The sequence below is a fragment of the Corticimicrobacter populi genome, from assembly GCF_003123725.1.
In the GTDB taxonomy this organism is placed as follows: Bacteria; Pseudomonadota; Gammaproteobacteria; order Burkholderiales; family Burkholderiaceae_B; genus Corticimicrobacter; species Corticimicrobacter populi.
Genome location: NZ_QETA01000005.1, coordinates 57,672 through 115,342, shown reverse-complemented (window position 1 = coordinate 115,342; position 57,671 = coordinate 57,672). Strand labels below are relative to the sequence as shown.

Below are 57,671 nucleotides of genomic sequence, written 5' to 3'. Positions count from 1 at the left end.
AGCACCTGACCACGCTGCGCCTCGGAAGGCAGCGGTCTTGTCGTCACACCAACAGACAACGGCATAACATAGCCGGAGCTACGATAAGCCGTATAGGTGTTACCCTTGTTGGTCTTGCCACCCTGATTATTCAGGCGGCAAGCCACCGCACGGCTATCAAGCGGCCCGGCATAGGCCTCGTTCATGACTACCGACTGGCTGGCCATACCCAATAAGGTGATAACCAAAGCCGGCACCATCCTGATTCGCGTCACTCTGGTCAGGCGCATGTGAACTCCTTCTGTACTTTATCGGTTCCCTGCTCGGCAGCCGACACATCGATTTCAAAGGTGCACTGCAACTCTTGCTGTTCGCCCCACTTCACCAGGAAATGGTTGTTGCCCTGCAGTCCCGTCAGCCACGAACGCCCCACCGGCCCGACCACGCCACGCTGTTCGCCATCATCGTCATAGATGGACGCACCAAATGGCAATACCTTGCCGTCGCTTCCCCGCAGGGTCGCGATAACCGTGCGGCCAATTGCAGTCTCGAAATGTGCCACGGCAATAGCCCCCCGTGTCGGCACGACAGTCTGCACGTTCTGCTGGATCGTCGCGGTTGCATCGTCGTAATCAGGTGCCAACGAAATGCGGTTTTCACGATACGGGCTGACATAGGGAATCAGCGCACGTCCATTGCTGTCGGTACGCACCCCTGGGAAAGACTCGACCTGTACTCCGGCCGCGCCCGGCGCATCGACCACAATGGCCGTCTCACCCAGCGACTGGCCAAACAGCGGCCCCTTGCCATCCACGACCACCGCACCGCTGAAGTCGAAGTTAGTATTCGAACTATTGCGTGCATAGGCATGGCTGACGTTCATGATTCCGACAGGCGAGGCATAACCCAGCGAACCATAGCCATGTCCACCACTGTCATTGCCCGAATTGATCCCGGCCTGCAGGGCATATGTCACTGCATAGTCGTCGGTCAGCGCACCACTCAGGTTGGCATCATGGCTGGTACCCTGGCCGCTGGTGTGATTCATTGAATAGCTGGCCGTATGTGATCCCCCCAGGGGCAGGCTCAGCGTGAGCATGACCGTGGACTGGCGTTCCTGCTGCGGGCTGCGGTTGAGACCGAGGTTAATCGAATAACCGACACGCCCAACGGCACTGGAATACCCCACCTGCATGTACTCGGCCTTCTTCTCCTCATTACGGTAGGTCAGGCCAAAATAGTTGAACGAAAGCGAGCCCGTCTCTCCAATGCGCTGGGCAAACGACAACTGATATTCCTGCTGGCGTTGCAAACCACGAAACACGGTACTGTCGTTACGATCACGCAGCGCATCATCCAGACTGCGATAACCCGACGAGTTGTAGCGATAGCTGGCCAGCGTCAGGTCGGTACCGCTTTCGGCAAACGACTTGGCATACTGAATGCGGGCGGCAGTACCGACCAGCTTGCCACCATCCAGCTGGCGCGAGCGTGAACTGGTCAAATCCAGCGACAGCGCGCCCAGAGCCCGCATGTTGATCGCCATGCCAATCGCACCTGCGTGGTAACCGCCCTCGGCCGTCGTCAGACCGCCATAGGCAGTCAGCCCGTAGGGCAAACCATACGCCAACGTCGCCATGCCCATCAGTGGCTTGCCATTACCGAAGCTCTGGCGATGCTGTCCCAGGGAAAAGTTGTAATTCCAGATACCTTCGCGCACCATGGTCGGCAGTGCCGAAAACGGCTGGAAAAACTGCGTGGTGCGACCATTGAGTTCCTCCACCTCGACCTCCAGGTCGCCGCCACCTGGTGTCGAATAGAGGTCATTGATGACGAACGGCCCAGCCGCGACAAAGGTGGTGTAAATCACATAGCCATTCTGGCGAACGGTGACCTTGGCATTGCTCGCCGCCACACCGCGAACCACCGGCGCGTAACCCCGCATGCTGTCCGGCAGCATGCCCTCATCGGATTGCAGTTGCACGCCCCGGAACCGGGTGGAGGTAAATATCTGGCCCGATGTCGAGCTGTCGCCCAGGCGCAGCCAACCGCGCCAGGCAGCGACATCGCGCTCGGCATAGAAGTCATTCCAGGTGAAATTCGAACTGCCGTTGTTGTCGTAGAAATTACCATTGGCACGCAAACGCCAGGCACCCAGGTTCAGACCATTGCGCAGGCTCAGGAAGCTGCTGCGATTGGTCGAGCGGCCCTCACCCGAAATCCGCATCTGGTTATGCGAAAAATGATATGAAGACCAGAAGGCCGTCTCACCGGTATCCCACATTTCGGGCGACACGGCACCCCGCGCACGCTGATTGAGCGCGGCCTGGGGTATCGACAGGTTCAAGATATTCCTGTCGAAATCATAATTGGCCGAGGCCGACGGAATAGCTGCAAGCAAGCTCGTGCACGGCGGTGCCCCCACCCCGACGAGGGAGGGGAAAGCCAGCAGATTGACACCAACGTCTTCCAGCAGCTCGGTCGACAGGCAGGGCTGCGCGTTTTCCTTGCCATCAACGGCAATGAAATCGATTTCCCGCATTCCCGACAGTTGCCCGTTGACCCGCAACACCACGGACTTCAGACCTGGCAGCACACGGTTGGACAGCGCAAAGATCGACAGATCCACGCTCGGCTGGCCGGCTCCCTGATGCAGAAAGCTGTCATCGAATTGGGCAGCCAGCTCTTCGGCATGGCTGCTCGACAGGGCGAACAGGCCCAGAACGGCACTTACATACAGCGCCAGGGATCGCCCCGGCAAGTTGCAAGGATTCACTGCACTGCTCCAGCAGGTACGCTCGTGACCGGTGCGCCCGACAGAACCGGTACCACAGCCGGCCAGGACTCGACAACACCATAGTCATTGACCACATGAGGCGTGACAGACACGCCCCCGACAGGGCAGTGCGCCAGTGGCACCCGCGTCGTTTCCAGCGGCTTGGCAATCAGGGCGCGCCCAAAGTCGCTGGCTTCGCCCGTCAGATCGATGCTGGCAAAATTGATGTTGTAGGCCGAGGTATTCTCGATGGCCAGCTGACATTGCGAACCCTCACGCGCCATCGACCACTTGATCAGTTCCGCGCCTCGTGGGGACTTCTGGATATCGTTCGGGCGATAGAACAGCTTGATCCGCGTACGTGTGGCGAGCATCAGGCTGTTTTCATCGCCATCTGTTTTTTGCGGAATTTCCAGCACGTTGATCCAGTAATAGGACTCCCGATCACTGGGCAGATCATCCTCACCCACGCGCGTGATATTCAGGCTGCGCTCGGCATTGCCATCGAAACGACTCAGCGGCGGCGAAATGAAGAACGGCGTCTCCATTTCTTCGTCATCGCCATCGATCCAGGCCTGCACCACAAAAGGCTCGGCCGACATATTGCGGGCATATACGGAGACATTGCGATCTGTTTCATTCATGATCGCACGGGTGCTGGACAACTGGACGGCAGCCTGGGCCGTTCCTGCCATCAACAGGCAGGCAGCAGCCACACATGCGGCTGCAGTCGTATTCTGGAACGTAGCCATGAGTCATACCTCCGAGTCAATCAGGAATAGGTCAAAGTGATCGTTGCCGTGGCATTGGCCGTGCCTGGTTTACGTGTCGTATTCGACGACGTTGCTCTGTAAGCAGCCTGAAAATCAAAAGTCTTTTTCCCCGAGGCAACATTAAATGCATAAGAAGTGCTGCCATCGACATTCACCATCCGATCACTCATATGAGTCGCATCTTTAGTAACAATCATGACGCCGAATCCTTGAGCGGCCCCCGTTCCGGATTGCAATGCCAATGTTATGTTGTCACCAGCAGTCGTGCCTTTAAACTTGAGTGATGCAGTACTCAAGGTACTCAGTTCACAACCACCCAACGTCACGCTGAAATTCTTCCAATATTTTTCAGGCGCAATATTGGAAGCCGCAAATTCGCTAATCGGTACATCACCCATATTGACGTTACCCACAGAAATCGTGCACGGTGTATTGGTAATACGACCGGAAATATTCAGGGTCGCAGTCTGAGCGTGAGCTGCACTCGCAGCCAGGCAAAAGGCAATCGCCCGGAAGATAAATTTCGATATGGATTTCATCGGTATCGTGACTATGAAGGTATGCGCCATACAGGCGCAGACAAGCCCGCCTGATGCTTCGCAACAGGTGCAGCCTTAAGATTTCTGGATTGTTCTCGTGCGGCCAGCCATGTAACGATGACGGCACACTTCTTTGAAAAGGCCGCGCACGCGCGGCCCTGTCAGAGGACCGACCAATGGCCGGCCTCCACTGGCCGGGGCTAAACCCCCGGCCTGCGCTGCTTAGGAGTAGGTCACTTCGAAAACGGCGCGAGCATTGGCCTTACCAGCCTTGATGTCGGCGGCGGTGGCTTCGTAGTAGGCCTTGAAGTTGAAGTTGTTGGTGCCCTTGACCAGGGTATAGGTGGTCGCAGTGCCGCCTACGTTGATCGCGGTACCGTCTTCAGCCACCAGGGCCACGGCCACGCCAGTTGCGCCACTGCCGTTTTCCAGGCTCAGCAGGCGATTGTTGATCACGCTGCCAGCACCCGGACGGAACGAAATCGAGGCGTTTTCCGACACGTCGGTGTCGCAACCCAGCAGAGCGATCGTGAAGTCGGTACCGTCACCGGCCTTGGAGCCCACGCCATTGAACATGTTGGTCGAGATGCTGCCCATCGGCACAACCATGTTGGCACCTTGCTGACCGCCACCGATCGAGCAGGCCGATTGCGTGATTTCACCCTGGAAGGAGATATTGCCGCTGTCGGCAGCAGCCGTGCCGGCGATGGCGGCAAAGCCAGCGAGAACCAGAACATTGGCAAGAGTCTTTTTCATGATGTTTGAACCTATCCTAAATACAAGAGTTGATGAAGTGAAGTGGATTCGGAAAATCAACTTTTGAGTACGAATGCGCAATCGCTGTCGCCTTTCGACTGCCCTGTGGGCACAGCGAGGGAAGCAGCATGTCCGATCAGCCGGTTGGCGGGCCAGAAAATACCCCGGCGCACCACCCTGCCCATCCAATGGGACTGGCTGCTGACACCTCGCTCATGCTTGATGTCCGCCACCATCCAACGGACGACGACAGCCAGGGCTCGCGACAGCGACGGATGCTTGCGCATCAGCCTCATGCACGGCACTGCCCAAATGCGGTAACCCAGATAAGACGTCTCGGAAAATCGTTGCGCACAATCGCTGGCATCGTAGGCCCACTCGGAAAACGAGATAAGATCCTGACGACGCAACTCAGTGCAAACGATTTTCTGTTGAAAATCCACCCAGATTCCCAGCTTGCTCATTCAAATCACTCGGTATGTTAATTTCACGATCAGGCTTTTACGCCTTGCGCTCCACAAATCGAGCGTGAACGTATATTAGGACCTTCATCTGGCGGGATATATAGAACAAAAACGAAACAACCCGCACAAAAACTCACCAACTCGTACTTGTACTAAACACCTCCCATTAATTGTCATTTATTTTCATTTTGGATTGGCAAAAAACAGTCCGAAAACAAATTCGGCCATGAAAATAAAAATCAGAAAAGGAAGGCCGACCATCAGCGCCACACCAAAAACATCAATCTGCAGCGTAGATGCAGCAATAGCCAATACCAGAACCACACCGACCACGCCTTGCCACGACCGGCCACCCGCCTGCCGACGAAAACCGACATGCGAGGCAAATATCGCCATCCAGACAGCAAGCAAGGCCGTCACGGCAATTGACGTCGCCCCAATATATACCTGCGTCGGAAAGGCTTCATAGGCAAGATATATCAGTATGGGCAGCAATACTGTGCAGGCAACGCTGCCGCTTGCGCTACGCGACCAGGGGCGCGCCAGCACCGCCGGGGCCCGACCAGCCCTGCTCAGGCCAAACAACTGGCGAGATCCTGCATAGATCTGGCTGTTGAGCACAGAGACGACTGCCAGCAGCATTAGTACATTGAAAACCGTATTGACTGCCGGCACACCGGTCAGGCCCAACAGATAGACAAAGGGAGGCACATTGAATGGAACAAAGTGCTGTGCCTGAATCCAGCCGGAGGCCGCCACTGCGCACAGAACCAATATCAGCACTCCCCAGGTCGCCCTGCGCATGCTTCGACGCAGCACGGCAGCAGGCGCTGCGGTTTCGGCCGCAGCCACTGCCATGGTTTCGATACCTATATACCCAAGAACCGCCACGACAAATGCCTGCCAAAGTGATGGCAGGGGCACATCAGCCCAGATGTCTGGCCAAACGGTATCCCCGATTCCAATTTCTGCCTCGCCGGCCAACGGTGCCTGATAGACCGCCAATGCAACAAGCGCTATCAGGGCGATGACCTTCAGCACGGCCAGCGACAATCCGAAACGCGCAGAGGCCAGCGCGCCCAGCCCATTGATTGCGCCCAGCCCGATCAACAACAGGACAACGACCATCCACCCTGGCAAGGGTGCCAGCCAGAAGCCGAACAGTGGCTCCAGCAGGACGACTTCCGTGCCGACAATACAAACGACCGCACTGAAATAGGCGACACGCACGACAATCCCCATGCGCAGGCCAATATAAGCTTCGGCATAGGCACCAAAAGCGCTTGGCACAGGATGGGTTACGGCCATATCCGCCAGACAGTACATCAGCAACAGTACCAAGCAGGCCGCAGCCACATAGCCCACCATGGCCACAACAGGTCCGGCCAGCATCAGGGGCAGCACCCCGCCCGAGACCAGCCCATAGCTGATGACTGCGCCAAAGGCCACGCCTGCCATCTGGGCCGATCCCAGAACGGCAGGCAAGCCGGCCTCTCTTCGAATGATATGTAGGATGTCCGCCATGATTCAGTATAGCTGCCGCCTCAAACGGGGCGGCGAGCCGATACGGATCAGGACAGGAAACTCAGCGGTATGTCAGGGTGACGAGCTGGCGACGAACATCCTGCCGCCCATCGCGTGCGGGAATGTCGCGCACATCGATCATGACCTCGTCGCCAGCCTGGCGACCAGGGACGCGCTGCATGACACGCTGGTCCGAACAGACAGCGGAGACCTGAAGTACTGCAGTGCGACCATTGACCTGCGGACGACAGGTGGCACCTTCGACAATTTGCCCCTGGAAACGGATGACCCCACGATCAACCTTGTTGGGGAGACCGGAGGCAGCAACTTGCGTACCCAGGCCCATCATGGCAGCCAGAACGAGTGCGGAGCCAATCTTTTTCATAGCACTTCCCTCCTGCGACATGTCTGCGGCGGCCAATCCGTAGCAAACTGTCCCTCTGTGACTGTCTTGTCTTGCCGACAAATTTCGAACTTGTCCTAATAATAATTGATATCCATACAGACAGGTACTAACTTTTGTCTAACATGGCCGGGATACAGTACCGAGTCGCTTAGTCCGTCCCTGGTCGGGTACACAATGGAGTTGCATCATGGCCATCAAAATCATCCTGGCAGACGATCATCCGGTCCTGATCGCTGGCATGCAGCATGAGCTGTCTGCCTTGCGCACGCTCGATATCGTGGGTACCGCCCACAATTCGACCGAAGTCATCGACCTGCTGACCCGCAGGCCATGCGACATTCTGGTCACGGATTACGTCATGCCCGGCGGCAGCGTAGGAGATGGCATGGGCATGTTGGCATTTCTGCAACGCCGCTACCCGGCTCTCAAGATCATTGTCTTCACCACGGTGGACAACCTGGCAATGGTGACCGCCATGCTGGATCTGGGCATCAAGGCCGTGCTGAGCAAGGCCGATGAAATCGATCATCTGATTGCCGCCATTCATGCCGTGCATGCAGGAGCCAGCTATCTGTCTCCCAGCCTGCGCACTGCAGGTGCCGGCCCCACAGCAGCGGCCACCTCGGAACGACAGAAACTGTCGCGCCGCGAGGCAGAAGTGGTCCGTCTATATGTTGGCGGGGCATCGATCAATGAAATCGCCCAGCAGGTCAATCGCACCAAGCAGACCGTCAGCACACAGAAGAACAGCGCCATGCGCAAGCTCGGTATACAGCGTGATGCCGATCTGTTCAAGTTTGCCTACGAAAGCGGCCTTATCATGGGCAGCGGCAATACGGACACACCACCGCCCGACACACTGGACAGCAATAAAGACCACGCAGCAAACTGATGCAGTTTGAAATTTAGAACTGATCCGATTGTGAAATTCCTTTTGCTTCTTTACACTTTTTTGCATTTGCACCCCAACAGGGGCAATCTCTCGGAAAGTTAAAGTCACTCGGCCATCCGGAGTACAGCAGTGAGCAAGGCAGACAAGGGAACCGTTCAGGGCGTATTGCTTCAGTTTGCCCATCTGGGAACGACTGGACAGGATCAGTTCATTGGCATGATGAATGAGTTCCTGCTGTCATCTCCCAAGCAGCGCCGGGCGCTGACCAGCCAGTGGAAACAACACGTGGCTGCCAATGAACAAATCTGCTGCCCAGGAAAACCCGGACAACACAGCTGAGGGATTAATGAATATGATGCAACCTCGCCCTCGGTCCAGGACCGCCATGCCTCCCGCATCCTTTCGCAAGATATCGCGCTCGTTCCGGTGGCTGCAGATCGCCATCTTCGGAGGACTGCCTCTGGCCATCCTGCTGATTATTGCGTTGTTCTGGGGCATGCAACTCATCATCACTCAGGCACGGGAAAAAACCGAATTCGATTTCGCTGCCCTGACCACCTACCTCCACGCACAGGAACGCTACCTGCGCACCCTGCAACAGCGCAACGAAACCTTGCCGACCCGAACGGCGATGCTGCTGCCAGAACCCGCCAATCAATCTACGATCCACGACGACAAGCCCTACCTCTACCAGGTACGTCCCTCCATTGCCGATATTCCCTACGCAATACTCTGCATGGAAAAGGTGACCTGCCCGGTCAATGCAGACCACCCCGCCAATCGCGCAGCCCTGCATGCCATCGGCGACTTTCTCTCGGATTTCTATGCTGCCTACTGGTCACGCTCCTATTTTCCAGGCGCAACGACCCTGCTGATCGATGGCAATTCAGATCTCAGCCTCGTGGTCCCTGCTGACGAAACCATTGCCGGACGCCAGACGCTTTCGCCTCAAGATCTGCTGCTGACAGTTGCAACGATCCGCAGCGCGGCTCAGAGTGCAGCCAGTCCGTCGCTGTCTGAACCAGAAATTCGATGGCTGCACCTGCCCGACCTGCCCGGCACGATCGTCGGCTATACCAGCGCCCCGTTTCCTTCCGGCGTCTGGCCAGTACGCAATACCGACAACAATGGACAATTGCACGCAGCCACGGTGTTCAACCTGGCCAGCACCAACCTTCTTGCCAAAATCGCTGTCTCGCCGCTGTATGACGAATTCTGGATGCTGCACAATGACAGCATCCTGGTCAGCAACAACGGAGCGCCCCCCCCACAGACCCAAACAGGCACAGACCTGACCCTTTCTGGCGTCGTCTTCGGCTTCACAGACGCCAGCGGCAGTTGGCTCGGAGTTTACAAAGTACGCTACAGCACGCTGTTTAGCGCCAACTCATGGCTCCCCCTGACAGCGCTGGGATTGCTTGTCCTGTGCACCCTGGTTGGTGGTGCCTATGCCCGCTGGTATAACCGTCGTGTCGTCCAGCCCATCCAGCAATCGCACCAGGCCCTGCATGAAAGCGAAGCCTTCGGCAGGACCTTGCTCGATACGGCACCCGTGGCGCTCTGCATTCTGTCGCGCGACGACGGCAGCGTACTGTTTGCCAATACATTGGCGCAGCAATGGCTGGATATCGCCACCGCCGATGACGGCACACGGCAACTGCCCGCAAACCTGCTACCGAAAGACTTGCTTCATGCTGATACGCTGGGGAGCCGCGACAACCTGCAACTCCATGACCGGACACTGCAGGTTGCCTACGCGCCCACCCGCTATCACCGGCAACCAGCCTTGCTCTGTGCCTTTGCCGACGTCAGCGTGCGCGCACAATACGAGAAGGCACTCAGCAAGGCGAAGTCCGAAGCCGACAGCGCAAACAGTGCCAAGTCACGCTTTCTGGCAGCCATGAGCCACGAAATCCGTACCCCGCTGTACGGCATTCTGGGCACAATGGAGCTGCTCTCGATGACACAACTGACGCCCGCCCAGCGTCAGCACCTGCGGCGCCTACAGCAATCCTCGGCCATCCTGATGCAGTTGATCAGCGATATTCTGGATCTCACCAAGATCGAGGCTGACCAGATGGCCCTGAACATGGAATCGTTCTGCCCTGGTCGGCTGGTACAGACTTGCGTGGATGGATTCTCCGGCATGGCGCGCCAGAAAGGCCTGCAGATATTTGCCTGCATCGAGCCTTCGGTCCCGGATTGTGTGCAGGGCGATCCGACACGGATTCGCCAGATTATCTACAATTTCCTCAGCAATGCCATCAAGTTCACACTCTCTGGGCAGGTCGTCGCACGCTTGCGATCACAGCACCAGCCCGACGGCAGCGTCGAGCTGGTCTTCCAGGTCGTGGACAGCGGGCCTGGCATCAGTGCCGAAGATCAGACACGGCTTTTTACCCCGTTCTACCAAGTTGCCTCGCAGAACCACACCTCGCAGGGTACCGGACTGGGGCTGTCGATTTCCGACAATCTGGCACGCCTCATGGGTGGCGACATTCAGGTGACCAGCGAGCTGGGGCTGGGCAGCAGCTTTGCCCTGCGAATCACTCTGGAAACAGCCGCCTGCCCGCAACGCCCTGCAGAGCCAGACTTGAGTGGACTTGATCTGCGCGTACGCAGCGCACACGCAGAATTGAGCCGAAACCTGTGTCTGTGGTTCCGAAAATGGGGGGCCCAGGCCGAAGCAATCCTGCCCGCCGACATGCCTGAAACAGCGACGGCATCAGCCAACACCTTGCTGATCGATGTGCTGGTCTCACAACCTGGCCGTCCATCGGACTGGCCCGGCAAGTACATCCTGGCCGGGACACCCCTGGCACCAGAACCAGACCATGCCGACGCTCGCCTGGAAGGCTGCGGTGCCGATGACATTGCGCGAGGCATCCTTCGTTATCTTCAGCATCCCGACAGCACATCGGAGCTGGAATCGAACAGCCATGCATATCACGAACTGGGCCTGCAAATACTGGTAGCGGAAGACAATCCGATCAACCAGGCTACCCTCAGGGATCAACTGGAGCTGCTGGGCTGCACGGTAACCATGACCAGCGATGGTGCCGAGGCCCTCCAGCGCTGGGCAGCAGCCTCCTACGATATCGTGCTGACCGACGTCAATATGCCCCGCATGAACGGTTATGAACTGACTTCTGCCTTGCGCAACACGGGCACTGACGTCCCGATCATCGGCGTCACCGCCAATGCCATGCGCGAGGAAGAAAATCACTGCCGGCAGGCAGGCATGAATGCCTGGATCGTTAAGCCCATCAACCTTGATACGCTGTACCACAGCCTGTACACGCTGGCACCACACAAGGTATCGGCCCGTCTGGTACCCGACGCAACGACGCTGCCTGTATCCCAGATCGCGCCAGCCATCCACGACAGCGCAACCTCGGATGCCATCAGCGAACTTGACCTGATCCCGGCCAAGCACCGTGAGCTATTTCGTCAATCCATGACAGACGATGCAAACTCATTGCTGGAAGCGGTTGGCAGCCAAAAACCCTCGAGCATCCAGCAAGCCTTGCACCGCATGCATGGCGCTCTGTTGAGCATGCGCCAACAAAGTTTTGCCAAACGGGTTCACAATGCAGAAGATGCGTTGCGTGCCGGGCCACTGACCCCCGAGTTGGAAGCCACACTCCTGCGCATTGCAATTGATCTGAAAACGGTGATTGATGAACACTTGCCAACCTGACCTCCACCCGGGCAGATCGCCATGAAGAAACTGCGCCTGGTTTTTGCCGATGACCATCCTCTCGTACTGGCGGGGATTCGCGATTTCTTCGCCAACGACATCCGCTTCGACATCACGGCATGCGTCACCACGCCGACCGAACTGATCGAACATATCATCAAGGAAAAGCCGGACGTCGCCATTACGGACCTGTCGATGCCCGGCGACACACGGCACAACGACGGACTGGCGCTGATCGCCTATCTTGCCAATCACTTCCCGCAGACCCAGATCCTGGTGGTCACGATGATGAGCAACCCGCTGGTGATCGCTTCTCTCTACAAGGCCGGTGCCAGTGGTGTTGTCCTCAAGAGCGATCCGCCCGATACGCTCAAGATCGCACTGGAAGCCCTGCGCCTGGGACGCCAGTACCTGCATCCCAGCCTGATGCGCCAGCAACCATCAGCGGATACAACACTTGCCTCGGACCTTTCTCGCAAGGAAATAGAAGTCTTGCGCCGCTTTATCGGAGGGCAATCGCTCAAGGACATTGCATACGATCTGAGCCGGAGCATCAAGACCATCAGCAATCAGAAACGGTCGGCCATGCGCAAACTCAATGTCTCCAATGACCAGGAGCTGATTACCTTCTGCACACGCCATCGACTGCTTGATTGAGCGTCGATTTTTTCAGAACCTTCCCAAACCTGACGCAGAGACCGGCCTCTATCATGAAGGCCATGAAGGCTCATCTTAGCGCCCCCTCCAACGACCTGCGTACCCCGCCTCGCATCCCACATCTGCTGCTGCATATTCTTGCACTGGCACTCGTGGGCTGTATTCTGGCGGGTGGAGCCCTGTATCTTTATACGGCCTTCAACAATGAGGTGTCGACCTATCGCCGGGACATGAACGCCTCGGCCTACGACGCACAGTTTTTCTTCGACCGCCGTGAAGCCCAATTGCGTTCGGTCACGGCGGCCATGCTGCCCTCCCGGAAAGCCACGCCCCCGGTCACCTCTGAGCCGCGCAATGGTGCCACGCAGTTGGAAGTCGTTCCCGTGACTGCCACGTCGGATGGTGCCCCGTTCTGGTACCTGCTGGTGACGGCACGTGATCGCCAGCTTCTCGACCTGCAACAGGTCAACATCCTGCATACGTCGATCTCGACCGGCAAAACCCGCTATGTGACGGGTTCTGGGCACGGCATCCCTACCGGCGTACAGACCTGGATTGCCGAATTCCTTGCCACGCGCGCCACGGCCGCACGTGCCGATGGCTATGCGCCTCTGTTCTGGTTGCGACCACCCGGCGACGACATCTCGCGCCTGTTCCTCTATACCCCTCTGGACATGTCGGATCCCGATGCGGGATGGGTTGGCCTGGAAGTCAACAATATCGAGACCGCCATACGCTGGCATGACAACAGCCGACATCCGCAGAACTATGTGCTGCTGACCCCGACGCAGCATGTCGTTCTGCACGAAGGGGAAATCCTCGATCCGGAATGGTACAGCCACAAGGAAATCCCCCAGGACAGTTTTTATTACGCCTGGGACAATCGACTGCCTTCCCATCTGGTCTTGAGCAAGGCCATCGGCGAAGGCGGCTGGAGGCTGGTGTACTCCGTCCCTATCAACGTTATTTTCGAGCATGGTCATATACCGCTCTACCACGTACTGGCTACCGTCCTCACGCTCTGTACGCTTGTGGCACTCATCATGCACCAGATCCGTCGCAGGCTGCTGCAACCCGCGCTGGCACAGTATGCCGCGCTGCAGGACAGTGAGCGTCTGACCCGGACCATTGTCGATGCCGCTCCGGTGGGCCTGTGCCTGATCGACCGCAACAGCGGTGTTCCCCTGGTCTCCAATGAGCAGGCCAGGCAATGGATGCATGCCGAGGACAGCCAGTGGCGCCTGCAGGCATTGCAAAACCAGGAGCCAGGACAGGAGCGCACGTTGCGTGATGGACGCAGCATTCTCCTCAAGGTCGTTCCCATGGAACATCAGGGCCATGAAGTGGCCCTCTGCGCCGTGAATGACATCACTGCGCTCAAGGAAGTCGAGCGTTCGCTGCTGACCGCCAAGCACAAGGCCGACTCCGCCAACAAGGCCAAAACCGATTTCATTGCCACCATGAGCCATGAAATCCGCACGCCCCTGTTCGGCATCATGGGCACGCTGGAGTTACTGTCTCTGACCGAACTGACACAGCGCCAGCGCCAATATCTGCGGACCATCCAGCTATCGTCCGGCACTCTGATGCGAACCATCAGCGAAACCCTGGATCTGGCACGCGCCGAAGCCGGTCACGAAAAACTGCAGATTTCGGATCTCTCGCCCGTCGATCTGCTCAACAGCGTCGTCGCCAGCTACGCCGATCGTGCCCGTGCCAAGGGCATCCTGCTCTATGGAGTGGCAGACTGCCGGGTACCCCAGCGGGTGGCTGGCGACGAACTGCGGCTGCGCCAGATCCTCAACAATCTGGTCAGCAACGCCATCAAGTTCACACTGGGTGGGCATGTCGTACTGCGCCTGCGCATCCTCGATATGGACGACAGCCAGGTGACGCTCTGTTTCCAGGTAGCGGATACCGGCATCGGCATTCCCCCCGAGCATCAGCACAAGCTGTTCTCTCCGTATTACCAGGTGGAAAACCGCAGTCAGGGCGAGGACAATCCGGCCGGCTCCGGATTGGGGCTATTCATCTGCAAGCGACTGGCCAGTCTCATGCACGGCACCCTGTCTGTGGTCAGCACACCGGGGCTGGGCACCAGTATTGACCTGCGCGTTTCACTGCCACTGGGCACCCAGCCGGCCAGCCAGTTCCTGTTGCCGCGTACGGTCTATGTCAGCGGTGCCATCCAGGAAACCATACTCAACCTGTGTGACTGGCTCAATCAGTGGGGCATCAATGCCTTGCCGTTCCAGGTCGGGGATGAAGCACAGGCCAAGGGCGCACTTCTGCTGTCGGCCTGGCCGCCTGCTACACCGGCACCGGACTGGCAGGGTCAGCGCCTGGTCATGTCACCTCCCGGCCAGATCCCGGATGAGGCCACCAGCCCACTCATGCACTACTGCAACGCCTATGATCTGCAGGATCTGAAGCGTACGCTGCTTCTGCTGCAAGAACACCAGCCGCAGCAATCACTCAACCCGACCCGGCCTTTCGAGGCCAGCCTGGGCCTGCGCGTCATGGTCGCCGACGACAACATGGTCAACCAGCGCATTCTGTCCGAACAGCTTGCGCATCTCGGCTGTACCGTCCTGCTGGCCAAGGACGGCCAGTCGGCGCTGCAGCAGCTTGAGCACGAAGAGGTAGACGTGGTACTGACCGATATCAACATGCCCATCATGGATGGCTACACGCTGGCCAGTCGCCTGCGTTCGCAGCACTACAAGGCACCGATCTATGGCGTCACCGCCAGTGCCATGTCCGACGAGCGCAAGCGCGCGCGCGATTGCGGCATGGAAGACCTGCTGCTGCGTCCGTTGTCAATCAATACACTGCACGATACACTCCAGGCTGCCATCGTGCGCGGGAGAGCCTGATATGCGATACCCCTACCATATCCTTGTTCTGGAAGACCACCCGCTGCAATGTGCCCATGTATGCGACATGCTGGAACAGGCCGGATTCGCCCAGGTCGATACGGCACACAGCGGCACCGATGCACTCGCGCGCATCGGCCACAGCGCCTACGATCTGATCCTGCTTGACCTGAACATGCCGGACATGGATGGCATGCAGTTCATCCAGGAACTGGCAGAGCACTATCCCGATATCCTGATCGCCATCACCAGCGCCTGTTCACCTCGCATGATGGACAGCGCCAGCCACATGGCCCGCAACATGAACCTGACGGTCATCGATTGCTACGCCAAACCATTTACCGCCCTCAATGCGCAAAGCCTGGGCAAGGCGCTCGACCAGCACAGCCATCGCCCTGCCGCAACTGCCCCGGTATTGCCCGCCGAGTCGTTGCCGGCCATGACCTCAGCCATGCTTGATGCGGCCTTGCTCACCCATCAGATCGAGCCCTGGTTCCAGCCCAAGTGCTCGCTGCGTACCGGCAAGATCGTCGGCGTCGAGGCCCTGGCTCGCTGGCGTCATCCCGACGTCGGCCTGGTATCGCCGGGCGTCTTCCTGCCCGCCATCACTGAACATGGCAAGGATCATGCCCTGCTGATCCACATGCTCGGTGGTGCCCTGCAGGCCTACCGACGCTGGGCCACGCAGGGATGGCGCATTCCGGTATCGGTCAATCTCCCCACACACCTGCTCGACGATGCCACCCTGCCCGATCAATTGCACGCCCATGTCATCGCCTGCGGCGTACCGGCAGAAGATGTCACCTTCGAATTGCTGGAAAGCTCCCAGACCGTCGATCCGGGTCTTTTTTTCATGGGAGCCGGCCGACTGCGGCTCAAGGGTTTCGGGCTGGCCCAGGACGATTTCGGCATCGGCTACAGCTCCATGCACAGCCTGACCGCCGTGCCCTTCACGGAACTCAAGATCGACCGTGCCTTTGTATCAGGTGCAGCCGTCACCGGCACGCTGGCAGCCGCCACCATCACCGCCATCATGCTGGGCAAGGAGCTCGGCATGAAAGTCACGGCAGAAGGCGTAGAGTCGGCAGAAGATCTCGAATTCCTGCGCAATGCCGGATGCGACTATGTGCAGGGCTTCCTGATTGCCAGGCCTGCACCGGAATCGGAACTGACAGCCCTGCTGGACCGTGAACTCTGCCCCTCGAGTACCACGCACATGCACTGAAGAGGCACGGGTGGCCGCGCCCCCGTGAGTTCAGGCCATGCCCAGGCGTTCACGCCGGTAGCTGCCATCCTGCACACTGCGACACCAGTCGAGGTTGTCCAGGTACCACTGAACCGTCTTGCGCAGCCCGGACTCGAAGGTTTCCTGCGGCCGCCAGCCCAGCTCACGCTCGATCCTGCCGGCATCAATCGCATAGCGCAGGTCATGGCCGGGTCGATCCTGAACATGCGTGATCAATCGGGCATGCGGTACCACGGGTGAGTCAGGATGCAATTCATCCAGCAAGGCACACAGCGTCCGCACGACATCGATATTGCGCTGCTCATTGTGGCCGCCGATGTTGTAGGTCGCACCGGGTTCGCCATGCATGAAAACGGTACACAATGCCCGCGCATGATCTTCCACGTACAGCCAGTCCCTGACTTGCCCTCCCTGCCCGTAGACCGGCAGGGGCTTGCCCTCCAGGGCATTGAGGATCATCAGCGGAATCAGCTTTTCCGGGAAATGGTAAGGACCATAATTGTTGGAGCAATTGGTGATCAGGGTCGGCAGGCCGTAGGTGCGGCGCCAGGCGCGCACCAGATGATCCGATCCAGCCTTGCTGGCAGAATAAGGAGAGCTGGGATCGTAAGCGGTTTCTTCGGTGAACAGCGAGGCCGAGCCTTCTCCGAGATCGCCATAGACCTCGTCAGTCGAGATGTGATGGAATCTGAACGCAGCCTTGCGCGCCGGTGCCAGGCCCGACCAATATGCGCGGGCCGCCTCCAACAGCGTATACGTACCGACCAGATTGGTCTGGATGAATGCACCGGGACCATCGATGGAACGATCCACGTGTGATTCCGCAGCCAGGTGCATGATGCCGTCCGGCTGATGCTCGCGCAGGACCCGATCGACCTCTACCCGATCACAGATATCAACCTGCTCGAAGGCATGCCGCACATCGGTGCGAGCATCGGCCAGTGAAGCCAGGTTGCCGGCATACGTGAGCTTGTCGAGATTGACGACACTGTGATCCGTACGACCGATCAGATGACGCACCACGGCAGAACCGATAAAGCCGGCACCGCCGGTGACGAGGATTTTCATGGCGAATCATGCTGTAGACTGGTAACAAACCAGTATATCGCAGCGCACCCACCACGCCCTTTCGGGTGGAATCGTCCTGCCGTTTGTGGTGATGTAGTCGCGATGCCGCAATGTCCAGGTGTCAGGGGTCGATACTGCGCAAGCGCATTACCCGGCCTTCCACCTCGATGTTATGCCAGGGTGAAGGCACGACACGGGCCTGACCCTCACGCATGCCCTCCAGCCACGGCGCATTGACCTCGATTCCCTCGGCGACGGCCTGCCACCGTTTGCTCTCGACGTCCTGACTGAATATCGTGACCTGCCCCCAGTGCTTCTGATCGACAATCAGCATCAAATCGGTACGGCCATCGCCATTGAGATCCGCAGGCCAGAGCAAGCATTCCTCGCGACCGTCCAGGCAAGCCTGCTCCGTACGCGTATCCGACAGGGCACGCAATGCAGCAATCAGCCCTTCGGGCGCGCCAGGCGGCATGGCCGCGGGTCCCGGCAGAATCTTCAGGGCTGCCAGCATCTCCTCATCCGTACGAACAGGTAGATCCTCGACTGCGGTCAGGCCACGATTGACCTGCATTTTGCGTGCCAGCCTGGCGATTTCCTCTTTAGCCGGGGAGCCGGAAAGCTCGGCCAGTTGCGTCAGCGCCTGCTGCCCATAGCGACCGCTTTGTTCCAGCAGCATGTAGAAGTCGAATTCATCGGGCTTGACCTCGCCACGCTCCAGTCGGGCAACCTGACTATTGACCGCAATACGAGAAGGATCCAGCAGCGGTGACAACAGCAGCACCAATGCGACACACATCAGCAACGCGGCCACGATGTTGGTCTGAGCCACGCTCCAGAACCAGCGTCTGCCACGCTGCCACAGGCTGGCGGCATACCCCGCCACATAGACCACAGCAAGCAGCAGTACCAATGCCGCCCAGATGCGATCACGCGTCCAGCCATGCTGATCGATGCGCAGATACAGCGCCCAGGCGGCCAGGGCTGCGGCCAGAACCAGGATCAGCCAGAGCCAGCCCATGACGTTCCGCAAGCTGCGGCGAAAAGGCGCTTCGCCCTCCCCATCCTGCCAGGCCGTATTGACGAAATGCACGGCCAGCGCGATGAACCACAGCATGAAGAGCGCGGCCTTGTTGGTCTCCAGCAAAGGGGTGATGCCCGTAAACAGCATTGCCACTGCCCATACCGCCGCCAACAGCAGCAGCAATGGCAGGAACACCTGATTGAGCGACAGCCAGAAGCGGCGTAGCGTGACCAGCACCTGGCTGCGTGCCAGCAGCAGGGCGATTGCGCAGCCAAATGCCATCATGGTCAGGGGCCAGACGACATAGCCTTCGAAGACGTGCTGCACCAGATCCTTCAGCCCCAGTATCCCCAGCAAGCCCATCCCGGCCCCGAAGACCCCCCAGAAAATACCCGTCAGTATCGCTGCAAGCACTGTCATCAGGCCATTTCGCCAGGCCGTTTCAAACAGTGCGGCATACGACCAGCGTGGCACGCGCCCCTGCCAGTGCACATGCGCCAGCAGGGGAATCAGCGTAAAGCCCAGGATGGCGTAGAGCAGCCCATTGGACAGATACGATTCGAATCGATGGTAGATCACGTCCCTGTCATTCACCCAGCCAGCGTGCGCGCCCAGCAGAGCCAGCAGGAGCGCCATGCCGACCACGATGCCGGTGCGCCGCCGGCCACTCAGACCGGGAATGTCCTGGGTCAGGTACAGGCTCAAGGGCACCGCCAGCACAACATTGAGCAGGGCAACGAACAGGCTGGGGGACAACACCTCCCGCAACCATGCACTGCCATCGAACAGGAGCCACAGCAGCAGTCCCTGCAGCAGGCCTGCCAGGCCAAACAGCAGCCACGGTGGGTTGCCAGTCTCGCGCATGACCGGTACGGCCTGTGTATCGGCCATCACCATGTCACACCCAGCCCCATCGAATAGCGGGTTTCATTGAGATCCTCGACCGCACCCGACACCGTATGCTGTGACACTTTGGTATACAGCGAAGCCCAGTTGGTGACGTTGTAGCGCATGCCCAGTTCGGCATTCAGGCTGTAGTTGGCATCGTTGCCCAGCGGCCGGTAGGCGTCGCCATTGGTAAACAGTTGCCACTGGCGGCCACCGAAGTAGCGCGTATAGTTCCAGCCGACACCCAACGCTTGGAATTCGGCATCGCCATCGTTGCGATAGCGGTAACGCGTATGTGCCAACAGACCGGACAGCGAGAAGGCCCCCAGCTCATTGTCCCAGAACTGATAGCCGGGCCCCACGCCGAACTGGGTCTGGTGCGTCAGGTTTTCGATATAGTCCTTGTTGTAGCGGACGCGCCCCTGCACGAACATCTTTTCCGACAGGAAGCGATCGAGCGCATAGCGACCACCGTAATTATGCGTTCTGACGACATCGTCCTGTTCCTTGCGGGCATAGTCCAGCTTGAGGTTGTGCCGCCACCAGCCGTGCCGGGCCTGGGTATCGAGCGCAAACAGCATGTCCTTGGTATCGTTGGCCGCGCGCGTGATGTTGCCTGCAAGATCGAAGGAACCATCCAGCGACCAGTCGCCCAGCAGAGGATGAGGCCTGACGATGCGTTCGATATCACCCAGCGCGACTTCGTATTTTTTCCAGCCTTCGACCGATTGCGCCATGCCGGGCTCATCGGTCGGTTCCAGGCGAGCTTCATAATCAACCGGCAGCCCAGGCATACGCAGGGCCATGGGATCATCGGTTTCGAGTTGAGCAACCTGATCCCACTTGATGGTCACCTCGCCCGCATAACCGGTTTCCAGCACCAGTTTTCCTGCATCCATCAACAAGACGCGCCCCGTCAACCGATCTCCATTGGACAGTACGACCGTATCGGCCTGCGCCTGCGTCCATGCCAGTGCAGCACATGCAACCATCAGCCTGACGGTACGGGAAACGACGGGATGCATCGTGGTCTTGCCTTCGACAAATGAAAATTGAAATCGTATCGCCAAACGGCAATGCTCCGGAACCGGATTAATGTAAGCAATCCCTGCCTGGAGACAGTCACCACCCTGAGTCTGAGGCAGGATTGCTGCGAGTGGCGACATCAGTGTTCCGATAACGGGCACACAGCTTCTGCGGAAGCACATTCTGCATTAGCATACGGGTTTTCCCGGATTCTACTCCTGCCAGGCTGCCCCATGCTGCTCTACATTCTGTATCTGATCGCCATCGTCGCCGAAGCGGTGACTGCCGCACTGGCGGCCGGTCGTCGCAGCATGGACTGGGTCGGCGTCTGCCTGCTGGGGTGCATCACGGCACTGGGTGGCGGCTCGGCGCGCGACATCGTGCTGGGTCACTACCCCTTGACCTGGGTCGCCCATCCCAACTATCTGCTGCTGACCGGGGGTGCCGCGCTGCTGACCATCGCGCTGGCGCGCTTCATGCACCACCTGCACAAACTGTTCCTGCTGCTCGATGCCATCGGCCTGGTGGTCTTTACCGTGATCGGCTGCAATGTGGCACTGGAAATGGAACTGCCCTTCGTCATCGTGATCGCTTCCGGCATGATCACCGGCTGCGTGGGCGGCGTGCTGCGCGATGTGCTCTGCAACGATATCCCGCTGCTGTTTCGCAGCGAACTCTATGCAACGGTCTCCGTGCTGACCGGCATCATGTATGTGAGCGGCCTGCAACTGGGATTCGACCACAACATTGTCATGGTCGTCTCGCTGCTGTCAGGACTGCTGCTGCGCCTGCTGGCCCTGCGCTTCAACTGGAGCATGCCCAAGTTCATTTATTCCCGGGACGTGCACTGACACGCCCGGTGCCAGGAGGGGCCGGCCTGCCCCCCTTTGCTGTTCCTTGAATATCCCTGTCAGTCCAGCAAGCGGTCTGCGCTGCCTTCGCGAATGCGGCTCGGCAAGCCCATGCCATTCATCAGCCGGATCAGCGGCATGGCCGGCAGCTCTTCCACATTGACCATCCGCCGCACATCCCACTCGCCCTGCGCAACCAGCAGCGCCGCGGCAACCACCGGTACGCCCGCCGTATACGAAATCGCCTGACTGCCCACCTCGGCATAGGCATCGGCATGGTCGCTGATGTTGTAGATAAAGACCTCCCGCGCCTGGCCATCCTTGCGCCCTCTGACCAGATCACCAATACAGGTCTTGCCCTGGTAAGCAGGGGCCAGCGAAGCGGGATCGGGCAGAATGGCCTTGACCACCTGCAACGGCACCACTTCCTGCCCGGAATCCAGCCATACCGGCTTTTCGGACAGCAGTCCCAGATTATTCAGCACGGTAAATACGTTGATGTAATGTTCACCAAAGCCCATCCAGAATCGGATATTGGGCACATCCAGGTTCTGCGACAGGGAGTGCAATTCGTCGTGGCCGGTCAGGTAGGTCGTCTGCTGCCCCACAACGGGCAGATCATCGGTACGCTGCACCTCGAACATGGCATTCTGCACCCACTGGCGATCCTGCCAGGTCCAGGCACGGCCGGTGAACTCGCGGAAATTGATTTCCGGATTGAAGTTGGTGGCGAAATAACGGCCATGGCTGCCGGCATTGACATCAATGATGTCGATGGAATCGACCTCATCGAAATACGCCTGGCAGGCCAGGGCCGCATAGGCATTGACCACGCCCGGATCGAAACCGATTCCCAGCACGGCCGTCACGCCCTGCTGTTCGCAGGCATCACGACGCTTCCACTCATGATTGGCGTACCAGGGCGGTGCCTCGCAGATCTTGTCGGCATCCTCATGAATGGCCGTATCGAGATAAGCCGCACCTGTCTCGATGCAGGCCTGCAGCACGCTCATGTTGACAAAGGCGTGACCGACATTGATAACGATCTGGGCACCCGTGCTGCGAATCAGGGCTTTGGTGGCATCCACATCCATGGCATCGAGCGCATGCGGCTCAAGTACACCAGGAACCTTCATGGCATGCTTGTGATGCACGCTATCGATGATCTCCCGGCATTTCCGGACATTGCGGGACGCAACATGGATATCCCCGAGGACATCATTATGCTGCGCGCATTTGTGTACCACTACCTGACCGACGCCACCTGCACCGATGACCAGAACGTTCCTTTTCATTTCGCCACTCACCCCCCATAGAAAAAATTACGCCTTACTCAGGAAAGGCTCTCAACATAGTCTTCATACGAAAATGATTTGATCGGATCAATCCTGCCGTCGAGCCGGCGGATTGCAATGGACGGCATATTCACACCGTTGAACCAGTTTTTCTTGACCATGGTGTAGCCGGCAGCATCCTGAATCGAGATGCGATCCCCGACCCGCAATGGCTGTTCGAAAGAGAACTCACCGAAGATATCGCCCGCCAGGCAGGATTTGCCACACACCATGTAGCGATGGTCGCCACGATCAGGCTCGATACGGGCCGGCAGGCGATAGATCAGCAGATCCAGCATATGGGCCTCGATGGAACTGTCCACGATGGCCAGATCCTTGCCGTTGTGCAGCACATCCAGCACCGACACCTCCAGCGTCGCGGCACCGGTAATGGCCGCCTCGCCCGGTTCAAGATAGACCTGCACGCCATATTTTTCGGCAAATGCCCGCAACCTTGCCGCAAACGCCTCCAGATCGTAGCCATCGCCGGTAAAGTGAATGCCCCCGCCCAGGCTGACCCATTGCACGCGTGACAGCAGATGCCCGAAACGCGCCTCGATGCCATCGAGCATCTCGGCAAACAGCGCAAAGTCACGGTTTTCGCAGTTGTTGTGGATCATGAAACCCGACACCAGGTGCATGACCTCCTCAACCCTGACCGGATCCGCCTCACCCAGCCGACTGTGCTGGCGAGCCGGGTCTGCCAGTACATACGGAGAGTTGCTGACCTGGGGATTGAGCCTCAGGCCACGCATTACGTGGCGCGAAGCCTGCTCGAACCGCTGCAGTTGGCCGATGCTGTTGAAAATGATCTTGTCGGCGCAAGCCACCACGGCATCGATCTCATGGTCCGCGTAGGCAACGCTGTAGGCATGCGTCTCGCCACCGAATTTCTCGCGGCCCAGACGCACCTCGTACAGCGACGACGACGTCGTGCCATCCATATACTGCGACATCAGGTCGAACGCCGACCAGGTGGCAAAACACTTGAGCGCCAACAACACACGGGCACCGGACTGCTCACGCAGCCAGCGCATCTTGTCGAGGTTACGCAGCAGCCGCTGTTCGTCGATCAGGTAGCAGGGTGTCTGCAGGTCGGAAGAATGCAGAATGGGCATCGGGTATTTGATCCTCAGGGTAATCCAGCCATGACATACCGCAGTCAGATGCGGTATGTCATAGCCTTGAGTTCGTCCAGAATGGCGGCGCGCATGTCGGTGGACTGGGTCGAGCGGATAGGCTTGCCTTCGACCAGATCGGACAGCCAGAGCCCGTCAGCCGCCAGCCGCACGACCCAGGCGGTCAGTGCCGAATCGGTCGCCGTATGCTCCGACAACCGGGCCTCGATCCAGTGCTGCCAGCGCTCGCGCAGTTGTGGTTCGGCAAACAGCATGACCGACAGCACCGCCCAGCGCTTGGCATGATCACGGGCCTTGAGGTTGGACATGACTTCCAGATAGGCCCGCACAAAGTGGCCGCGCGGTTCGGGATCACGGGCAATCGCCTTGGCAATCTTGCGCTCCAGGCGAACGAGAAACTCGTCGCACATGGCCTCGAGCAAGGCACGCTTGCTGGGAAAATGATGCAGCAGGCCGCCCTTGCTGACGCCTGCCTGGCGCGCCACGGCATCGAGCGTCAGGCTGCTGAGCCCTTCCTCAACGGCCACCCGGACCGCCTGGTCAAGCAACTGCCTGCGCACGATCCCCGGCTGTTTCTTGCGGTGATGAGCCATCGACATGGCCCGAAAGATACCGACTGGACGGTTTCATGTCAACCTCATGCCCACACGCTTGCCGAAAAAAATGGCATACTGGGCAGTTGCCGGGCAACTCCTGCACGCGCCTGGACTGCGCTTTATCCCTACCATGCATCTCGAACTCATTCTCCTGCTCGTATGCACAGGCCTCTTCACGGGCTTTGCTGCGGGCCTGCTGGGCATTGGCGGCGGCATGCTGCTGGTGCCTTTCTTCACGTTCATCTTCACGGTCCAGCAATTTCCGGCAGACCACCTGGTGCACATGGCGATCGCCACGTCGCTCACCACGATCCTTTTCACCTCGATGTCCAGCGTGTACGCGCACCATCGCAAGGGGTCCGTGATCTGGAAGGCCGCATTCATGCTGATTCCCGGCATTCTGATCGGTGCCTGGATCGGCCCCACACTGGCCGCCATGATGGACACCCGGGTACTGGCAGGCTTCTTCGGCATTTTCGTGACGGCATCGGCACTGCAGATGCTGTTGAGCAAGCCCCCAGAACAGGCCGGCACACTCCCCGGCATTCCGGGCATGTTTGCGGCTGGCACCGGCATCGGCACCCTGTCCGGTCTGGTCGGCGCGGGCGGCGGCTTCGTGACCGTGCCGTTCCTGACGTGGCGCGGCGTGCCCATCCACAAGGCCGTCGGCACCTCGGCCGTGATGGGGTTTCCGATCGCACTGTCCGGCACGCTCAGCAATATCTACAATGGTTGGGGCCTGCCCGACCTGCCGTCCGGCAGCCTGGGCTATGTTTACCTGCCCGGCCTGTTCTCGGTCGTCGTTTCCAGCATGCTGACCGCACCGCTGGGCGCACGCACCGCACACAAGCTCAACGTGCGACAACTCAAGCGGGTTTTTGCCTATGTGCTGTTCCTGCTTGCCGGCTATATGATCTGGACCGCCCTGAAATCCTGACCTTTCCCCGACTGCCATGCGTACAGCCGAAATCACCCGCAATACCAACGAAACCCGCATCCGGGTCGCCATCAACCTCGACGGCACCGGCCAGCAAAAGCTCGACACCGGCGTGCCTTTCCTGGACCACATGCTGGACCAGATCGCCCGCCATGGCCTGATCGACCTGGATATCAAGGCCGAAGGCGACCTGCACATCGACGCGCATCACACGGTCGAGGATGTCGGCATCACGCTCGGACAGGCCATTGCGCAGGCCGTCGGCAACAAGGCCGGCATCCGCCGCTACGGCCACGCCTATGTACCACTCGACGAAGCACTGTCGCGGGTCGTGGTGGATTTCTCGGGTCGTCCCGGACTGCAGTTTCATGTGCCCTTCACCCGTGCGCGCATCGGCGACTTCGACGTGGACCTGACGCAGGAATTCTTCCAAGGGCTGGTCAACCATGCCCAGATCACGCTGCATATCGACAATCTGCGCGGCATCAATGCCCACCATCAGTGCGAAACCGTGTTCAAGGCCTGTGGCCGCGCACTGCGCATGGCACTTGAACTGGACCCGCGCAGCGCAGGCGTGGTGCCATCGACCAAGGGTGTGCTGTGAGCCGCATCGCTATCGTCAACTACGGCATGGGCAACTTCCGCTCGGTGGCGCGAGCACTGCAATATGCCGCTCCCGAGGCGGATATCCGCATCTGTGACCAGCCGGACGGTATTGCCGCCGCCGACCGCATCGTCCTGCCAGGCCAAGGTGCCATGCGCGATTGCATGCGCACGCTGCATGAGTCCGGCCTGCATGAGTCCGTCATGCAGGCTGCCCGCACCAAGCCGCTGCTGGGCGTCTGCGTGGGCGAACAGATGCTGTTCGAGCACAGCGCCGAAGGCGACACACCCGGTCTGGGCCTGCTGCCGGGGCAGGTACGCCGTTTCGAAGGCCCGGCCTTTGACGGCCCTGCCGCGCTCAAGGTACCGCACATGGGCTGGAACACGGTCCACCAGAGCCAGCCTCACCCGCTCTGGCATGCCATCCCGCAGGATGCATACTTCTACTTTGTCCACAGTTACTATGCCGTACCGGGACAGTCCGGTCTGAGCGTGGGCGAAAGTCGCTATGGCGTGGCGTTCACCTGCGCCGTCGCACACGAAAACGTGTTTGCTGCACAGTTTCACCCTGAAAAGAGCGCAGAGCACGGCCTGCAGCTCTATCGCAACTTTATCGACTGGCAGCCCTGAGCGGCCGCCTTCCCTCACCCCCAACCTTTCATCTCTTTGCCATCATGCTGCTGATTCCCGCCATCGACCTCAAAGACGGACACTGCGTACGCCTGCGTCAAGGCGATCTGAACGACGCCACGGTGTTTTCCGAAGATCCCGGTGCCATGGCCGCCCACTGGCTTGAACAGGGTGGCCGGCGACTGCATCTGGTGGACCTCAATGGAGCCATCGCCGGCAAGCCGAAGAACGAAGCCGCCATCAAAAGCATCCTGGCAGCCGTCGGCGACGACATCCCTGTCCAGATCGGTGGCGGTATCCGCGACCTGGACACCATCGAGCGCTATCTTGACCTGGGCCTGTCGTACGTCATCATCGGCACGGCAGCCGTCAAGAATCCGGGCTTCCTGCAGGACGCCTGCAGTGCCTTTCCCGGACAGGTGATCGTCGGACTCGACGCACGCGACGGCAAGGTCGCCACCGACGGCTGGAGCAAACTGACCCGCAACGACGTACTGGACCTGGCCAAGAAATTCGAGGATTACGGCTGCGAAGCCATCATCTATACCGATATCGGCCGTGACGGCATGCTCTCGGGTGTCAACATCGAAGCCACGGTCAGGCTGGCCCGACACGTCCGCATCCCGGTGATCGCATCCGGCGGCGTCACCGACCTGCGCGACATCGATGCGCTGTGCGCCGTCGAGGAAGAAGGCGTCAGCGGTGCCATCCTGGGCCGCAGCATCTACGAAGGCACGCTGGACCTCAAGACGGCACAGGCACGCGCAGATGAGCTGTCGGGTGGGGCAGCCGCATGACGACATGCTCACACCTTGCCGCAGGCCGCCCGGCATGAATGACGACCGCACACTCAGTGGCCTGACGCGCCGCATCATTCCCTGCCTCGACGTGACCGCCGGTCGCGTCGTCAAGGGCATCAACTTCGTCAATCTGGTCGATGCCGGCGATCCGGTCGAGATCGCCCGTCGCTACAACGAACAGGGTGCCGACGAACTGACCTTTCTCGACATCACGGCCACCAGTGATGATCGCGATCTGATTCTGCCTATCATCGAGCAGGTCGCCTCACAGGTCTTCATCCCGCTGACCGTGGGTGGCGGCGTCCGCCAGCCCCAGGACGTACAGCGCCTGCTCAATGCCGGTGCCGACAAGGTTTCCATCAACAGCGCCGCGATCGCCAATCCCGGCCTGGTCGAAGCCACCGCCGGCTACCACGGCTCGCAATGCATCGTCGTCGCCATCGACGCACGGCGTGTTTCCAGTCCTGGCGAGACGCCACGCTGGGAAGTGTTCACCCATGGCGGACGACGCTCCAGCGGCCTGGATGCACTCGAATGGGCAAGTCGTGTCGCCGCGCTGGGTGCCGGCGAGATTCTGCTGACCAGCATGGACCGCGATGGCACCAAGCAGGGTTTCGATCTCGAACTCACCCGCGCCGTGGCCGATGCCGTCCCGGTACCCGTAATCGCCTCGGGTGGTGTCGGCACCCTGCAGCACCTGGCCGACGGCGTGACCCAGGGTGGAGCCAGTGCCGTACTGGCGGCCAGCATTTTCCACTATGGCGAATACACCATCGGGCAAGCCAAGGCCTTCATGGCCGAACAAGGCATTCCAGTCAGGATCTGACACCATGACCGACGCATCCACTCCCGCCTGGCTTGATGAAGTCAGTTTCGATGAACAGGGTCTGTTGCCCGCCATCGCCCAGGACCGCCACAGCGGTCGCATCCTGATGTTCGCCTGGATGAACCGCGAAGCGCTGCTGGAAACGGTGCGCCTGCGCCGGGCCGTGTACTGGTCGCGCTCCCGCTCCCGCCTGTGGAGCAAGGGCGAAGAGTCCGGCCATGTACAGCAACTGCACGACATCCGTCTCGACTGCGACGGCGATGTCGTTCTGCTGACCGTAGAACAGGTTGGTGGCATTGCCTGCCATACCGGGCGCGAAAGCTGCTTCTACCGCCAGTTGCAGGGCGAGGCAGGAACAGCCGCCTGGACCGTGACCGATGGCGTGCTCAAGGACCCCGAGCACATCTACCGCTGAGCCCCACATGAACGACACCATTCTGGCACGTATCGCCGACACCCTGGAAACCCGGCTGCCCGAAAACGGCGGCGACCCGTCCACCTCCTACGTGGCCAAGCTGCTGGCCAAGGCTCCCGATGCCTTCCTCAAGAAAATCGGCGAGGAAGCCACCGAACTCGTGATGGCATCCAAGGATGGCGAGCGCGAGCAGATTGTGTACGAAACCGCCGATCTGTGGTTTCATTGCTTGGTGGCCCTCACCCATCACCACATCCGGCCCGAAGAGATCCTGGCCGAACTGGCGCGACGCGAAGGGTTGTCCGGCCTGCAGGAAAAAGCCTCAAGGAGTGCATAATTGTTTGATCCTTCGCATATTCACGACAACTGCCTGTTCTGTAAAATCATCTCAGGCGAGATTCCCGCCCGGAAAGTGCATGAAGACGATGACTTTCTGGCATTTCACGACATCAATCCCGCCGCGCCGGTGCATGTGCTGCTGATTCCCAAACGCCATGTCACCTCGTTGCAGGACATCGTGGCCGAAGATGCCGGATGGTTGGGTAGAATGATGGCGCTGGTGCCCAAGCTGGCGCTTGACAGTGGTTGCCGCCCCGGCCCTGACGGCGGGTTCCGGCTGATTACCAACGCCGGACGCGACGGCGGCCAGGAAGTCGGTCATCTGCATTTCCATATCCTGGGCGGAGAACGCCCCTGGACCGGGCTGGGCGCCCGGATGAACGCCTGAACCGACACGACCCCAACGGAGAAACATTATGGGTAGCTTTAGCATCTGGCACTGGTTGATCGTTCTGCTGATCGTGGCATTGGTGTTCGGCACCAAGAAACTGCGCAACATCGGCAGCGACCTCGGCGGTGCCGTCAAGGGCTTCAAGGAAGGCATGAAGGAAGCCGAAACGCCTGCACAGGCCGAGCAACAGGAACCTGCTGCGGCAGCCCCCCTGCAGAACACCGCAGCCAAGCCACAAGGCGAGACCATCGACGTGCAGGCACGCGAAAAAGCCGACTGACCGGCTGAACCATCATGTTCGACATCAGTTTCACCGAACTGATGGTGATCGGCATCATTGCGCTGATCGTCATCGGCCCTGAAAAGCTGCCCAAGGTGGCCCGTACCATCGGCCACCTGCTGGGGCGTGCGCAGCGCTACGTCAACGACGTCAAGACCGATATCCGCAAGGAAATCGAGCTCGACGACCTCAAGAAGTTCAAGCAGGACATGGAAAGCGCCGCCAGCGATGTACGCGGCTCCATCGACAACGTCAGCAAGTCGATTGCCGACCCCGTCAATCAGATGGCGCGGGAATTCCATGAAATCGAGCAGAAGACGACCGCCAGCCTGAACCAGGCCAGCACGGCACCTGCCAACACGCCCACCGGCACAGCAGAACCGGCTGCCACCACAACAGCGGCACCGCAACACGGTGTGGCCCAAGCCACCGAGGCCGTGCCTGCAACAGAACCCGCCGCCTCCGCTGCTGCCACGCCGCCTGCACCTGCCGACACGCACGCGTCCAGCCCGGCTGCACCAGCCCAAGATACGACCCGCCAGCCATGAATACGCAGGAACACCAGGAAGACAGCTTCATCTCGCACCTGATCGAGCTGCGGTCACGGTTGCTGCGCGCTGCCGCAGCCGTCCTGGGCTTTTTCGTGCTCCTGTTCCTCTGGCCCGGTGCCTCGGCCATCTACGACATCCTGGCGCAACCGATGCTGGCCGCACTCCCGGAAGGCACGCGCATGATCGCTACCGGGGTCATCACGCCATTCATGGTACCCGTCAAGATCACCATGATGGCAGCCTTCGTGCTCAGCCTGCCCGTGGTGCTGTATCAGGCCTGGGCCTTCGTGGCCCCCGGCCTGTATCGGCATGAACAGAAGCTGGCCCTGCCGCTGATCGTCTCGAGCACGCTGCTGTTCCTGGCCGGCATGGCCTTCTGCTATTTCTTCGTATTCCGTACTGTCTTCCACTTCATTGCGACCTTTGCGCCGCAATCAATCACGCCGGCACCTGACATCGAAGCCTATCTGAATTTCGTCATCACGATGTTCCTGGCATTCGGCATCACGTTCGAGGTGCCGGTCGCTGTCGTGCTGCTGATTCGCACCGGACTGGTCACCATTGAAAAGCTCAAATCGGCGCGCGGCTACGTCATTGTGGGCGCTTTCATCATCGCAGCCGTCGTGACACCACCGGATGTGGTCAGCCAGTTCATGCTGGCCGTCCCGCTGTGCCTGCTGTACGAAGTCGGCATCCTGGTGGGCAGGGCTGTCCAGCCACGAGCCGACCGTAGCAGCGAGAGTACCGACGTCACGCCATAAGGCCTTGCTGTGCAGTACCCGCCCGCTATCGACCAGCCGTCGGTAGTCCCGGGCGCTGGCCTGCCACCACTTTCAGCGTCTGTGCCGTGCCTTCACGCAGCACATCCAGTTCAACCGTGGCACCGGGCACCTGCGAGGCGATCAGGTTGAGCAGGTGCAGGGTATCCCGTACCTGTTGGCGATTGAATGCATTGACGATATCGCCCGGGCGCAACCCGCCGCGATGAGCAGGACCGTCACGCAGCACAGCTGCTACCAGCACGCCCTGAGACTGTGTCAATCCAAAAGCCTGAGCCAGATCGGGCGTCATGTCCTGCGGTTCGATACCCAGCCAGCCCCGTTGCACCACGCCCTTCTTGAGCAACTGCTCCATGACCTGCCTGACCGTTGCCGCAGGAATCGCAAAGCCAATGCCCAGTGACCCACCCGTGCGGGAAAAGATCGCCGTATTGATGCCCACCAGCTTGCCTTCGGCATCGATCAGTGCACCACCCGAGCTACCCGGGTTGATGGCCGCATCGGTCTGGATGAAATTTTCATAGGTATTGATGCCCAGCCGGTCGCGCCCCAGTGCCGATACGATACCCAGCGACGTCGTCTGCCCCACACCAAACGGATTGCCGATGGCCAGCACGACGTCCCCGACCCGCACGCCTTCTGTGCGGAACTGATGCGCCGGATCCATGCCCTCGATCCCTCTGGCATCGATGTGCAATATCGCCAGATCCGTATCCGGGTCTGCACCGACCAGCGTGGCATTGACCTCGCGCCCATCGACCAGCATCACGGCAATTTCATCCGCCGCTTCAATCACGTGATAATTGGTCAGAACGTGCCCATCCTTGCCGATCAGCACGCCCGACCCAAGGCTGGTGCTGTCCTCCTCACCCTGGGGCAGCCCGGGCAACTGCCCCAGCAAATCCTGCAGCGGCGATCCCTCGGGCAATGTCAGCAATGGCACCCGCACCCGTTTCTGGCTGTACACATTGACGACCGCTGGTGCGGCACGCGCCACGGCATCGGCATACGAGGCCGATGCCGCCTGAGGCGACACACGTCCACTGGCCTCATCCGACGCACCGGGCCGCAGCAGCCCCAAAACGAATAGAATACCCAGGGTCAAGGTGACAGCCTGGGCAAAGATCAACCATAACCGCCGCATCAGGAATCACCAATTTTCATACCGGATTGACAGAAGATGAGCACAATTGAAACCAAGGACCTGACTGCCTGGCTGGACGAACTGCTGCAGATTCACCTGTTTCGCGATTACTGTCCGATCGGCCTCCAGGTCGAAGGCAGGCCGACTATACGCCGCATCGTCAGCGGCGTCACGGCCTCCGAGGCCTTGCTGCGTGCCGCCATCGAACGCGACGCCGATGCCGTGCTGGTCCATCATGGCTGGTTCTGGCGCAACGAAGACGCCCGCATCAGGGGCATCAAGCGCACCCGGCTGGCACTGACGCTGGCGCATGACCTCAACCTGATCGCCTATCACCTGCCGCTGGATGCTCATCCCGTGCTGGGCAACAACGCCCAGTTGGCGCGTGTACTCGGTTTCGAGCCAGAGTACCGACCCGGCACGCAAGCCCCGGCCACTTGCGGCCCCGACAACCTCATCTGGCTGGGGCATGCACCCAACATCGCCACACTGTCCGAACTGCAGGCGCGCATTGCGGCACGGCTGGGCCGTGAGCCCCTGGTCGTTGGCGATCCCGGCCAGCCGGTCAGCCGCATCGCCTGGTGCACCGGAGGTGCGCAGGGCATGATGCAGGCCGCGCTTGATGCCGGTGCCACCATCTACATCACTGGAGAAGCCTCGGAGCACAATACGCACTTGGCACGCGAAACGGGCACCGCCTTCATCGGCGCAGGCCATCACGCCACTGAACGCTATGGCGTGGAGGCCCTCGGTCAGGCCATCGCCGAACGATTCGGCATCGAGGTTGAGTTCCTGGATATCGACAATCCAGTCTGACGCGCCTACTTGTTCTTGAGCAGATCCCGAATGTCACGCAGCAGCACTACGTCTTCGCTCGGTGCAGGCGGAGCCTCGGGCTCTGCCGGAACTTCCTGCTCGGCGCTGCGACGCGCCATATTGATCAGCTTGACCATCCAGAACACCACGAACGCCAGCAGGACGAAGTTGATCAGAATGGTCAGAAAGTTGCCCCATCCCAGCACGATGGCACCGGCATCGACCAGCTCGGTATAAGTCTGGCCACCCGCGTAGCCCTCCGGTACGCGCAGGGTAATGAACTTGTTGGCAAAATCGACCGAGCCGCCCAGAATGAAGTTGATCACGGGCATGACGATATCCTTGACCAGGGAATCGACGATCTTGCCGAACGCCGCCCCCACGATCACGCCTACAGCCAGATCAACGACGCTGCCACGGACGGCGAACTCACGAAACTCATGGAGAAATCCGGTTTTCTTGCTCATATCTTCCCTCGCTCAAAAGAAGCCCTACAATAGACAGGCGCTATAATACGCGGCGCTGGCAATGGCTCTCCCAAATAACCATATTAATAACATGGGAAAGCGGATTTCTTTGCGCTAGATCACGTTTCTTTGCGCTAGATCACATAGGACCTGGCCCGCTATCGGGTATATATATGTGATTTTGTCACTACCGATTCCGAAAAGGGAAATCAGCAAGATGAGTCACGATACGATAGTGCTCGACGACGACGAAGGTGCAATCGACCCCAACCTGCCACCCGATCCCTCGCGTCGCACCTGGGTTGGCATCACCTGTGCGCTCGGAGGTGCGGCTGGCGTAGCTACTGCCGTTCCCTTTGTCAGCACATTCGCGCCCTCCGACAAGGCCCGCGCAGCCGGAGCCCCGGTCGAGGTCGAAATCGGCGATATGGTTCCCGGTGAAATGCGTACGGTCGAATGGCGCGGCAAGCCCGTCTGGATCATCCGTCGCACTGCCGAGCAGATGGCCTCGCTGGCCACCGACACCAACGAACTGGCCGATCCGGACTCGCTGCGTACAGGTGAATATCCTACGCCGCAATACGCCCAGAACGAATGGCGTTCTTACGACGATCACAAGGATTTCCTGGTCGTGGTCGGTATCTGCACGCACCTGGGCTGTTCTCCTACCCCCCGTTTTGCCACCGGCCCGCAGCCCAGCCTGCCTGCCAACTGGGAAGGCGGCTTCCTCTGCCCCTGCCACGGCTCGACCTTCGACATGGCCGGCCGCGTGTTCAAGAACAAGCCGGCACCGGACAACCTGGAAGTGCCGCCTTACAAGTACCTCACCGCCACGCGCATCATCGTCGGCGTTGATGAGGACAACAAGGCATAACGGTCAGGGTCGGATGTGCTTCGCGCATCCACACGATATTCATTTAGAGAACAGTTGAAGGAGCCGTTTCATGGCTGGCGAAAAAACCGTCGAAACGACAGGCCTGCTGGGGTGGATCGATAGGCGATTCCCCCTCACAGCGACCATGCGGGCGCATGTCACCGAGTACTACGCGCCCAAGAATTTCAATTTCTGGTACTGGTTCGGCTCATTGGCCATGCTGGTGCTGGTCATCCAGATCGTGACCGGGATTTTCCTGGTCATGCACTACAAGCCGGACGCCGCTCGTGCCTTCATGTCCGTCGAATACATCATGCGCGAAGTGCCGTGGGGCTGGCTGGTCCGCTACATGCACTCGACCGGTGCCTCGATGTTCTTCGTGGTGGTCTACCTGCACATGCTGCGCGGCCTGCTGTACGGTTCCTACCGCAAGCCTCGTGAGCTGGTGTGGATCTTCGGTGTGGCGATTTTCCTCTGTCTGATGGCCGAAGCCTTCATGGGCTACCTGCTGCCCTGGGGCCAGATGTCTTACTGGGGTGCCCAGGTGATCATCAACCTGTTCGCCGCCATCCCGTTCATCGGACCCGAGCTGTCGATCTGGATCCGCGGCGACTACGTCGTGGGCGATGCCACGCTCAACCGCTTCTTCTCGCTGCACGTGATCGCCGTGCCGCTGGTGCTGATCGGCCTGATCGTGGCCCACATCATCGCCCTGCACGAAGTGGGTTCCAACAACCCCGACGGCATCGAAATCAAGAAGGTCAAGGACAAGTACGGTCGTCCCGCCGACGGCATTCCGTTCCATCCCTACTACACGGTGCACGACATCCTGGGCGTGGCCGGCTTCCTGATCGTCTTCTTCGCGATTGTCTTCTTTGCCCCTGAAATGGGCGGCTACTTCCTGGAATACAACAACTTCATCCCGGCCGATCCGCTCAAGACGCCGCCGCACATTGCCCCGGTCTGGTATTTCACGCCGTTCTATTCGATGCTGCGTGCCACCACCGACCAGTTCACCTGGGTGCTGCTGCTGTTTGCAGTGCTGGGCATGATCCCGGTCATCCGTGCCAAGGGCATCAATCCGACGCTGCGCCTGGTACTGCTGGCCGTGCTGGCTGGCGTGGCCGTGGGCCTGCGCCTGTTCGACGCCAAGTTCTGGGGCGTGATCGTGATGGGCGGCACAGTGGTGATGCTGGCCTTCCTGCCCTGGCTCGATCACTCGCCGGTCAAGTCGATCCGCTACCGTCCGGGCTGGCACAAGATTCTGTATGGCATCTTCATGATCAACTTCGTGATCCTGGGTTACCTGGGCACGCAAGCTCCGTCCGACCTGTTCAATCTGCTGTCGCAAATCGGGACCGTCATCTACCTGGCGTTCTTCCTGCTGATGCCGTACTGGAGCACGATGGGCACATTCAAGCCCGTCCCCCAGCGCGTCAATTTCCGACCCCACCATTGAGCCAATCATTTTTACGGACTTATCATGATCAAGAAGCTATTTGGCGCATTGGCCCTGGTACTGAGTTGCGGGACGGCCGTCGTGCATGCGGCCGATGCGGGCTACCCGCTTGAAAGCGCCCCCAAGCCGGTTACCGACCTGGGTGCGCTGCAAAACGGCGCGAAAATCTTCGTCAACTACTGTCTGAGCTGTCACAGCGCCAGCGCCGTGCGCTACAACAAGCTGCTGCAAATCGGCCTGACCGAAGAGCAGATCAAGAACAGCCTGCTGTTCACCGGCGAAGGCGTGGGCGACATGATGGATATCGCCATGAGCCCGAAGGACGCCAAGGCCTGGCTGGGCACGACCCCGCCCGACCTGTCGGTGATCGCCCGTGCCAAGTCGACCAATGCCGGCCCCAGCGGTGCAGACTACATCTACACCTACCTGCGCACGTTCTATCGCGACACCAGCAAGGCCACCGGCTGGGACAATCTGGTCTTCCCGAGCGTGGGTATGCCCCACGTGATGTGGGATGTCCAGGGCCCGCGCACGCTCACGACCACCACCGTTCATCAGGTCAGCAGCGATCCGGCCAACCCCGAGGCCCCCAAGGTCTGGGAGCGTGTCACGGTCACCTACGACCAGGATGGTTACGCCACCAGCCAGAAGGAAACCCTGCAGGGCGAAGCACACGCATCGTTCGATGCCAAGTTCACCTCGCTGAATCCTGAAAAGGATGCCGCCTTCGACATGGACGTGGCTGATCTGACGGCCTTCCTGGCCTGGATGTCCGAGCCCGTACAGCAGGATCGCAAGCTGATCGGCATCTGGGTCATGCTGTTCCTGTTCATCTTCCTGTTCGTCGCATACCGTCTCAATGCGGCATTCTGGAAGGACGTGAGGTAATATATAAGATAGCCCCGCCGTATATCCGTGCAAATCATGCCGGATTCGGCGCCCGGGCCAGCGCGGCAGCGTCCGCGCTGGCCTTTAGTTATTTTCAAGGACTGGAACGCCTGCCATGATGGTTCTCTATTCCGGCACCACCTGCCCCTTTTCACAACGCTGCCGTTTTGTACTGTTCGAAAAGGGCATGGATTTCGAAATCCGCGATATCGACCTCTACAACAAGCCCGAGGATATCGCCACAATGAACCCATACGGCCAGGTACCCATCCTGACCGAACGGGAACTGGTCCTGTACGAATCCAACATCATCAACGAATACATCGATGAACGCTTCCCGCATCCCCAGTTGATGCCGGCAGATCCCATCATGCGCGCCCGCACGCGCCTGCTGCTCTATCACTTCGAGCGCGAGCTGTTCGTGCACGTCGCCATCCTCGAGGATCGCCTGGGTCAATACGACCAGAAGCAAAAGGACCAGGCCCGTGTCGCCATCCGCGACAACCTGACGATGTTTGCGCCCAACATGGTCAAGAACAAGTTCATGCTGGGTGAAGAATTCTCCATGCTCGACGTGGCCATCGCGCCGTTGCTCTGGCGCCTGAACCACTACGGTATCGAATTGCCGCGCAATGCTGCTCCGCTGCAAAAGTATGCAGAGCGTATCTTCTCGCGCCCGGCCTACATCGAGGCGCTGACCCCGTCCGAGAAGATCATGCGCCGCTGATGCAGGGAGAGCGATGCCATGGGTGACATTTCCACCAAGCCGTACCTGATCCGTGCCCTGCACGAATGGTGCACCGACAGCGGCTACACGCCGTACATCGTGGTTCAGGTCAATGACCGCACCCTGGTGCCGCAAGGCCATGTGCGCGACGGACAGATCACGCTCAACATCAGTGCGCTGGCCACCAACAAGCTGTTGCTGGGCAATGAGTACGTCGAATTCGAGGCCCGCTTCAACGGCCGGACCGAGCGCGTCTCGGTACCGGTCGGTTCGGTCATCGCCATCTATTCGCGCGAAACGGGCGAAGGCATGGGTTTCGAGGTTGAGGAGCCTGCCGTGGCAGAAGAAGGCGAAGCAGCCATGCATGACCCATCGCCCGCATTGACCGATGCCTCTGCAGCCTCAGAGGCCGCAGAGCAACCCGGCAGTGACATTGCCGGCAAACGCAGCCACCTGACTGTCGTCAAGTAATCCTGCCCGCGCAATACTTGCAAAAAAAGGCCGCTCAAGAAATTGAACGGCCTTTTTCATGCCCATCGGACGGCGTGCGTCCAGTCTCAAATCAGGATCAGGAAGCGTCGGCCGTCAGCGGCATCGGCATCGGTACGATTTCCTGCCCCGGCAGGACAGCACAGGCCCGTCCGGAGCGCTTCGCCAAATACATGCGCTGGTCGGCGCGATCAACCAGTTCTTGCCAGTCCTGCGCCTTGTCCTGCTCGCGCTCAGCCATACCGATGGAGGCCGTCAGGGGTTGCCCGTCGGCACGCAAGCCCATGCCGGCCACCCGCAGGCGCTCCAGGAAAATGGTCAGCTTGTCGGCACTCATGTCCGGCAGCGCCACGACGAATTCTTCCCCACCCCAGCGAATCAACATGTCACCACTACGCAAGCTGCTGCGCAGGCGCGTGGCAAACTCCACCAGCACCACGTCGCCAGCCTCATGACCAAAACCGTCATTGATGGCCTTGAAGTGATCGATATCGAAAAAAGCCAGCGCCAGGGGCTTGTCCGAAGACTCGGCCATCATGAACATACGCTCCAGCGCCTCGACGCCGGAGCGCCGGGTCTGCGCCCCGGTGAGCTGGTCCGTCATGGCACGATGCACCAGCCGCTCCATGTAGTGGGACTGGGTCATGCCCGAGAACATCGCCACACCCGTCATCATGCACATGAACCAGAGCGCGGCACCATGCTGGGCCAGCGACAGATCCCCCCCCGAAAGGCTCATGCCGACAAGGGCAACACCCAGGATCGGGCAGGCAAACAGCAGGATCTCAAGCGCAGACAACGGAAAAATGGCCAGCCCGCCCAGCACGATACTGGGCATGAAGGCATAAAGCTGCAACACCAGGCGCTGCGTGGCGGTCAGGTAATGGATATCGACCAGCATCATCGCCATCAGGTAGAAGAGCGAGGGCACCATGAGCATGATCGACAGCATGACCAGCGCCTGGACATAGGGACGACGCACCGAGATATCGCGCGGCCAGGCCAACATCGCAAAAATGGCGCTCGCAATCAGGCGCAACACCGTCAGTTTGATCGCAGTATCCCATCCGAAGACCAGGAAATCGATGATCGAACAGAGCGGCACCAGTACGGCAAATACCAGGCAAATCAACTGCACGCGGGCCACGATGACCGAAGCCGCGTGACGCCGAATAGACGGCGAGCGGCCAAACGGCATGACCAGCTCCCACACCTGGCTGCTGGACGGCCGGGTGGGCGCAACGATATTTTGCAGGATGTAATTCCAAAGCTGTTTCAGGAATGCCATAAGTCAGGAAGCGGTACCTAGGAAAAGGCGTGGTCCGGCAACGCCACCAAGCAGTATCCCTACGCAGATGGCAACAAACGCAAACATTTTCAATTGTATCTCGTCCTCGTCACTTGTTTGTTGGCAACATTAGGTATGGCACGTCAATTTTTGCAATTTTGATACTATCGTCTGTTCGTCACGCCAAAAAAATGCCGACATGGATACCTTGCTGATTCTGAAACTTGGACTGCTGATTTTTGTCCTGGTTTACTCCATTTACAATTACGCTATCTATCGTAGTCGTCGTCGTACCGACAAACACACCTTCAAAGACTTTCTCGAGCGCAGCCAGCCGATACGCACCCTGACGGCAGAAGAAAAACCGCTGATTCAGCCCTTCCTGATCCATCCGGCCAAACCCAAATCGACAGCTCGTCTGCGTGACGATCGGGTCTATCGCCTCGAAGGTTCGCATATTCGTCACGGATACTCGAGCGGCGAAGGCCAGACCATCATGCATGACACGCTCGGCGGGCTGGATGTGGTGCTGCCACACGATGCCATCGACTTCCTGCAGGAGCACAATGCCGCTGAAGTCGTACTGACGGACAGCTTTGCCATCGTGATCCGCCTGAACGAGGCATTTGATCTGTCCGGCGGCAAGGCCCGCAGCGACGAAAGGGAGCGGCTCGAGCAGAAATGGCAGCATGGCGAGGCCCTGTCTTCAGGCTCCGCAGACCATGCCACCCCAACGTCCGGCACGGCAGACAGCGATGCTGCCACCTCCGCTAGCGCCTCACAACTCATCTCCCAGCGCGACGAAACACCGGATGAGGCACGTTTTCGTACCGGTCTGGGTTTCGGTCTGCTGGCCAGCACGCTGTTGTTCGGCATGTTCCTGTGCCTGGGCATTGCCGGCAATGTAGAGGAGCCAGCCACCCGCACCGCCTGGCTGGCCGGTGCCGGACTCTGCGCAGCCCTGGCGCTCTGGCGCTGGATTGCACGCAGTCGTCGCCATCCCACGCCACAGAAGGTCAACCGTGTCAGAGGTCCAGCCAATCTCGTCAGGCTGGTCAACCCGGACAACAGCAGCATCGTTGCCTCGCAACTGTTCATCGGCGACAGTGTCCCTGTGAGCCTGCCCGAACACTGGACCCGGCATGGCATCGATCTGCGCCTGGATGGTACGGTGGATGCAGACGTGCGCGTGGAAGACCGGATGATCGTGCGCCTGAACAACCAGCTGTCGATCAACGAAGAATTGCAGCGTCTGCCCATGCATTACTGGGGCCGCTTCCTGACGCTATCGTTGGCCAGCGCAGCCGCCATCGTCATGCTCTGGATCATGAATGGCGAAGAGGCCGGGCGCGATCTGGCTTTGAGTCGTTCGCTGCTGGGTGGCAAGACGGAAGTCGCCTATTCTGACGCCACACAACTGCGCGCGGCGCTCCCCGGCGAAGGCGACCTGCTGGCCCTGTCCGGCCAGGCACGCTGCAGCCTGCTATGGCCGGAAGACACGGGCAAACCGCTTGGGCTGGACTGCCAGCGCCTGATCTGGACCGATGAAGCAGCAACACCGCTGCCGGCACTGGAACCGCTGGCCGTTTCGCTATACGACGGCAGCGTGTTGCAGGCACGGCCAGCGCACGCCGTTTCCAGCCTGCTGTCCTTGCTGGCACAAGCAGGGCAACCGCTGCGTCGTGCGGCCAGCCAGACACCATACCATCTGACCCGACTGAATCAGACGCTCGCCCGCATCGACGAGGCATGCCCATTCGATCTGGAGGTTTCTCCACGTCTGACGCTATGCGCCGCGCTGCGGCACAGCTTGCTCGAACTTTTGATCACGGATATGCCCGAAGGCACAGCAAAAACCTGGGACGGGCTGCGCGACTATGCCTCGCACGCTGGCAACGGCGCTATTCTGACAGCCAACGGATTGTCCATCGTCCAGCAGGCCACGCGTGACCTGGGTGCCAATCTCATCATGACGCAAGTCGGTACACCACTACGCGCCATTGCCGGCACCGATCGCAACCAGGGCGTCGTGCTGCACGTCTGGCCAGGCCTTCATAGCGCCCTGCCGGAACCCCCTGTACGCCAGGACAACCTGCTGGACGTGCTGCGCTTCGCTCACATGCAATGGCAACCTGATGGAGCCATGCCGTTCGCCATTCGCGGTCATGTCGTGACGCAGGGAGATGATCTAGGTCGGCCCGTGCTCTATATCGACGCCACACTGGCTGCCGAAGATCGTCCGCCCGCCCTGATACGCACCGCAGCACTGGCATTGGCACTCGCCCTGACGCTGGTATTCGCATTGCTCTGGGCCTGGCAGTTCATCCTTGCACGCAAACGGGAACGCATGCTGGGGCCCCTGTTGCATGAACAGACGGCCCGCGCACCCAATACTTTCTTCTAGTCAGAAACTGACGCGCCCCCGCCCTGCCGCCTTGGCACGATACATGGCCTGATCCGCACGATGCAGTAACGTTGCTGCATCCGTGCCATCGTGCGGACACAAGGCGATCCCGAGGCTGGCCGATGTCGTGACATCCCGCCCCTCCAGCAGCAAAGACTGAGACAACGCCGTCAGAATCTTGCGCCCCACCCGGGCAGCCTGTTCGGCTGCCTGTATCGTATCCAGCAGAACCACGAACTCATCGCCCCCGAGTCTGGCCACCAGATCGCTACCGCGTACGCAGCTTCGAAGCCGGTCAGCCACAGCGACCAGCAGCTGATCCCCTACATGATGACCATATCGGTCATTGACCGGTTTGAAACGATCCAGATCCAGAAACAGCACGGCCAGCATGCGGCCCTCGTTGCAGCAGGGGATGGACTCATCAAGCTTCTGCTGGAGACGACGACGATTGGCCAACCCCGTCAGCAGGTCGTGATGTGCCTGGAAATGGATCTCGCGCTCGTTGTGCTTGCGCTTGCTGACATTCTGTTTGACACCCACATAGTGGAGGATGCGACCATTCTCTTCACGAACCGGCGCGATGGTCAGCTCTTCATGATAGAGCGTGCCATCCTTGCGACGATTGAGCAATTCGCCATGCCAGACCTTGCCCTGGCGGATGGTTCGCCACATATTTTTGTAGAACACACGACTCTGGGCTCCGGAATTGAGCAACCGTCCAGGCGTCAGGCCGACAGCTTCACTCATGGAATACCCGGTCATGCGCTCAAACGCAGCATTGACCCACTTTATCCGCGCCCTGGCATCCGTAATGATGACGCCGTTGGCCACGTTCTCAAGCGCAGAAATCAACAGTCGCCGGTGTGCATCTTCTTCACGGTCACGCGACAGGTTTCGCATCAACACCACGCCGCCAAGCAACTCATGCCCCTGCCAGGCAGGCTGGTAGCGCCACGATACCGGCAGAGCACCACCATGCTTGCATTTCAGCCAGGCCTGCCCATCGCAGATCTGCCCCATGTACTCCCCCACCCGCAACGCCATCGACTGTCGGGTGCGCGGAGCATGCAAAAGGGCCTCTCCCGCCAGACCCAGCAAGTCAGCTTCCTCGTAACCCAACATTGCACAGGCGGCAGGATTGACCCGTATCACACGCCCTTGTGCATCCAGCGCAAGCATGCCCTCCGTCATGCCTAGCAGGACGGAATCCAGCCAGCCGGATCCACAGGCGGGCTTGACACCCGCACGGGCTCCCCAGGCCAGCAAGGCGCGTGTGCCGGAGGCGAAAAGGCGTCTCATGCTCTGGGATGTGGCGCGTTGCAGCCGATGCGCCTTGTTTCGTTATGTAGACTATTGTCCGTAGACAATAGTCTACAGCAAAAGCGATGCTAGCTGTATGGTCAAAGCCCCCGGCAAACCTCTTGCGATGCAGTTCGGCCGTGTGCTCAAGGCACACAGGATGGACAGTGGGCTATCGCAGGAAGAATTGGCACACAGGGCAGCCATAGACCGGACTTTCGTCTCCATGCTGGAGCGTGGACTGCGCCTGCCCACCCTGGGTGTCATCCTGGCCCTGGCGCATGCCCTGAACACCTCTGGTGCCCAACTGGTTGCACAGGTCGAACAGCTCGGCGCAATACCACATGGCGATCCGCCCACCCCCGTTCGCAAGGAACAGGTAAAGAAAAAGGCCAGCCCCAAAAGGCTGGCCTTTGCATCGAATCCGTGTGGTGCCGGTTAGAGGAGTCGAACCCCCGACCTTCGCATTACAAGTGCGCTGCTCTACCAACTGAGCTAAACCGGCCCGCCCTGCCGCATCAGGCAAAACCTGACGAACAATATGGCAAGCCTTTTATTCTAACCTGTCTCGACAGCATTTGCACTGGCCTGATCACCAGGGCGCGGCAGTTTCCCAATCGACTTCCGTCTCTGCCTCACGAGCCTGTCGCATCAGATTCAACAGCGGATAGGCACGCTGGCGCAACCCCACAGGTTGCTCGACAGGATGAGGCACCGGCTGATCCGGATCATCCTGCTGATTGTGTGCAGCATGCGGATCATCGGCACCGGCAATGGCCGACTCCAGGCCGGCGATGGCTGCATCAAGCTGTGCAGCGGTCCAGACACCCCGCTCGGGCACGCCATCAGCCACGGATTTGCCGGCGGCCTGCAACAGCGGCTGGGCATGCTGCGCCAGCATCAGGACATCGCCACCAGCCTTGGATCTGAATGTAATCAGCATAAGAGGTGTCACTTTTCCGGATGGTCAAAAACATACACTAACTCAGTCCGGCCATCCTGCCAACCGGCACCATGAGGCGTCCCTTTACGGAGCCGCGCCGTGGCCACATGTTTCCCTGCCCGTTTCCTGCTGCACTGCGTCCATGCCTTGTCTGCCATATCTATTCAGGCATCTGCCCAGACATCATCCCCCCCCTTCCAGTGTGCCCCCTCGCGCCTGGGTCACCCGTGCCAGCCCAATAGCCAGTCCGTACTGCAGAACGATCATGAGCCGACCCTCAACCTGGGAGCCGGCAACCCGATTCATCTGGCGACAGGCAACAAGCACCAGCAAGAAACGGACATGCCCCGGCAGCCAGGTCCCCTGGGGCTGGAACTGATCCGTTATTACAATTCCTCGGACCCTCGCTCATCCCCATTGGGTCGCAGTTGGCGTCTCTCCTACGATACCCGCCTGTACGGCATCCCCCATCGCCCACAGATCGTGCAGGCCGATGGCAGCCGTATCGAATTCGCCAGCCTGACCCAGGACAGGCCCACCTGCCTGGCATTGCAGGCTGGGCAAGGCCATCTTGAACAGACGGCAACCGAATGGCGCTGGCACTGGACCGATGGCCATATCCTGAGCTTCAACCTTGATGGCTACCTGGTCCGCATCGAGCAGGGAGAAAACCGGCTGGAGATACAGCGCCATGCTGCAGCAGGGCCCCTGCAACATACCATCGCGCGTGTCTCCGACCCCGCCGGCCGGAGACTCACTTTCAACTATGAAATCACGCCACACGGCGTACGGCTGGCACAGGTAGATACCCCGCACGGTCCATGGCGCTACCAGCACGATACGCCAGGAGCCCACCTGCGGCTGACCGGGCTGCAACGACCCGATGGCATGACCCGCACCTATCAGCATGAAGCCAGCGGCAACCTGGAACAAGTGCCTTATCTGCTGACAGGCATCACCATCGGCAAAGACCACCAGTCGCTGCGCATCGGCACCTGGCACTACGATGCCACAGGTCGCGCCAACGCCTTCGAACGCCCTGGCGATCCAGCATCGCGGATAGAGTTGCAGTATCTGCAACCCAACGCACCACATCACACAGATCAAACGCTTCAGACAATCGTCACCAGCCACAGGGGACGCACCCGGTTCGAGATCGGCGTCACCCCGGCAGGCTATCGACTGCGCAATGCGCAGGGTCCAGGATGCCCTGGGTGCCCGGCCCCCATCGGCTCGATAGGCTACGATGCCCAGAACCGGATCGACCACATTGCTGACCTGTCCCTGCAACGCAATGCTGCCGGGGCGATTACAGGGCTATCCGGTACGCTTCCAGGCTGGCCAGGACTCGACATCCGCTATGCGCCAGATGGCAGGCTGCTCGGCTGGCAAAGCGACGTGACCGGGCTGGAGTCCTGGCAAAGGTCTGCAGATGCTCGGATGCTGCTGCGCCGCTTTGCCAATGGTGATGAATGGCGGTACCGCTACGACCATGCCCAGCGGCTGACCGGATTCGACGTGCGCCAGGCAGGCGGTACCTGGACCACTACCCGACTGGACTGGCACCACGACGGCTATCCGGCACGCCTGCAGCATCCTCACGAAACAACATCATGGCAGATCACCCGGCAGAACGCCGGTAGCCGCATCGAACAGCGAATCTCCAGGCCGGCACTGCTGCCGGGCGTCGCGCCGCTGTCCTATCGCGAACACTACGAGCACGATACGGAAGGCCGGTTGCTGCGCCACGCGCTGCCAGAAGGTGGCCAACTGCTGTACACATGGTCTGAACAAGGCAGGCTGGCATCGATAGACTGGCTGGATCGTGACGGGCACCTGCGGCGCGTCCTCGACAGTTCGCCGCAGGTGCCCGGCTACCGCCATGGCAATGGCTGGCACACTCTAGGAGACACCGCACAAGGCCAGCTGCGCACCCTGATCAGCAGCCCGCCGAGCGGCAACCCTGCCTCCCCCCTCATCCAGCACCTGCGCCAGGATCGACACGGTCGCCTGTCGGCAGAGTGGCTACAGACGGCGCAGGCACAGACCACAGCGCGCATGTACGGCCATGACGCACAAGGTCGGATCGGGCTGATCATCTCCGCCTCCGCACCCGGCCATGCAGCGGCAGAACGCCGCTACGTTGCCTGGGGGCAGGCCGAGAATGCTCTGGCCACGACATCGGCCACGTCGGCAGAACCGATCCTGCGCGATGCCAGCGGCTTGCCCACCCGCATCGGCAATCGCCAGCTTGAATACTCGGCACAACGCAGGCTGACACGCGTCATGGTCGACAGCCTACCGGCCGGCAAGCCGGCCTCGCTCCTGGGAGAATATCTGCACAATGCCTCGGGGGTACGCATTTTCAAACGCGCAGAGGGTCAGGACAGTCACTATCTCTACCACGGTCATCGCCTGTCTGCCGTGGCCCGACCCGCTACCCAAGGAGAAGCCGACAGCGGACGCCTATCCCGTACATGGAAGGTGGTCCAGCGCTATGTGTACGCACAGGGCATCCCCATCGCCCTGATTGACTATGGAAAGGAAGCCACAGACCTGCACTTTATCCACAACGATGCCATCGGCATGCCATTGATGATCAGCGATGCCCAGGCCCGACCGGTCTGGCACATCAGGCCCGATGCTCTGGGCCACGCCGCCCGGCCCGACACCACGCTGGCCCATGCGTTTCCACTGCGGCAGCCCGGACAGGTGTTCGACCCCGAAACCGGCTGGCATGACAATTACCTGCGCACCTATGATCCGACTGCCGGACACTACCTGGAGCCGGACCCGATCGGCCCGATACCTGGCAACAGCGCCTTCGGCTACGCAGGTCAGCGTTTTCGCAGCCACGCTGATCCGCTCGGCCTGCTGCTATTCGCCTTCGACGGCACCCGCAATGCCCCCTCCACCCGCACCAACGTCTGGCTCATGAGCCAACTCTATCAGGATGGCAGCACGTTCTACATTCCAGGCCCGGGCCAGCCCGGCAAAGCAGACTATGACGCGCTGGCCGCCAGTTCGGCACACGCTATCATCGATCGCCAGTGGACCCGCCTGCTGCAGACGCTGCATGCCCGCCAGTCCACCCATGACTATACTGCCATCGATTTGGTCGGTTTCTCGCGCGGAGCCGCCCTGGCACGACACTTTGCCAACAGGATTGCCGAACACACACAGCAGGGGCGTTTCCAGGCCTACGATCCGGCGCTGGGCCAGATCAGTCTGTGCGTGGACCTGCGCTTCATGGGCCTATTCGACAGCGTGGCCCAGATGGGCCTGAACGGTGCGCGCAATGCCGAGTTCGACTTTTCGATTTCCCCTGCCTGGCAATGGGTTGCCCACGCAGTCGCCCTGCACGAGCAGCGTGCCCTGTTTCCACTGACCGGACTGCGCGGTCCCGGCGAAGTCGGGGCCAACCTGGTCGAGGCCGGGTTTCTTGGTGCCCATGGCGATATCGGTGGCGGCTATCTCGACACATCCACCCGGATCGCCCAGCAGGGAGACCTCTCGGATGTCGCCCTGAACTGGATGCTCTGGCAGGCTCGTGCCAGCGGCCTGGCGCTTGCTGCCACGCCATGGGCACACCGCCAGGTCGAAGACCCCACGCTGCACGACGAACGGTTGCCCTACCTGCGCCAGGGTGACCGCAGGATGGATGCACCTAATACCGCCTGGCTGAATGCCCAGGCCCAGCATGAGCAGCTTGGTGCCCGGGCCCGCGATGCGCTGGAGACTTTCATCCAGCGGGTACCGGAATGGCAGAGTGCTGGTGGCAACGATGTCGGCAGCGTGAACATGGAGGAATATGGCCGCTGGCTTGAAGAGACCCAGGGCTTCAAGATGGCATCGCCCACCGGGTCGCTGTAAACTTGGCGTTTTCTCTCATTGTTTCAAGCCGATTCCATGCTCCCCGAGCAACAGCACACACTTGCCGACCTGATTCGCGCCGCCGTGGCGCGCCTGCTTCCCGACGCCCAGCCGACGATCCGCCTGGAGCGTCCCAAGGTCGCCGCCCATGGCGACATCGCCTGCAACGTCGCCATGCAGGTCGCCAAGCCTGCTGGCCGTAACCCTCGCGAACTGGCCCAGCAGATCGTCGACACGCTGATGGCCGAGCCTGCCGCACGCGAACTGCTCGAAAGCGGCGAAATCGCCGGCCCCGGCTTCATCAATTTCCGCATCACCGCAGCCGCCCGACAGGCCGTGCTGCCCGCCATCACACAGCGTGGTACCGAGTATGGCCGCGCAGCCCGCAATGGCAACAAGGTGCTGGTCGAATTTGTCTCTGCCAACCCGACAGGCCCCCTGCACGTCGGCCATGCCCGCCAAGCGGCACTGGGCGATTCCCTGTGCCGCCTGTTCGATGCCAGCGGCTGGGACGTGACCCGCGAGTTCTACTACAACGACGCAGGCAACCAGATCCACAATCTGGCGCTCAGTGTCCAGGCACGTGCGCGCGGCATCGAACCGGATTCAGCCGAGTATCCGGCCGACGGCTACAAGGGTGACTACATCGCCGACATCGCCCGCGACTTTCTGGCTGGTGCTACCGTGCAGGCGGCCGACAGTGTGCCGGTCACGGCCAGCCGCGATGCCGAAGACCTCGATACCATCCGCCGCTTCGCCGTTGCCTATCTGCGCCGCGAGCAGGATCTCGACCTGCAGGCATTCGACCTGAAATTCGACAACTACTATCTGGAAAGCTCCCTGTACGAAGACGGGCGCGTCCAGCAGGCCGTCGATCGCCTGATCGCCAGCGGCCATACCTACGAGGAAGGTGGTGCGCTGTGGCTGCGCACCACCGAGCTGGGTACGGGCGACGACAAGGACCGCGTAATGCGCAAGTCCGAAGGCGGCTACACCTATTTCGTACCCGACGTGGCCTACCACCTGGCCAAATGGGAGCGTGGCTATATCAAGGCCGTCAACATCCAGGGCAGCGACCACCACGGTACCGTGGCCCGCGTCCGTGCAGGCCTGCAGGCACTCGACCTCGGCATCCCCAAGGACTACCCCGACTACATCCTGCACAAGATGGTCAAGGTGATGCGCGGCGGCGAAGAGGTCAAGATCTCCAAGCGTGCCGGCAGCTATGTCACTCTGCGCGACCTGATCGACTGGGTCGGCCGCGATGCAGTACGCTACTTCCTGATCCAGCGCCGTGCCGACTCCGAATTCGTGTTCGACATCGACCTGGCACGCAAGCAGAGCGATGAGAATCCCGTGTTCTACATCCAGTATGCGCATGCCCGGATCTGCTCGATTCTACGCAAGCATCTCGACGAAAATACGGCGAATGCTCAAGTCGATATCCTGGCGACGGATACGGCCGATTACGCCCAAGCAGACATCAGCCTGCTGACAGCCCCCAGCGAATTTGTCCTGCTGCAACGGCTGGCTGAATTCCCGGCCATGGTTCAGCAAAGCGCCCAGGATCTCGCACCACATCAAGTGGCCTTCTGGCTGCGCGACTGCGCTGCCGATTTCCATGCCTGGTACAACGCCGAGCATACGCTGGTCGATGATCGTGCCCTCAGGCTGGCTCGCCTGCGTCTGGCGGCCGCCACCCGGCAGGTGCTGGCCAACGGCCTTGCCCTGCTCGGGGTATCGGCCCCCGAACGCATGGACCGCAGCATCAGCGAATAAGAAACGACATGGCAAAACCCCGACGCCGCGCGCCCTCCCGCTCCAATAGCCGCAGCAGCCCGATTTTCACCATGCTGGCCGGGCTGCTCATCGGCCTGGTGGTCGCGGCTGTCGTGGCGTTCTACGTCACGCAGGCACCTGTGCCATTCGTGGATCGCGCCACGCGCGAACCTTCGCAGAACAATCGCCCCCCCGATCCTCGGCAAGCGCCCGACCCCAACAGTGGCCTGTACGGTCGTGATGGTGCCGCCGGGTTGCCACACAGCGGCCCAACAGCAGACCAACCCGCACCACCGCCGATCGGCGGTCAACCGGCAACCCCGCCGTCGGCTCAGCCTGACGACGCTGTCGGCGCGCTGATCGCCTCGCTGCCGCAACAGTCAGCCGCAGCCCAGCAGGCTCCGCGCCAGAATACGCCACCGTCGGCTGCCGCAGGTGCCATCCAGCCGGCAACACCAACCACCGACCGGCCTGCTGCTCCGCCAGCGGCATCGCCTGCGCCTGCCGCAGCATCGTCCGGCAGCTACTTCCTGCAGGTCGGTGCATTCCGGGTCGCCGAAGATGCCGAGAACCGACGCGTGGAGATGCTGCTGCTCGGCCTGCCGGCCGAGATCCAGAAAGCCGATGTCAATGGCGTACTGGTCAACCGCGTGCGAGTCGGCCCGTTCGAGCGGCTGGACGACATGAACAGGACGCGGGCACGGCTGGCCGCCGACAACATCACCTCGACCGTCGTCCGCCAGTAATCCATCGCCGCAGGCCCGCCGATTTTGGCGGGCACGGCAGGAATTGAACTTGTTTGGCCGGGCATGGTCCTATCCCGGCAACCCTTTGCCCGTCATCCGATCAGGTTATATCCATGCGTACACTTTTCCAACGTCTGATTTCCACCTTCGCCCTTGCGGGTGCCGCCATGCTGCTGCCGGTCGCCGCCCAGGCCCAGAGCACGCCCTACGTCACCCTTGAGCGACCACACCAGACCGACAGCGGCGACAAGATCGAGGTGCTGGAATTCTTCTCCTATACCTGCGGCCACTGCGCTGCGCTGGCCCCCCTGCTCGACACCTGGACCAAGAACCAGCCGGATGACGTCGCCGTCGTTCATGTCCCCATCGCCTTCAACGCCGGCATGCGCCCGCTGCAACAGCTCTATTACACGCTGGAAGCCATGGGCCGCACCGACCTGCATCTGGGTGTATTCCGTGCCATCCACGAACAGCGCACCCGCATGTTCGACGAGGCCGGCATCACCAAATGGGCCACCGAGACCGCCGGCCTTGACCCCAAGGTCTTTGCCGACACCTATAACTCCTTTGGCGTGCACTCACGCATGCAACGTGCCAACCAGCTGGCAGAAAGCTATGCCATCGACAGCACACCACAAGTGGTCGTCGATGGCCGTTTCCTGACCTCGCCGGCGCTGGCCAACGGCTACGCACAGACAGTCACGCAGACCGATGCCCTGGTCAAGCAGATCCGGGCCACGCGCTAAAACACATATCGCCACAGCCTCTCCCAGTTCCTGACGATTTTCGCCGGTGCCATGCTCCAGGAAGCTTTCCTGAGACAGCCCGGCGATAAGAAAAGGGCCGCACAGATGTGCGGCCCTTTGCATATGCAATACGGGCTGGATCAGATCAGGAACCAGAGCGCTGCCATCAACGTCGGGCCAAGGGCCGACAGGAACAGCTTGAGCGGCGAGATTGCCCCATCCGGGAAGCAATTCTTGAGAATGGCGAAGCCCGCCGGATTGGGCGCATTGGCGATCACTGTCAACCCACCTCCTGTGACTGCACCGGCGACCAGCATGTAGCGCCAGGCTTCATTCGTGCCCTCGACCAGCGAACCCAGATAAGTCAAGGCCGCATTATCCGTCACGGCAGTCAGGGCTGTAGCTCCCCAGAACAAAACCAGCGGCGACAGGCTGCCCAGCAAGTCCTGCAGCCACCATTTCTGCAATCCACCCAGCAAGACCAGGCCGGCCAGGAAGAAACCGACCATCAGCCCCTCTCGGATCATCAGGCGATTCTGGTACTGCGGATAGGCACCGGCGTAGCCGATGAACAGCATCAGGAAGCCCAGGAAAATGACCGGGTGATGCGCCGACAGCACGATACCCAGCAGGAACAGGACATGGATGCCGATAACAATCAACGGCACGCGGGGTCGGGTATCGGCAGCTGGAGCGCTGGACTGATCACGTGAGCGTCCGGCCCCCAACTCGCCATCCAGCAGGTGACGACGGCATATCAGCGTCAGCAACGCGGCGTTGAGCGTGACGGCAACCGCAGCGCGCCAGCCAAAATGGCTCAGCATATAGCCCGTATCCCAACCGAAGACCTGGGCCACCATCAGTACCGGAGGTGCCGCATAAGCCGTCAGCACCCCACCGATGGAAATATTGACGAACAGCACGCCCAGCGTCAGGTACTTGAAACCAGCCTGCTCCGAACGCTGGAAATACGCATCACGTAATAACAATGCCGCCAGCGTCATAGCGGCTGGCTCGGTAATCAGCGACCCGGACAGCGGCACGGCCGTCATGATCACGAAAAACATGGCCAGCTCGCGCGGCAGGGGCAAGATACGGGACACACCTCGCACCACCAGACCAACCAGTTCGAGGATCGGGCGACTGGCAGCCACCACCATGATCACGAACACAAAGGCCGGTTCCGTGAAGTTGCGCGTATCCATGTACGCCACGGCCTCGCCAACACCGGAGAACAGGGCCATGCAGGCCAGCAGCACGCAGGCCCAGACGCCAAAAACAGCTTCGACCTCTGACAGCAGATGCCACAAACCGGCATGCGGACCATTGCGATGCGCCAGCCGGGCAAAGACAGGAACGGAAAAAGTATGGATGACGGCGATCGCGAACAGTACCGTTGCGATGATTTCGATATGATGCGGCGATTGCATCGTTCCTGACTCCGGATCGTTACAAAAACAGCCTGCAATGTAGCACCATCCCCCCTCCCTCAGCACCTCTCGATTGCACTGTCTTTCAATCTCCTGACAACATGAATATGCGTACAGGCAAGACCCTCGGATACAATAGGTGCCATGTCATTCCCCTCTCACACCCCGTCCAAGACCGTGCTGCGCTTTGAAGGCGCGGCGCTCGGCTATGGCGAATTCACCGTGCTGCGCGACATCAGCCTGCAGATCGATGCAGGTCAGGTCGTTGCGCTCATGGGAGGTTCCGGCTCGGGCAAGACCACGCTGCTGCGGGCTGCCACAGGGCAGATCCGGCCCCAGAGCGGTCAGGTGCAGGTTTTCGGGCACGACATCGGGCAGGCCGATGCACACCAGTTGCAGACGCTGCGCAAGCGCATGGGCGTCCTGTTCCAGCAGGGTGCGCTGTTCACCGATCTCAACGTGTTCGAGAACGTCGCCTTCCCCCTGCGCGAACATACCCGGCTGGAAGAGTCCGCGATTGTCGCCAAAGTGCTCAATACACTCGATGCCGTCGGCCTGCGTGCCGCCGCCCATCTGGCCGTGGCCGAGATCTCCGGCGGCATGGCCCGGCGCGTGGCGCTGGCACGCGCCGTCATCCTCGAGCCCGAGCTGATCCTCTACGACGAACCCTTCGCCGGGCTGGACCCGATCTCCCTGGGCATCACGGCACAGTTGATCCGCACGCTGGCCGACCGGCTCGGCTGCGCATCGGTCCTGATCACGCACGATGTGCAGGAATCCTTCGCCATCGCCGACCAGGTCTATCTGGTCGGCCAGGGCAAGATGCTGGCCAGTGGCACGCCTGACGACCTGAACCAGTCCCAGGATCCCTATGTGCAGCAGTTCCTGCAGGGAGCAGCCGACGGTCCGGTTGCTTTCAATTACCCGGTCACGCCTGCCTTCGAGCGCTGGCTGGCACGCCACGGGAGCCGCTCATGAACCCGGTCCTCCTGCTCTCGAACCTGGGTGGCAAGGTCCGCCGCAAACTGTCTGCGCTGGGCTTCTTCACCCGCTTCTTCCTGACCCTGTTGGGCCGCAGCGGCACTGCCCTCAAGCGCCCCCGCCTGGTCACGCAGCAGATTCACTTCATCGGCAACTATTCCCTGCTGATCATTGCCGTATCAGGACTGTTCGTCGGTTTCGTACTGGCCCTGCAGGGCTATTACATCCTGAGCAACTACGGTTCGGCCGAAGCGGTCGGTCTGATGGTGGCGCTGTCGCTGATGCGTGAGCTGGGTCCGGTCGTGACCGCCCTGCTATTTGCCGGACGCGCGGGCACATCACTGACTGCCGAGATCGGGCTGATGAAAGCCGGTGAGCAACTGGCCGCCATGGAAATCATGGCGGTCGATCCGATCCGCCGCGTACTGGTGCCCCGCTTCTGGGCGGGTTTCATCGCCATGCCCATTCTGGCTGCCATTTTCTCGATGGTCGGCATCCTGGGCGGCTGGTTGGTGGCCGTGCACATGATCGGTATCGACGCTGGTGCATTCTGGTCGCAGATGCAAAATGGCGTGGATGTCTGGGACGATGTTGCCAATGGCGTCATCAAAAGCCTGGTATTCGGTGCCACAGTCACGCTGGTCGCCCTCTACGAAGGCTGGCAGGCTCGCCCCACCCCCGAAGGCGTCTCGCGCGCCACCACCCGTACTGTCGTCACAGGTGCCCTGGCCGTTCTGGGCCTGGATTTCCTGCTGACCGCCCTGATGTTTGGCAATTGAGGTATCCCCATGTCTACTGAAAAAACCGATTTCTGGGTAGGACTGTTTGTGTTCCTGGGTGCCCTGGCACTGGCCTTTCTGGCCCTGCGCGCGGGCAACCTGAGCACGTTCTCCTTCGCCCCGACCTATTCCATAGGTGCCAGCTTCGACAACATCGGCAGCCTCAAGGCTCGCGCGCCTGTCAAGAGCGCCGGCGTGGTGGTGGGTCGGGTCAACAAGATCGATTTCGACAACAAGACCTTCCAGGCGCACGTCACACTGGACATCGAATCCCAATACAAATTCCCCAGCGACAGCTCGGCCCTGATCCTGACCTCGGGCCTGCTGGGCGAGCAGTACGTCAGTCTGGACCCAGGCGGCGATGACGCCGACCTCGAAAACGGCCAGACCATTACCTACACGCAAGGCGCCGTCGTGCTGGAGAATCTGATCAGCAAATTCCTGTACAGTTCCGCAGACAAGGAAGGCAGCGCCCCCGCCAACGACGAACATCCCGCGCCAGTCGCGCCGGCACACTGATTCCGCCCGGAGCCCTTACCATCATGCGTTTCAACCTCAAACCCGTTGCCCTGACGACCTGCCTGGCCCTGACGCTGGCAGGCTGTGCCCCCCTGCCGGGCAAGCCGGATCCCCAGGATCCTTTCGAGCGTTTCAATCGCGGCGTCTACCAGTTCAACGATACGGTCGACCGTGCCGTGGTTCGCCCCATCGCCGCCATGTATACCGACCTGACGCCCAGCGGTGCCCGCAGCTGCGTCAGCAATATTTTCAGCAATATCGGCGATATCTGGAGCGGCATCAACAGCTTCCTCCAGGGCCGTGGCGTCGATTTCTTCAATACGCTGGGCCGGGTGCTGTTCAACACCACCGTCGGCCTGGGCGGCTGCTTCGACGTGGCCACCGCCAATGGTGCCAACCGCATTCCCAACGACTTCGGCACCACACTGGGTGTCTGGGGCGTGGGCCAGGGTCCTTATCTGGTGCTGCCGCTGATCGGTCCGAGCACGGTCCGCGACACAGGCGGCCTACTGGGCGACTGGGTCGCCAACCCGGTCACGCCAGGCAGCATCAACGACGTACCGGTACGCAACACCGTCTGGGGAACCTACTTCGTCAGCAAGCGTGCCGACCTGCTGCAGGCCAGCGATACGCTCGACAGCATTGCTCTGGATCCCTACAGCTTCACCCGGGATGCCTATCTGCAGCGTCGCGAAGCCCTGCTCAAGGGACTCAACAGCACCGACCTGCCCGACTACGAAGACGAGGATGACGAAAGCATCGCGCCTGTTGCCGCGCAACCCGTCATCACCCCGCAACCCTGAACGGAACGACATGCATATGCAGAATACTGTCCATCCCAATACGCCCCTGCTGCGCAGGCTGTTCTTCATCGCCATGATCGGCCTGCTGCTGACGGCTGCCTCGGTCTGGCTGCGCCCGGCTGCGGCCCAGGATGCCCAACCCGATCCCCAGGGTGCGCCACAGGCCTTCATCGAAACCGTTGCCAACCAGGCACTGACACGCATCCGTGCCGATGGCAGCGTCCGTGCCGGTGATCGTGCCCGCATCAACCGGGCCGTCGATGAACTGATTCTGCCCTATGTGGACTTCGAGAAGACCACTCGCCTGGCAGCGGGTCGCCACTGGCGCAGCGCCACGCCCGAACAGCGCCAGCAACTGGCCGAAGCCTTTCGCGGCACCCTGATCCGTACTTATAGCGGGGCACTGACCCAGGTCGACAATCAGACGGCCATTCAGATGCTGCCCTTCCGCGGCGATGCGGATGCCAAGGATGTTGTGGTGTCATCGCAGTTCATCCAGGGCACCCGCCCGCTGGCCCGCGTGGACTACCGTCTCGAAAAGACGCCCGATGGCTGGAAGGTCTATGACCTCAACGTGGAAGGCATCTGGTTGATCCAGAACTACCGCAACCAGTTCAATCAGCAGATCCAGCAAAACGGCATCGACGGCCTGATCCAGGCGCTGAATACCCAGAACACCCAGACCAGCCAGTAACCACTGACCTGATCGACTTCCGGGGGGCATCCCCCCGGCATCCTTCTCTCTACCAGGGCATGACCATGCTCATGGCCAGGTACAGGCCCAGCAGCCTGGCCCCTCCAGCTTGCACGACATTGACCAGGCGCTCGCCTATCATCAGGGCATAGCCACGGCCCCTGAAGCTGCGAATCTCAAGGTGAGCCATCTCGGCACTGAAACGTGCTCTCAGCTTGCGCCGCAGGTTGCTGACATGCGTATCGAGCCTGCGCTCCTTAGGAGTGAATCCGGGCCCAAGGGCAATCTGCCCCAGTTGCTCACGACTGACCAGCATATTTGCATGGCGCACCAGTATCGCCAGCACTTCCATCTCCACGGCCGTCAGGTACACCTCCGTAGTACCGATTCGTGCCACTGAGCGGGCAGGATCCAGGCTGAGCTTATCGATATTCAACAGGGCATGGGCAGCCGCCGGACAACCGGTCTGGCGCATGCAGGCCTGGAGCTGCAAGTGCAAAGCATCGGCGCTGACCGGACTGGGCAAGGCCACCACGCACTCCCGCCACCCGGCATAGTCCCTGAATGCAGACAGCGCATCGTCACCCAGGCAAACGATGCGAGGCAACCTGGCAAGCGTCAGCAGTCGTGCATGGACCTCGGCCGGAACCGTACCCGCCAGTATCACCATGTCGAGCGGGGTATGCCGTATGTGCCACAGCATAGCCTCCTCATCGCACGCCAGATGCAATGAGACGGAGGCGGACATCGGCAAGGCAGCGGCGGACTGCCGAATCACCTCGGCATCCATTGCCAGCAGGACATTAAAGGGTTGAAAAGGAAAGGGTATGTTCACGACAGGCAAACAGGAATAAGGATCAACCGCAACAACGTTGCCATCAGACAACACCGGCAACCGATAACGCCAAGTAGATACAAGAAGCGTTTAGAAGTGTATAGAGCACAATTCAAAAACGCAAATCAATAACATTTGCATATCAAATACCGTACCAGTCATGCCACATCCGGCATCGGCCATTTCCAGCTCTCATCCGCTACTACGGTATTCCATGGACCACACCTTGCACACCAAGCGCCTGCACGGCGCCATCTGGGCAGCCCTCGCCAGCCTGGCCCTGCTGCCCGCCAGCCATGCCCAGTCCCAGGACACGACCACGGCAACCAGCAACACCGTCAATACGCTCGACAACATCGTGATCACCGCAACTGGTACCGAGGTCGACCTGCGCGATGCGCCTGCCAGCATCAGCGTCATCAGCCGTGAAGAAATCGAACGCAAGCCCGTCACCAGCATTGCCGAACTGCTCAACACCGTCCCAGGCGTGTCCGGTGGCTACGCAGCCACGGGCGCACAGTCCAAGATCAAGATACGCGGCCTGCCCGAGGCCTATACCCTGATCCTGGTCGACGGCAAGCGCCAGGGCAGTTCTGCGCATACCAACTACCGTCCCGACC

At 60.4% G+C, this 57,671-nt stretch carries 57 protein-coding genes and 1 tRNA gene (2 of these 58 cut by a window edge); 36 read left to right on the top strand and 22 right to left on the bottom strand.

Going from position 1 to position 57,671, the window contains the following annotated elements; genetic code table 11:
- The 8 genes from DD235_RS12320 to DD235_RS12285 form a co-directional block, all read right to left on the bottom strand.
- Positions 1-269, bottom strand: the 5' end (the start) of a protein-coding gene (locus tag DD235_RS12320) for a fimbrial protein (protein ID WP_109062398.1). The gene continues 892 nt to the left of window position 1, outside the view; the window shows 269 of its 1,161 coding nt (coding positions 1-269); it begins with the start codon at positions 267-269; its stop codon lies off the left edge, out of view.
- A complete protein-coding gene (locus DD235_RS12315) occupies positions 260-2,755 on the bottom strand; it encodes a fimbria/pilus outer membrane usher protein (protein WP_239990132.1) in 2,496 nt (831 codons plus the stop codon). Before DD235_RS12315 ends, DD235_RS12320 begins: the two co-directional genes overlap by 10 nt.
- On the bottom strand, positions 2,752-3,507 hold the full coding sequence (locus DD235_RS12310) for a fimbrial biogenesis chaperone (protein ID WP_109062397.1): 756 nt from the start codon (positions 3,505-3,507) through the stop codon (positions 2,752-2,754). The genes DD235_RS12315 and DD235_RS12310 overlap by 4 nt, the downstream gene beginning before the upstream one ends.
- Before the next feature lie 20 nt (positions 3,508-3,527).
- Positions 3,528-4,097, bottom strand: coding sequence for a fimbrial protein (locus DD235_RS12305; protein ID WP_239990131.1), 570 nt, complete (start codon positions 4,095-4,097; stop codon positions 3,528-3,530).
- A gap of 192 nt (positions 4,098-4,289) precedes the next feature.
- Positions 4,290-4,823: a fimbrial protein gene (locus tag DD235_RS12300; RefSeq protein ID WP_109062396.1), complete on the bottom strand. Its 534-nt coding sequence runs from the start codon at positions 4,821-4,823 to the stop codon at positions 4,290-4,292.
- A 56-nt stretch (positions 4,824-4,879) separates the two neighbouring features.
- Positions 4,880-5,287, bottom strand: a complete 408-nt coding sequence (locus DD235_RS12295; RefSeq protein ID WP_109062395.1) for a hypothetical protein — start codon at positions 5,285-5,287, stop codon at positions 4,880-4,882.
- Between the two features lie 183 nt (positions 5,288-5,470).
- Positions 5,471-6,772, bottom strand: coding sequence for an amino acid permease (locus DD235_RS12290; RefSeq protein ID WP_162300488.1), 1,302 nt, complete (start codon positions 6,770-6,772; stop codon positions 5,471-5,473).
- 100 nt (positions 6,773-6,872) lie between these two features.
- The gene (locus DD235_RS12285; protein WP_109062393.1) at positions 6,873-7,196 is read right to left on the bottom strand and encodes a hypothetical protein; all 324 of its coding nucleotides are present in this window, start codon (positions 7,194-7,196) and stop codon (positions 6,873-6,875) included.
- Between the two features lie 208 nt (positions 7,197-7,404).
- On the opposite strand from DD235_RS12285, the gene DD235_RS12280 reads away from it, so the two are divergent.
- From DD235_RS12280 to DD235_RS12255, 6 genes are all read left to right on the top strand, one after another.
- Positions 7,405-8,109 (top strand): response regulator, encoded by a 705-nt coding sequence (locus tag DD235_RS12280; RefSeq protein WP_109062392.1) that lies wholly within the window; start codon positions 7,405-7,407, stop codon positions 8,107-8,109.
- Positions 8,110-8,238: 129 nt separating this feature from the next.
- Positions 8,239-8,448 carry a hypothetical protein gene (locus DD235_RS12275; protein WP_109062391.1) on the top strand — a complete coding sequence of 70 codons (210 nt, stop codon included), beginning with the start codon at positions 8,239-8,241 and terminating at the stop codon, positions 8,446-8,448.
- Between the two features lie 46 nt (positions 8,449-8,494).
- A complete protein-coding gene (locus DD235_RS12270) occupies positions 8,495-11,809 on the top strand; it encodes a hybrid sensor histidine kinase/response regulator (RefSeq protein WP_162300487.1) in 3,315 nt (1,104 codons plus the stop codon).
- A 21-nt stretch (positions 11,810-11,830) separates the two neighbouring features.
- Positions 11,831-12,466: a response regulator gene (locus DD235_RS12265; protein WP_109062389.1), complete on the top strand. Its 636-nt coding sequence runs from the start codon at positions 11,831-11,833 to the stop codon at positions 12,464-12,466.
- Between the two features lie 62 nt (positions 12,467-12,528).
- Positions 12,529-15,342 (top strand): ATP-binding protein, encoded by a 2,814-nt coding sequence (locus DD235_RS12260; protein WP_162300486.1) that lies wholly within the window; start codon positions 12,529-12,531, stop codon positions 15,340-15,342.
- Position 15,343: 1 nt separating this feature from the next.
- Complete coding sequence (locus tag DD235_RS12255) at positions 15,344-16,567, top strand: EAL domain-containing response regulator (RefSeq protein ID WP_162300485.1); 1,224 nt, start codon at positions 15,344-15,346, stop codon at positions 16,565-16,567.
- Positions 16,568-16,597: 30 nt separating this feature from the next.
- On the opposite strand, the gene rfbB is transcribed toward DD235_RS12255, so the two are convergent.
- From rfbB to DD235_RS12240, 3 genes are all read right to left on the bottom strand, one after another.
- Positions 16,598-17,656, bottom strand: coding sequence for a dTDP-glucose 4,6-dehydratase (rfbB, locus tag DD235_RS12250; RefSeq protein WP_109062386.1), 1,059 nt, complete (start codon positions 17,654-17,656; stop codon positions 16,598-16,600).
- Between the two features lie 121 nt (positions 17,657-17,777).
- Positions 17,778-19,571, bottom strand: a complete 1,794-nt coding sequence (locus DD235_RS12245; RefSeq protein ID WP_162300484.1) for a DUF4153 domain-containing protein — start codon at positions 19,569-19,571, stop codon at positions 17,778-17,780.
- Positions 19,571-20,593 carry a DUF481 domain-containing protein gene (locus DD235_RS12240; protein WP_162300483.1) on the bottom strand — a complete coding sequence of 341 codons (1,023 nt, stop codon included), beginning with the start codon at positions 20,591-20,593 and terminating at the stop codon, positions 19,571-19,573. Before DD235_RS12240 ends, DD235_RS12245 begins: the two co-directional genes overlap by 1 nt.
- Positions 20,594-20,827: 234 nt before the next feature.
- On the opposite strand from DD235_RS12240, the gene DD235_RS12235 reads away from it, so the two are divergent.
- Positions 20,828-21,445 (top strand): trimeric intracellular cation channel family protein, encoded by a 618-nt coding sequence (locus tag DD235_RS12235; protein WP_109062383.1) that lies wholly within the window; start codon positions 20,828-20,830, stop codon positions 21,443-21,445.
- A 59-nt stretch (positions 21,446-21,504) separates the two neighbouring features.
- Here the strand turns inward: DD235_RS12235 and DD235_RS12230 are convergent, their stop codons facing one another.
- From DD235_RS12230 to DD235_RS12220, 3 genes are read right to left on the bottom strand one after another with little or no spacing between them, the layout of a single operon-like run.
- The gene (locus DD235_RS12230) at positions 21,505-22,740 is read right to left on the bottom strand and encodes a saccharopine dehydrogenase family protein (protein ID WP_109062382.1); all 1,236 of its coding nucleotides are present in this window, start codon (positions 22,738-22,740) and stop codon (positions 21,505-21,507) included.
- Between the two features lie 38 nt (positions 22,741-22,778).
- Entirely contained in the window at positions 22,779-23,897 is a 1,119-nt protein-coding gene (gene nspC, locus DD235_RS12225) for a carboxynorspermidine decarboxylase (protein ID WP_109062381.1), read from the bottom strand.
- A gap of 44 nt (positions 23,898-23,941) precedes the next feature.
- Entirely contained in the window at positions 23,942-24,517 is a 576-nt protein-coding gene (locus tag DD235_RS12220; RefSeq protein ID WP_109062380.1) for a TetR/AcrR family transcriptional regulator, read from the bottom strand.
- Positions 24,518-24,581: 64 nt separating this feature from the next.
- Between DD235_RS12220 and DD235_RS12215 the strand changes: the two genes are divergently transcribed.
- From DD235_RS12215 to tatC, 11 genes are read left to right on the top strand one after another with little or no spacing between them, the layout of a single operon-like run.
- On the top strand, positions 24,582-25,451 hold the full coding sequence (locus tag DD235_RS12215; protein WP_338028418.1) for a sulfite exporter TauE/SafE family protein: 870 nt from the start codon (positions 24,582-24,584) through the stop codon (positions 25,449-25,451).
- A 16-nt stretch (positions 25,452-25,467) separates the two neighbouring features.
- Positions 25,468-26,055, top strand: coding sequence for an imidazoleglycerol-phosphate dehydratase HisB (gene hisB, locus DD235_RS12210; RefSeq protein ID WP_109062379.1), 588 nt, complete (start codon positions 25,468-25,470; stop codon positions 26,053-26,055).
- Positions 26,052-26,684 (top strand): imidazole glycerol phosphate synthase subunit HisH, encoded by a 633-nt coding sequence (gene hisH, locus DD235_RS12205; protein WP_109062378.1) that lies wholly within the window; start codon positions 26,052-26,054, stop codon positions 26,682-26,684. The genes hisB and hisH overlap by 4 nt, the downstream gene beginning before the upstream one ends.
- Positions 26,685-26,728: 44 nt before the next feature.
- A complete protein-coding gene (gene hisA, locus DD235_RS12200; RefSeq protein WP_109062377.1) occupies positions 26,729-27,481 on the top strand; it encodes a 1-(5-phosphoribosyl)-5-[(5-phosphoribosylamino)methylideneamino]imidazole-4-carboxamide isomerase in 753 nt (250 codons plus the stop codon).
- A 34-nt stretch (positions 27,482-27,515) separates the two neighbouring features.
- Complete coding sequence (hisF, locus tag DD235_RS12195; protein WP_109062376.1) at positions 27,516-28,310, top strand: imidazole glycerol phosphate synthase subunit HisF; 795 nt, start codon at positions 27,516-27,518, stop codon at positions 28,308-28,310.
- Positions 28,311-28,314: 4 nt separating this feature from the next.
- Complete coding sequence (gene hisI / locus DD235_RS12190; RefSeq protein WP_109062375.1) at positions 28,315-28,725, top strand: phosphoribosyl-AMP cyclohydrolase; 411 nt, start codon at positions 28,315-28,317, stop codon at positions 28,723-28,725.
- Positions 28,726-28,732: 7 nt separating this feature from the next.
- Positions 28,733-29,062, top strand: coding sequence for a phosphoribosyl-ATP diphosphatase (locus DD235_RS12185; RefSeq protein ID WP_109062374.1), 330 nt, complete (start codon positions 28,733-28,735; stop codon positions 29,060-29,062).
- Between the two features lie 18 nt (positions 29,063-29,080).
- Entirely contained in the window at positions 29,081-29,452 is a 372-nt protein-coding gene (locus DD235_RS12180; protein WP_109062534.1) for a histidine triad nucleotide-binding protein, read from the top strand.
- Positions 29,453-29,480: 28 nt separating this feature from the next.
- Positions 29,481-29,735, top strand: a complete 255-nt coding sequence (gene tatA, locus DD235_RS12175; RefSeq protein ID WP_109062373.1) for a Sec-independent protein translocase subunit TatA — start codon at positions 29,481-29,483, stop codon at positions 29,733-29,735.
- A gap of 14 nt (positions 29,736-29,749) precedes the next feature.
- Positions 29,750-30,283: a Sec-independent protein translocase protein TatB gene (gene tatB / locus DD235_RS12170; RefSeq protein WP_109062372.1), complete on the top strand. Its 534-nt coding sequence runs from the start codon at positions 29,750-29,752 to the stop codon at positions 30,281-30,283.
- A complete protein-coding gene (gene tatC, locus DD235_RS12165) occupies positions 30,280-31,047 on the top strand; it encodes a twin-arginine translocase subunit TatC (RefSeq protein ID WP_109062371.1) in 768 nt (255 codons plus the stop codon). Before tatB ends, tatC begins: the two co-directional genes overlap by 4 nt.
- A gap of 25 nt (positions 31,048-31,072) precedes the next feature.
- Here tatC and DD235_RS12160 read toward each other — a convergent pair whose 3' ends face one another.
- Complete coding sequence (locus tag DD235_RS12160) at positions 31,073-32,209, bottom strand: S1C family serine protease (RefSeq protein ID WP_109062370.1); 1,137 nt, start codon at positions 32,207-32,209, stop codon at positions 31,073-31,075.
- Positions 32,210-32,245: 36 nt separating this feature from the next.
- Between DD235_RS12160 and DD235_RS12155 the strand changes: the two genes are divergently transcribed.
- Positions 32,246-33,025, top strand: a complete 780-nt coding sequence (locus DD235_RS12155) for a Nif3-like dinuclear metal center hexameric protein (protein WP_109062369.1) — start codon at positions 32,246-32,248, stop codon at positions 33,023-33,025.
- Between the two features lie 5 nt (positions 33,026-33,030).
- Here the strand turns inward: DD235_RS12155 and mscL are convergent, their stop codons facing one another.
- Positions 33,031-33,492 (bottom strand): large conductance mechanosensitive channel protein MscL, encoded by a 462-nt coding sequence (gene mscL / locus DD235_RS12150; RefSeq protein WP_109062368.1) that lies wholly within the window; start codon positions 33,490-33,492, stop codon positions 33,031-33,033.
- 217 nt (positions 33,493-33,709) lie between these two features.
- Here mscL and petA point away from each other — a divergent pair, with 217 nt between their 5' ends.
- From petA to DD235_RS12125, 5 genes are all read left to right on the top strand, one after another.
- Positions 33,710-34,366, top strand: a complete 657-nt coding sequence (gene petA, locus DD235_RS12145) for a ubiquinol-cytochrome c reductase iron-sulfur subunit (protein ID WP_109062367.1) — start codon at positions 33,710-33,712, stop codon at positions 34,364-34,366.
- A gap of 70 nt (positions 34,367-34,436) precedes the next feature.
- Positions 34,437-35,825 carry a cytochrome b gene (locus tag DD235_RS12140; RefSeq protein ID WP_109062366.1) on the top strand — a complete coding sequence of 463 codons (1,389 nt, stop codon included), beginning with the start codon at positions 34,437-34,439 and terminating at the stop codon, positions 35,823-35,825.
- A gap of 24 nt (positions 35,826-35,849) precedes the next feature.
- A complete protein-coding gene (locus tag DD235_RS12135; protein WP_109062365.1) occupies positions 35,850-36,713 on the top strand; it encodes a cytochrome c1 in 864 nt (287 codons plus the stop codon).
- Positions 36,714-36,828: 115 nt separating this feature from the next.
- Positions 36,829-37,440, top strand: coding sequence for a glutathione S-transferase N-terminal domain-containing protein (locus DD235_RS12130; RefSeq protein WP_109062364.1), 612 nt, complete (start codon positions 36,829-36,831; stop codon positions 37,438-37,440).
- Positions 37,441-37,458: 18 nt separating this feature from the next.
- The gene (locus DD235_RS12125) at positions 37,459-37,911 is read left to right on the top strand and encodes a ClpXP protease specificity-enhancing factor (RefSeq protein WP_109062363.1); all 453 of its coding nucleotides are present in this window, start codon (positions 37,459-37,461) and stop codon (positions 37,909-37,911) included.
- Positions 37,912-38,008: 97 nt separating this feature from the next.
- On the opposite strand, the gene DD235_RS12120 is transcribed toward DD235_RS12125, so the two are convergent.
- Positions 38,009-39,217: a GGDEF domain-containing protein gene (locus DD235_RS12120; RefSeq protein WP_109062362.1), complete on the bottom strand. Its 1,209-nt coding sequence runs from the start codon at positions 39,215-39,217 to the stop codon at positions 38,009-38,011.
- A 199-nt stretch (positions 39,218-39,416) separates the two neighbouring features.
- Here DD235_RS12120 and DD235_RS12115 point away from each other — a divergent pair, with 199 nt between their 5' ends.
- Complete coding sequence (locus DD235_RS12115; protein WP_109062361.1) at positions 39,417-41,621, top strand: IgaA/UmoB family intracellular growth attenuator; 2,205 nt, start codon at positions 39,417-39,419, stop codon at positions 41,619-41,621.
- Here the strand turns inward: DD235_RS12115 and DD235_RS12110 are convergent, their stop codons facing one another.
- Positions 41,622-42,923 (bottom strand): sensor domain-containing diguanylate cyclase, encoded by a 1,302-nt coding sequence (locus DD235_RS12110; RefSeq protein WP_109062360.1) that lies wholly within the window; start codon positions 42,921-42,923, stop codon positions 41,622-41,624.
- A 127-nt stretch (positions 42,924-43,050) separates the two neighbouring features.
- Between DD235_RS12110 and DD235_RS12105 the strand changes: the two genes are divergently transcribed.
- Complete coding sequence (locus DD235_RS12105) at positions 43,051-43,365, top strand: helix-turn-helix domain-containing protein (protein ID WP_109062533.1); 315 nt, start codon at positions 43,051-43,053, stop codon at positions 43,363-43,365.
- Here the strand turns inward: DD235_RS12105 and DD235_RS12100 are convergent.
- Positions 43,353-43,428, bottom strand: a tRNA-Thr gene (locus tag DD235_RS12100). The genes DD235_RS12105 and DD235_RS12100 overlap by 13 nt on opposite strands.
- Before the next feature lie 87 nt (positions 43,429-43,515).
- On the bottom strand, positions 43,516-43,866 hold the full coding sequence (locus DD235_RS12095; protein WP_109062359.1) for a DUF1840 domain-containing protein: 351 nt from the start codon (positions 43,864-43,866) through the stop codon (positions 43,516-43,518).
- Between the two features lie 99 nt (positions 43,867-43,965).
- On the opposite strand from DD235_RS12095, the gene DD235_RS12090 reads away from it, so the two are divergent.
- The 4 genes from DD235_RS12090 (at position 43,966) to DD235_RS12075 (ending at position 51,010) form a co-directional block, all read left to right on the top strand.
- Entirely contained in the window at positions 43,966-47,739 is a 3,774-nt protein-coding gene (locus DD235_RS12090; RefSeq protein ID WP_109062358.1) for a phospholipase effector Tle1 domain-containing protein, read from the top strand.
- 36 nt (positions 47,740-47,775) lie between these two features.
- Positions 47,776-49,518: an arginine--tRNA ligase gene (argS, locus tag DD235_RS12085; RefSeq protein ID WP_109062357.1), complete on the top strand. Its 1,743-nt coding sequence runs from the start codon at positions 47,776-47,778 to the stop codon at positions 49,516-49,518.
- A gap of 8 nt (positions 49,519-49,526) precedes the next feature.
- Complete coding sequence (locus tag DD235_RS12080; protein WP_109062356.1) at positions 49,527-50,264, top strand: SPOR domain-containing protein; 738 nt, start codon at positions 49,527-49,529, stop codon at positions 50,262-50,264.
- A gap of 113 nt (positions 50,265-50,377) precedes the next feature.
- Entirely contained in the window at positions 50,378-51,010 is a 633-nt protein-coding gene (locus tag DD235_RS12075) for a thiol:disulfide interchange protein DsbA/DsbL (protein WP_109062355.1), read from the top strand.
- Positions 51,011-51,150: 140 nt separating this feature from the next.
- Here DD235_RS12075 and DD235_RS12070 read toward each other — a convergent pair whose 3' ends face one another.
- Positions 51,151-52,440, bottom strand: a complete 1,290-nt coding sequence (locus DD235_RS12070) for a putative Na+/H+ antiporter (RefSeq protein ID WP_109062354.1) — start codon at positions 52,438-52,440, stop codon at positions 51,151-51,153.
- A gap of 144 nt (positions 52,441-52,584) precedes the next feature.
- Between DD235_RS12070 and DD235_RS12065 the strand changes: the two genes are divergently transcribed.
- Genes DD235_RS12065 through DD235_RS12045 form a run of 5 tightly spaced genes read left to right on the top strand, consistent with a single transcriptional unit; the run spans position 52,585 to position 56,216 of the window.
- On the top strand, positions 52,585-53,418 hold the full coding sequence (locus DD235_RS12065; protein WP_109062353.1) for an ABC transporter ATP-binding protein: 834 nt from the start codon (positions 52,585-52,587) through the stop codon (positions 53,416-53,418).
- Positions 53,415-54,200, top strand: a complete 786-nt coding sequence (gene mlaE / locus DD235_RS12060) for a lipid asymmetry maintenance ABC transporter permease subunit MlaE (protein ID WP_109062352.1) — start codon at positions 53,415-53,417, stop codon at positions 54,198-54,200. Before DD235_RS12065 ends, mlaE begins: the two co-directional genes overlap by 4 nt.
- A 9-nt stretch (positions 54,201-54,209) precedes the next feature.
- Positions 54,210-54,719 (top strand): outer membrane lipid asymmetry maintenance protein MlaD, encoded by a 510-nt coding sequence (mlaD, locus tag DD235_RS12055; RefSeq protein ID WP_109062351.1) that lies wholly within the window; start codon positions 54,210-54,212, stop codon positions 54,717-54,719.
- A 23-nt stretch (positions 54,720-54,742) separates the two neighbouring features.
- Complete coding sequence (locus tag DD235_RS12050) at positions 54,743-55,522, top strand: MlaA family lipoprotein (RefSeq protein ID WP_109062350.1); 780 nt, start codon at positions 54,743-54,745, stop codon at positions 55,520-55,522.
- A gap of 16 nt (positions 55,523-55,538) precedes the next feature.
- The gene (locus DD235_RS12045; RefSeq protein WP_109062532.1) at positions 55,539-56,216 is read left to right on the top strand and encodes an MlaC/ttg2D family ABC transporter substrate-binding protein; all 678 of its coding nucleotides are present in this window, start codon (positions 55,539-55,541) and stop codon (positions 56,214-56,216) included.
- A 49-nt stretch (positions 56,217-56,265) separates the two neighbouring features.
- Here DD235_RS12045 and DD235_RS12040 read toward each other — a convergent pair whose 3' ends face one another.
- A complete protein-coding gene (locus tag DD235_RS12040; RefSeq protein WP_162300482.1) occupies positions 56,266-56,919 on the bottom strand; it encodes a winged helix-turn-helix domain-containing protein in 654 nt (217 codons plus the stop codon).
- 346 nt (positions 56,920-57,265) lie between these two features.
- On the opposite strand from DD235_RS12040, the gene DD235_RS12035 reads away from it, so the two are divergent.
- Positions 57,266-57,671, top strand: partial view of a TonB-dependent receptor domain-containing protein gene (locus DD235_RS12035; RefSeq protein ID WP_109062348.1) — the 5' portion only. 1,667 nt of this gene lie beyond the right edge of the window; 406 of the gene's 2,073 nt are visible here — the first part of the coding sequence; the start codon lies at positions 57,266-57,268; the stop codon falls past the right edge of the window.

Bases quoted from the DNA above. Each gene is read 5' to 3' on its own strand.
- DD235_RS12295 (WP_109062395.1), bottom strand. From the start codon at position 5,287: ATGAGCAAGCTGGGAATCTGGGTGGATTTTCAACAGAAAATCGTTTGC.
- tatA (WP_109062373.1), top strand. From the start codon at position 29,481: ATGGGTAGCTTTAGCATCTGGCACTGGTTGATCGTTCTGCTGATCGTG.
- DD235_RS12065 (WP_109062353.1), top strand. From the start codon at position 52,585: ATGTCATTCCCCTCTCACACCCCGTCCAAGACCGTGCTGCGCTTTGAA.
- DD235_RS12080 (WP_109062356.1), top strand. From the start codon at position 49,527: ATGGCAAAACCCCGACGCCGCGCGCCCTCCCGCTCCAATAGCCGCAGC.
- nspC (WP_109062381.1), bottom strand. From the start codon at position 23,897: ATGCCCATTCTGCATTCTTCCGACCTGCAGACACCCTGCTACCTGATC.
- DD235_RS12130 (WP_109062364.1), top strand. From the start codon at position 36,829: ATGATGGTTCTCTATTCCGGCACCACCTGCCCCTTTTCACAACGCTGC.
- DD235_RS12280 (WP_109062392.1), top strand. From the start codon at position 7,405: ATGGCCATCAAAATCATCCTGGCAGACGATCATCCGGTCCTGATCGCT.
- DD235_RS12075 (WP_109062355.1), top strand. From the start codon at position 50,378: ATGCGTACACTTTTCCAACGTCTGATTTCCACCTTCGCCCTTGCGGGT.
- mlaE (WP_109062352.1), top strand. From the start codon at position 53,415: ATGAACCCGGTCCTCCTGCTCTCGAACCTGGGTGGCAAGGTCCGCCGC.
- hisI (WP_109062375.1), top strand. From the start codon at position 28,315: ATGACCGACGCATCCACTCCCGCCTGGCTTGATGAAGTCAGTTTCGAT.
- argS (WP_109062357.1), top strand. From the start codon at position 47,776: ATGCTCCCCGAGCAACAGCACACACTTGCCGACCTGATTCGCGCCGCC.
- DD235_RS12245 (WP_162300484.1), bottom strand. From the start codon at position 19,571: ATGGCCGATACACAGGCCGTACCGGTCATGCGCGAGACTGGCAACCCA.
- DD235_RS12230 (WP_109062382.1), bottom strand. From the start codon at position 22,740: ATGAAAAGGAACGTTCTGGTCATCGGTGCAGGTGGCGTCGGTCAGGTA.
- DD235_RS12125 (WP_109062363.1), top strand. From the start codon at position 37,459: ATGGGTGACATTTCCACCAAGCCGTACCTGATCCGTGCCCTGCACGAA.
- mscL (WP_109062368.1), bottom strand. From the start codon at position 33,492: ATGAGCAAGAAAACCGGATTTCTCCATGAGTTTCGTGAGTTCGCCGTC.
- DD235_RS12305 (WP_239990131.1), bottom strand. From the start codon at position 4,097: ATGGCGCATACCTTCATAGTCACGATACCGATGAAATCCATATCGAAA.
- DD235_RS12095 (WP_109062359.1), bottom strand. From the start codon at position 43,866: ATGCTGATTACATTCAGATCCAAGGCTGGTGGCGATGTCCTGATGCTG.
- DD235_RS12070 (WP_109062354.1), bottom strand. From the start codon at position 52,440: ATGCAATCGCCGCATCATATCGAAATCATCGCAACGGTACTGTTCGCG.
- DD235_RS12255 (WP_162300485.1), top strand. From the start codon at position 15,344: ATGCGATACCCCTACCATATCCTTGTTCTGGAAGACCACCCGCTGCAA.
- tatB (WP_109062372.1), top strand. From the start codon at position 29,750: ATGTTCGACATCAGTTTCACCGAACTGATGGTGATCGGCATCATTGCG.
- rfbB (WP_109062386.1), bottom strand. From the start codon at position 17,656: ATGAAAATCCTCGTCACCGGCGGTGCCGGCTTTATCGGTTCTGCCGTG.
- mlaD (WP_109062351.1), top strand. From the start codon at position 54,210: ATGTCTACTGAAAAAACCGATTTCTGGGTAGGACTGTTTGTGTTCCTG.
- tatC (WP_109062371.1), top strand. From the start codon at position 30,280: ATGAATACGCAGGAACACCAGGAAGACAGCTTCATCTCGCACCTGATC.
- DD235_RS12120 (WP_109062362.1), bottom strand. From the start codon at position 39,217: ATGGCATTCCTGAAACAGCTTTGGAATTACATCCTGCAAAATATCGTT.
- DD235_RS12105 (WP_109062533.1), top strand. From the start codon at position 43,051: ATGCAGTTCGGCCGTGTGCTCAAGGCACACAGGATGGACAGTGGGCTA.
- DD235_RS12050 (WP_109062350.1), top strand. From the start codon at position 54,743: ATGCGTTTCAACCTCAAACCCGTTGCCCTGACGACCTGCCTGGCCCTG.
- DD235_RS12270 (WP_162300487.1), top strand. From the start codon at position 8,495: ATGCCTCCCGCATCCTTTCGCAAGATATCGCGCTCGTTCCGGTGGCTG.
- DD235_RS12115 (WP_109062361.1), top strand. From the start codon at position 39,417: ATGGATACCTTGCTGATTCTGAAACTTGGACTGCTGATTTTTGTCCTG.
- DD235_RS12160 (WP_109062370.1), bottom strand. From the start codon at position 32,209: ATGCGGCGGTTATGGTTGATCTTTGCCCAGGCTGTCACCTTGACCCTG.
- DD235_RS12215 (WP_338028418.1), top strand. From the start codon at position 24,582: ATGGCATACTGGGCAGTTGCCGGGCAACTCCTGCACGCGCCTGGACTG.
- DD235_RS12110 (WP_109062360.1), bottom strand. From the start codon at position 42,923: ATGAGACGCCTTTTCGCCTCCGGCACACGCGCCTTGCTGGCCTGGGGA.
- DD235_RS12155 (WP_109062369.1), top strand. From the start codon at position 32,246: ATGAGCACAATTGAAACCAAGGACCTGACTGCCTGGCTGGACGAACTG.
- DD235_RS12135 (WP_109062365.1), top strand. From the start codon at position 35,850: ATGATCAAGAAGCTATTTGGCGCATTGGCCCTGGTACTGAGTTGCGGG.
- hisF (WP_109062376.1), top strand. From the start codon at position 27,516: ATGAATGACGACCGCACACTCAGTGGCCTGACGCGCCGCATCATTCCC.
- DD235_RS12185 (WP_109062374.1), top strand. From the start codon at position 28,733: ATGAACGACACCATTCTGGCACGTATCGCCGACACCCTGGAAACCCGG.
- DD235_RS12235 (WP_109062383.1), top strand. From the start codon at position 20,828: ATGCTGCTCTACATTCTGTATCTGATCGCCATCGTCGCCGAAGCGGTG.
- DD235_RS12240 (WP_162300483.1), bottom strand. From the start codon at position 20,593: ATGCATCCCGTCGTTTCCCGTACCGTCAGGCTGATGGTTGCATGTGCT.
- DD235_RS12220 (WP_109062380.1), bottom strand. From the start codon at position 24,517: ATGTCGATGGCTCATCACCGCAAGAAACAGCCGGGGATCGTGCGCAGG.
- DD235_RS12265 (WP_109062389.1), top strand. From the start codon at position 11,831: ATGAAGAAACTGCGCCTGGTTTTTGCCGATGACCATCCTCTCGTACTG.
- hisB (WP_109062379.1), top strand. From the start codon at position 25,468: ATGCGTACAGCCGAAATCACCCGCAATACCAACGAAACCCGCATCCGG.
- DD235_RS12260 (WP_162300486.1), top strand. From the start codon at position 12,529: ATGAAGGCTCATCTTAGCGCCCCCTCCAACGACCTGCGTACCCCGCCT.
- DD235_RS12300 (WP_109062396.1), bottom strand. From the start codon at position 4,823: ATGAAAAAGACTCTTGCCAATGTTCTGGTTCTCGCTGGCTTTGCCGCC.
- petA (WP_109062367.1), top strand. From the start codon at position 33,710: ATGAGTCACGATACGATAGTGCTCGACGACGACGAAGGTGCAATCGAC.
- DD235_RS12040 (WP_162300482.1), bottom strand. From the start codon at position 56,919: ATGCTGTGGCACATACGGCATACCCCGCTCGACATGGTGATACTGGCG.
- DD235_RS12285 (WP_109062393.1), bottom strand. From the start codon at position 7,196: ATGAAAAAGATTGGCTCCGCACTCGTTCTGGCTGCCATGATGGGCCTG.
- DD235_RS12045 (WP_109062532.1), top strand. From the start codon at position 55,539: ATGCAGAATACTGTCCATCCCAATACGCCCCTGCTGCGCAGGCTGTTC.
- DD235_RS12310 (WP_109062397.1), bottom strand. From the start codon at position 3,507: ATGGCTACGTTCCAGAATACGACTGCAGCCGCATGTGTGGCTGCTGCC.
- DD235_RS12140 (WP_109062366.1), top strand. From the start codon at position 34,437: ATGGCTGGCGAAAAAACCGTCGAAACGACAGGCCTGCTGGGGTGGATC.
- hisA (WP_109062377.1), top strand. From the start codon at position 26,729: ATGCTGCTGATTCCCGCCATCGACCTCAAAGACGGACACTGCGTACGC.